The organism is Niabella drilacis (assembly GCF_900101395.1).
In the GTDB taxonomy this organism is placed as follows: Bacteria; Bacteroidota; Bacteroidia; order Chitinophagales; family Chitinophagaceae; genus Niabella; species Niabella drilacis.
The window spans coordinates 392,074-449,744 of the sequence record NZ_FMZO01000003.1 but is presented as its reverse complement, the minus strand read 5'-3'; the positions used below and the strand labels follow the sequence as shown (position 1 = coordinate 449,744).

At 45.6% G+C, this 57,671-nt stretch carries 52 protein-coding genes (1 of these 52 running past the window's edge); 17 read left to right on the top strand and 35 right to left on the bottom strand.

The window, feature by feature from the left end:
- Nucleotides 1-2,493, top strand: partial view of an alpha-L-rhamnosidase gene (locus BLS44_RS08185; protein WP_090389628.1) — the 3' portion only. 168 nt of this gene lie to the left of the window's left edge; the window shows 2,493 of its 2,661 coding nt (coding positions 169-2,661); its start codon lies beyond the left edge, outside the window; its stop codon occupies nucleotides 2,491-2,493.
- A gap of 141 nt (nucleotides 2,494-2,634) precedes the next feature.
- Here BLS44_RS08185 and BLS44_RS08180 read toward each other — a convergent pair whose 3' ends face one another.
- The 4 genes from BLS44_RS08180 to rpsD form a co-directional block, all read right to left on the bottom strand.
- Nucleotides 2,635-5,217, bottom strand: coding sequence for a phosphoenolpyruvate carboxylase (locus BLS44_RS08180; RefSeq protein ID WP_090389555.1), 2,583 nt, complete (start codon nucleotides 5,215-5,217; stop codon nucleotides 2,635-2,637).
- A gap of 291 nt (nucleotides 5,218-5,508) precedes the next feature.
- Nucleotides 5,509-6,078 (bottom strand): 50S ribosomal protein L17, encoded by a 570-nt coding sequence (gene rplQ / locus BLS44_RS27125; RefSeq protein ID WP_090389554.1) that lies wholly within the window; start codon nucleotides 6,076-6,078, stop codon nucleotides 5,509-5,511.
- Nucleotides 6,079-6,179: 101 nt separating this feature from the next.
- Complete coding sequence (locus BLS44_RS08170) at nucleotides 6,180-7,181, bottom strand: DNA-directed RNA polymerase subunit alpha (protein ID WP_090389553.1); 1,002 nt, start codon at nucleotides 7,179-7,181, stop codon at nucleotides 6,180-6,182.
- A 94-nt stretch (nucleotides 7,182-7,275) separates the two neighbouring features.
- Entirely contained in the window at nucleotides 7,276-7,881 is a 606-nt protein-coding gene (rpsD, locus tag BLS44_RS08165; protein ID WP_090389552.1) for a 30S ribosomal protein S4, read from the bottom strand.
- Nucleotides 7,882-7,970: 89 nt separating this feature from the next.
- On the opposite strand from rpsD, the gene BLS44_RS26480 reads away from it, so the two are divergent.
- A complete protein-coding gene (locus BLS44_RS26480; protein ID WP_176954353.1) occupies nucleotides 7,971-8,135 on the top strand; it encodes a hypothetical protein in 165 nt (54 codons plus the stop codon).
- A gap of 13 nt (nucleotides 8,136-8,148) precedes the next feature.
- On the opposite strand, the gene rpsK is transcribed toward BLS44_RS26480, so the two are convergent.
- From rpsK to BLS44_RS08140, 5 genes are all read right to left on the bottom strand, one after another.
- Nucleotides 8,149-8,550 (bottom strand): 30S ribosomal protein S11, encoded by a 402-nt coding sequence (gene rpsK, locus BLS44_RS08160; RefSeq protein WP_090389551.1) that lies wholly within the window; start codon nucleotides 8,548-8,550, stop codon nucleotides 8,149-8,151.
- Nucleotides 8,551-8,751: 201 nt separating this feature from the next.
- Nucleotides 8,752-9,132: a 30S ribosomal protein S13 gene (rpsM, locus tag BLS44_RS08155; RefSeq protein ID WP_090389550.1), complete on the bottom strand. Its 381-nt coding sequence runs from the start codon at nucleotides 9,130-9,132 to the stop codon at nucleotides 8,752-8,754.
- An 83-nt stretch (nucleotides 9,133-9,215) separates the two neighbouring features.
- Entirely contained in the window at nucleotides 9,216-9,332 is a 117-nt protein-coding gene (gene ykgO, locus BLS44_RS08150; RefSeq protein ID WP_071597075.1) for a type B 50S ribosomal protein L36, read from the bottom strand.
- 27 nt (nucleotides 9,333-9,359) lie between these two features.
- Nucleotides 9,360-9,581, bottom strand: coding sequence for a translation initiation factor IF-1 (gene infA, locus BLS44_RS08145; protein WP_018630797.1), 222 nt, complete (start codon nucleotides 9,579-9,581; stop codon nucleotides 9,360-9,362).
- A gap of 116 nt (nucleotides 9,582-9,697) precedes the next feature.
- Nucleotides 9,698-10,093: a hypothetical protein gene (locus BLS44_RS08140; protein WP_090389549.1), complete on the bottom strand. Its 396-nt coding sequence runs from the start codon at nucleotides 10,091-10,093 to the stop codon at nucleotides 9,698-9,700.
- A gap of 421 nt (nucleotides 10,094-10,514) precedes the next feature.
- Here BLS44_RS08140 and BLS44_RS08130 point away from each other — a divergent pair, with 421 nt between their 5' ends.
- Nucleotides 10,515-11,207, top strand: coding sequence for a hypothetical protein (locus BLS44_RS08130; RefSeq protein ID WP_090389627.1), 693 nt, complete (start codon nucleotides 10,515-10,517; stop codon nucleotides 11,205-11,207).
- 84 nt (nucleotides 11,208-11,291) lie between these two features.
- Nucleotides 11,292-11,786, top strand: coding sequence for a metallophosphoesterase family protein (locus tag BLS44_RS08125; protein ID WP_090389547.1), 495 nt, complete (start codon nucleotides 11,292-11,294; stop codon nucleotides 11,784-11,786).
- Between the two features lie 235 nt (nucleotides 11,787-12,021).
- Here BLS44_RS08125 and BLS44_RS08120 read toward each other — a convergent pair whose 3' ends face one another.
- Genes BLS44_RS08120 through BLS44_RS08105 form a run of 4 tightly spaced genes read right to left on the bottom strand, consistent with a single transcriptional unit; the run spans nucleotide 12,022 to nucleotide 17,110 of the window.
- The gene (locus tag BLS44_RS08120) at nucleotides 12,022-12,480 is read right to left on the bottom strand and encodes a hypothetical protein (RefSeq protein WP_090389546.1); all 459 of its coding nucleotides are present in this window, start codon (nucleotides 12,478-12,480) and stop codon (nucleotides 12,022-12,024) included.
- A 43-nt stretch (nucleotides 12,481-12,523) separates the two neighbouring features.
- The gene (locus BLS44_RS08115; protein WP_090389545.1) at nucleotides 12,524-14,497 is read right to left on the bottom strand and encodes a methylmalonyl-CoA mutase family protein; all 1,974 of its coding nucleotides are present in this window, start codon (nucleotides 14,495-14,497) and stop codon (nucleotides 12,524-12,526) included.
- A gap of 5 nt (nucleotides 14,498-14,502) precedes the next feature.
- Nucleotides 14,503-15,693: a PDDEXK nuclease domain-containing protein gene (locus tag BLS44_RS08110; protein ID WP_176954352.1), complete on the bottom strand. Its 1,191-nt coding sequence runs from the start codon at nucleotides 15,691-15,693 to the stop codon at nucleotides 14,503-14,505.
- Between the two features lie 16 nt (nucleotides 15,694-15,709).
- The gene (locus BLS44_RS08105) at nucleotides 15,710-17,110 is read right to left on the bottom strand and encodes a cobalamin-dependent protein (RefSeq protein ID WP_090389543.1); all 1,401 of its coding nucleotides are present in this window, start codon (nucleotides 17,108-17,110) and stop codon (nucleotides 15,710-15,712) included.
- 237 nt (nucleotides 17,111-17,347) lie between these two features.
- On the opposite strand from BLS44_RS08105, the gene BLS44_RS08100 reads away from it, so the two are divergent.
- Nucleotides 17,348-18,529, top strand: a complete 1,182-nt coding sequence (locus BLS44_RS08100) for an aspartate aminotransferase family protein (RefSeq protein WP_090389542.1) — start codon at nucleotides 17,348-17,350, stop codon at nucleotides 18,527-18,529.
- Between the two features lie 33 nt (nucleotides 18,530-18,562).
- Nucleotides 18,563-19,255 (top strand): ribose-5-phosphate isomerase RpiA, encoded by a 693-nt coding sequence (rpiA, locus tag BLS44_RS08095; RefSeq protein ID WP_090389541.1) that lies wholly within the window; start codon nucleotides 18,563-18,565, stop codon nucleotides 19,253-19,255.
- Nucleotides 19,256-19,475: 220 nt separating this feature from the next.
- On the opposite strand, the gene BLS44_RS08090 is transcribed toward rpiA, so the two are convergent.
- Nucleotides 19,476-21,935, bottom strand: coding sequence for a DUF5686 family protein (locus BLS44_RS08090; protein WP_090389540.1), 2,460 nt, complete (start codon nucleotides 21,933-21,935; stop codon nucleotides 19,476-19,478).
- 69 nt (nucleotides 21,936-22,004) lie between these two features.
- Between BLS44_RS08090 and BLS44_RS08085 the strand changes: the two genes are divergently transcribed.
- A complete protein-coding gene (locus tag BLS44_RS08085) occupies nucleotides 22,005-22,649 on the top strand; it encodes an MBL fold metallo-hydrolase (protein ID WP_090389539.1) in 645 nt (214 codons plus the stop codon).
- 43 nt (nucleotides 22,650-22,692) lie between these two features.
- Here BLS44_RS08085 and BLS44_RS08080 read toward each other — a convergent pair whose 3' ends face one another.
- From BLS44_RS08080 to BLS44_RS08060, 4 genes are all read right to left on the bottom strand, one after another.
- A complete protein-coding gene (locus tag BLS44_RS08080) occupies nucleotides 22,693-23,193 on the bottom strand; it encodes an RNA polymerase sigma factor (protein WP_090389538.1) in 501 nt (166 codons plus the stop codon).
- 235 nt (nucleotides 23,194-23,428) lie between these two features.
- Nucleotides 23,429-24,130 carry a tyrosine-protein phosphatase gene (locus BLS44_RS08075; protein ID WP_090389537.1) on the bottom strand — a complete coding sequence of 234 codons (702 nt, stop codon included), beginning with the start codon at nucleotides 24,128-24,130 and terminating at the stop codon, nucleotides 23,429-23,431.
- 161 nt (nucleotides 24,131-24,291) lie between these two features.
- Complete coding sequence (locus tag BLS44_RS08070; protein WP_090389536.1) at nucleotides 24,292-25,554, bottom strand: glycosyltransferase; 1,263 nt, start codon at nucleotides 25,552-25,554, stop codon at nucleotides 24,292-24,294.
- A gap of 728 nt (nucleotides 25,555-26,282) precedes the next feature.
- The gene (locus BLS44_RS08060) at nucleotides 26,283-27,263 is read right to left on the bottom strand and encodes a UDP-glucuronic acid decarboxylase family protein (RefSeq protein WP_090389534.1); all 981 of its coding nucleotides are present in this window, start codon (nucleotides 27,261-27,263) and stop codon (nucleotides 26,283-26,285) included.
- A 91-nt stretch (nucleotides 27,264-27,354) separates the two neighbouring features.
- On the opposite strand from BLS44_RS08060, the gene BLS44_RS08055 reads away from it, so the two are divergent.
- The 6 genes from BLS44_RS08055 to BLS44_RS08025 all read left to right on the top strand — a co-directional run bounded on the left by BLS44_RS08055 (nucleotide 27,355) and on the right by BLS44_RS08025 (nucleotide 33,414).
- Nucleotides 27,355-28,707, top strand: a complete 1,353-nt coding sequence (locus BLS44_RS08055) for a hypothetical protein (RefSeq protein ID WP_090389533.1) — start codon at nucleotides 27,355-27,357, stop codon at nucleotides 28,705-28,707.
- Nucleotides 28,708-28,711: 4 nt separating this feature from the next.
- Entirely contained in the window at nucleotides 28,712-29,701 is a 990-nt protein-coding gene (locus tag BLS44_RS08050; RefSeq protein ID WP_090389532.1) for a polysaccharide deacetylase family protein, read from the top strand.
- Nucleotides 29,691-30,461, top strand: coding sequence for a formyl transferase (locus BLS44_RS08045; RefSeq protein WP_090389531.1), 771 nt, complete (start codon nucleotides 29,691-29,693; stop codon nucleotides 30,459-30,461). Before BLS44_RS08050 ends, BLS44_RS08045 begins: the two co-directional genes overlap by 11 nt.
- 273 nt (nucleotides 30,462-30,734) lie before the next feature.
- Nucleotides 30,735-31,418 (top strand): HAD family hydrolase, encoded by a 684-nt coding sequence (locus tag BLS44_RS08035; protein ID WP_176954351.1) that lies wholly within the window; start codon nucleotides 30,735-30,737, stop codon nucleotides 31,416-31,418.
- The gene (locus BLS44_RS08030; protein WP_090389528.1) at nucleotides 31,418-32,179 is read left to right on the top strand and encodes a hypothetical protein; all 762 of its coding nucleotides are present in this window, start codon (nucleotides 31,418-31,420) and stop codon (nucleotides 32,177-32,179) included. Before BLS44_RS08035 ends, BLS44_RS08030 begins: the two co-directional genes overlap by 1 nt.
- Before the next feature lie 14 nt (nucleotides 32,180-32,193).
- Nucleotides 32,194-33,414, top strand: a complete 1,221-nt coding sequence (locus tag BLS44_RS08025; RefSeq protein WP_090389527.1) for a glycosyltransferase — start codon at nucleotides 32,194-32,196, stop codon at nucleotides 33,412-33,414.
- A 182-nt stretch (nucleotides 33,415-33,596) separates the two neighbouring features.
- On the opposite strand, the gene BLS44_RS08020 is transcribed toward BLS44_RS08025, so the two are convergent.
- From BLS44_RS08020 to BLS44_RS07945, 16 genes are all read right to left on the bottom strand, one after another.
- Complete coding sequence (locus BLS44_RS08020; protein ID WP_090389526.1) at nucleotides 33,597-36,005, bottom strand: DUF4838 domain-containing protein; 2,409 nt, start codon at nucleotides 36,003-36,005, stop codon at nucleotides 33,597-33,599.
- Complete coding sequence (asnB, locus tag BLS44_RS08015) at nucleotides 35,996-37,912, bottom strand: asparagine synthase (glutamine-hydrolyzing) (protein WP_090389525.1); 1,917 nt, start codon at nucleotides 37,910-37,912, stop codon at nucleotides 35,996-35,998. The genes BLS44_RS08020 and asnB overlap by 10 nt, the downstream gene beginning before the upstream one ends.
- A gap of 6 nt (nucleotides 37,913-37,918) precedes the next feature.
- Entirely contained in the window at nucleotides 37,919-38,932 is a 1,014-nt protein-coding gene (locus BLS44_RS08010) for a glycosyltransferase family 2 protein (RefSeq protein ID WP_176954350.1), read from the bottom strand.
- A gap of 8 nt (nucleotides 38,933-38,940) precedes the next feature.
- Nucleotides 38,941-39,720 (bottom strand): FkbM family methyltransferase, encoded by a 780-nt coding sequence (locus tag BLS44_RS08005; RefSeq protein ID WP_090389523.1) that lies wholly within the window; start codon nucleotides 39,718-39,720, stop codon nucleotides 38,941-38,943.
- Between the two features lie 67 nt (nucleotides 39,721-39,787).
- On the bottom strand, nucleotides 39,788-40,843 hold the full coding sequence (locus BLS44_RS08000) for a glycosyltransferase (RefSeq protein WP_090389522.1): 1,056 nt from the start codon (nucleotides 40,841-40,843) through the stop codon (nucleotides 39,788-39,790).
- A 47-nt stretch (nucleotides 40,844-40,890) separates the two neighbouring features.
- Complete coding sequence (locus BLS44_RS07995) at nucleotides 40,891-41,589, bottom strand: DUF1919 domain-containing protein (RefSeq protein WP_090389521.1); 699 nt, start codon at nucleotides 41,587-41,589, stop codon at nucleotides 40,891-40,893.
- Nucleotides 41,561-43,066, bottom strand: coding sequence for a lipid II flippase MurJ (locus BLS44_RS07990; protein WP_176954349.1), 1,506 nt, complete (start codon nucleotides 43,064-43,066; stop codon nucleotides 41,561-41,563). Before BLS44_RS07990 ends, BLS44_RS07995 begins: the two co-directional genes overlap by 29 nt.
- A 146-nt stretch (nucleotides 43,067-43,212) precedes the next feature.
- Nucleotides 43,213-44,217: a Gfo/Idh/MocA family protein gene (locus tag BLS44_RS07985; RefSeq protein ID WP_090389519.1), complete on the bottom strand. Its 1,005-nt coding sequence runs from the start codon at nucleotides 44,215-44,217 to the stop codon at nucleotides 43,213-43,215.
- Nucleotides 44,218-44,221: 4 nt separating this feature from the next.
- Nucleotides 44,222-44,800 (bottom strand): acyltransferase, encoded by a 579-nt coding sequence (locus BLS44_RS07980; RefSeq protein ID WP_090389518.1) that lies wholly within the window; start codon nucleotides 44,798-44,800, stop codon nucleotides 44,222-44,224.
- 136 nt (nucleotides 44,801-44,936) lie between these two features.
- Nucleotides 44,937-45,794, bottom strand: coding sequence for a glucose-1-phosphate thymidylyltransferase RfbA (rfbA, locus tag BLS44_RS07975; RefSeq protein ID WP_090389517.1), 858 nt, complete (start codon nucleotides 45,792-45,794; stop codon nucleotides 44,937-44,939).
- Nucleotides 45,795-45,824: 30 nt separating this feature from the next.
- Complete coding sequence (locus tag BLS44_RS07970) at nucleotides 45,825-46,214, bottom strand: GxxExxY protein (RefSeq protein ID WP_090389516.1); 390 nt, start codon at nucleotides 46,212-46,214, stop codon at nucleotides 45,825-45,827.
- A 26-nt stretch (nucleotides 46,215-46,240) separates the two neighbouring features.
- The gene (gene rfbB / locus BLS44_RS07965) at nucleotides 46,241-47,317 is read right to left on the bottom strand and encodes a dTDP-glucose 4,6-dehydratase (protein ID WP_090389515.1); all 1,077 of its coding nucleotides are present in this window, start codon (nucleotides 47,315-47,317) and stop codon (nucleotides 46,241-46,243) included.
- A gap of 91 nt (nucleotides 47,318-47,408) precedes the next feature.
- On the bottom strand, nucleotides 47,409-48,374 hold the full coding sequence (locus BLS44_RS07960; RefSeq protein ID WP_245729142.1) for an SDR family oxidoreductase: 966 nt from the start codon (nucleotides 48,372-48,374) through the stop codon (nucleotides 47,409-47,411).
- 3 nt (nucleotides 48,375-48,377) lie between these two features.
- Complete coding sequence (locus tag BLS44_RS07955; RefSeq protein WP_090389513.1) at nucleotides 48,378-50,732, bottom strand: GumC family protein; 2,355 nt, start codon at nucleotides 50,730-50,732, stop codon at nucleotides 48,378-48,380.
- A gap of 52 nt (nucleotides 50,733-50,784) precedes the next feature.
- Entirely contained in the window at nucleotides 50,785-51,624 is an 840-nt protein-coding gene (locus tag BLS44_RS07950) for a polysaccharide biosynthesis/export family protein (RefSeq protein WP_090389512.1), read from the bottom strand.
- A gap of 9 nt (nucleotides 51,625-51,633) precedes the next feature.
- Entirely contained in the window at nucleotides 51,634-52,128 is a 495-nt protein-coding gene (locus BLS44_RS07945) for a UpxY family transcription antiterminator (protein WP_090389626.1), read from the bottom strand.
- 150 nt (nucleotides 52,129-52,278) lie between these two features.
- On the opposite strand from BLS44_RS07945, the gene BLS44_RS07940 reads away from it, so the two are divergent.
- On the top strand, nucleotides 52,279-53,460 hold the full coding sequence (locus BLS44_RS07940) for an acyltransferase family protein (RefSeq protein WP_090389511.1): 1,182 nt from the start codon (nucleotides 52,279-52,281) through the stop codon (nucleotides 53,458-53,460).
- Between the two features lie 95 nt (nucleotides 53,461-53,555).
- On the opposite strand, the gene BLS44_RS07935 is transcribed toward BLS44_RS07940, so the two are convergent.
- Nucleotides 53,556-54,128: a 2'-5' RNA ligase family protein gene (locus BLS44_RS07935; protein WP_090389510.1), complete on the bottom strand. Its 573-nt coding sequence runs from the start codon at nucleotides 54,126-54,128 to the stop codon at nucleotides 53,556-53,558.
- 220 nt (nucleotides 54,129-54,348) lie between these two features.
- Between BLS44_RS07935 and BLS44_RS07930 the strand changes: the two genes are divergently transcribed.
- The 3 genes from BLS44_RS07930 to BLS44_RS07920 all read left to right on the top strand — a co-directional run bounded on the left by BLS44_RS07930 (nucleotide 54,349) and on the right by BLS44_RS07920 (nucleotide 57,367).
- Entirely contained in the window at nucleotides 54,349-55,236 is an 888-nt protein-coding gene (locus BLS44_RS07930; RefSeq protein ID WP_090389509.1) for a penicillin-binding transpeptidase domain-containing protein, read from the top strand.
- A gap of 521 nt (nucleotides 55,237-55,757) precedes the next feature.
- On the top strand, nucleotides 55,758-56,762 hold the full coding sequence (locus tag BLS44_RS07925) for a VWA domain-containing protein (protein WP_090389508.1): 1,005 nt from the start codon (nucleotides 55,758-55,760) through the stop codon (nucleotides 56,760-56,762).
- Complete coding sequence (locus BLS44_RS07920) at nucleotides 56,759-57,367, top strand: tetratricopeptide repeat protein (RefSeq protein ID WP_090389507.1); 609 nt, start codon at nucleotides 56,759-56,761, stop codon at nucleotides 57,365-57,367. The genes BLS44_RS07925 and BLS44_RS07920 overlap by 4 nt, the downstream gene beginning before the upstream one ends.
- Nucleotides 57,368-57,671 lie beyond the last annotated feature (304 nt).

Here is a 57,671-nt window from a genome sequence, read left to right as displayed (position 1 = left end):
GCCGCACAAACCAGTTACCGGATCGTTGTTTCCCGGGATGCAGGCGGAGAGGTATGGAACTCGGGCATCATTACATCCGCGGATAACCTGGTCACGTATAAAGGCAGCCCCCTGCAGCCCTTTACAAGATACACGTGGAAAGTGCTCCTTACCGGTAAAAATAACCGCCCTTATGACCTGTCGCCTACCGCTTTTTTTGAAACCGGCATGATGCAGCAAACCAACTGGCAGGGAGGGTGGATCAGCGACGGCAGCGATATTCAGCGGAAGCCCGCCCCCTATTTCCGGAAGGCATTCCAGTTGAAGAAGCCGGTCAAAACCGCAAGGGTTTATATAGCTGCAGCGGGCCTCTACGAGCTCTCGCTGAATGCTGCAAAAGTCGGCAACCACCGGCTGGACCCCATGTACACCCGCTTCGACCGCAGGAACCTGTATACCACTTACGATGTCAGCAAACAACTGCAGCAGGGGCAAAATGTGATCGGTGTACTGCTCGGCAACGGCTGGTACAATCACCAGTCTACAGCTGTATGGTATTTCGACAAAGCACCCTGGCGCAACCGTCCGGCCTTTTGCCTCGACCTCCGGGTCACTTATACAGATGGCTCTGAAGAAACCATATACACCGACAGGAGCTGGAGAACAGCCCTGAGCCCGGTCATCTTTAACAGCATTTACACCGGAGAGCACTATGATGCGCAGCTGGAAATACCCGGCTGGGATCTGCCAGGTTTTGATGATTCCAAGTGGGCCACAGCTACCGACCGCGCAGCACCATCACAACTGATCGCTGCGCAGGCACTGTACCCGATACGGGATGTTGAAACGATAATCCCGGTGGATCTGAAAAAATTCAATGACACCAACTATGTCTTCAACCTGGGCAGGAATATCTCCGGTGTCAGCGAGATCCGGGTTTCCGGAACCGCCGGAACTGTTATCCGGCTGATCCACTCCGAGCGCGTTCATACCTCGGGCCATACAGACCTTTCCAATATCAACGTGCACTACCGGCCTACGGATGACAGCGATCCCTTTCAGACCGATATTTTTATCCTGAAGGGGAAAGGAACGGAGACCTTTAAACCCCGGTTCAACTATAAGGGATTCCAGTACGTGGAGGTCATCAGCAGCAAACCGGTAACGCTTAGTAAATCCAGCCTCCAGGCCTGGTTCATGCACAGTGATGTGCCGCAGGCCGGCACTATCGAAACCGGATCGCCCCTTATCAACAAGATCTGGCAGGCTACAAACAACGCCTACCTTTCGAACCTTTTTGGTTACCCGACCGATTGCCCGCAGCGGGAAAAGAACGGCTGGACGGGGGATGCTGTCATTGCACTGGAAACAGGGCTTTATAATTTTGATGGCATTACCGTATATGAAAAATGGCTGGCCGACCACCGCGATGAACAGCAACCCAACGGGGTATTGCCTGCCATCATCCCTACCAGCGGCTGGGGCTATCAGTGGGCCAACGGGCCCGACTGGACGAGTACTATTGCCATTATTCCCTGGACACTGTACCAGTTTTATGGCGATAGCAAACCTCTGGCAGATAATTATGAAAACATAAAAAGCTATGTAAACCATATTGCCGCGCTGTACCCCGGTGGACTTACCACCTGGGGGTTGGGCGACTGGGTACCGGTAAAATCCCAATCCCCCGTTGAGCTCACATCCTCTCTTTACTATTATAAAGATGTAACGATACTGGCAAAAACGGCAGCGCTTTTTAACAGGAAAGAAGATGCCGCCCGCTACCAGGCGCTGGCAGAAAAAATAAAAAATGCCATTAATGGTAAATACCTCAACTCTGCAACCGGCATCTACGGAAGCGGTTTACAAACAGAGCAAAGTACGCCGGTTTACTGGGGGGTGGTTCCCGAGGCTGTGAAAGCCCGGGTAGTAGCCAACCTGGCAAAAAAAGTACAGGAAGACGGTGTTCAGCTCGATGTGGGTATCCTGGGCGCCAAAGCCGTGCTGAATGTGCTTAGTGAGAACGGTTATGCCGACCTGGCTTACCAGCTGGCGGCCCGCAACACTTACCCCTCCTGGGGCTGGTGGATCGAAAACGGAGCCACAACACTTTATGAGAACTGGAAAGTGGATGCAAAGAATGATGCTTCGCTCAACCACATTATGTTTGGAGATATCGGCGCCTGGTTCTATAAGGCCCTGGGCGGCATCTTCCCGGATCCAAAGCAGCCGGGCTTCAGCAACATTCTTCTCAAGCCCAATTTTGTAACCGGGCTTAATGCATTTAAGGCCACTTACAACAGCGCAAGAGGCCCCATTCTTTCATCATGGGAAAAGCAGGGAGATCAGCTCCGTTATACCTGCCGGATCCCGGCAAACAGTACCGCAACTTTTTTCACACCCGCACCCTGGCAACCCCGTAAAGGCTACCGGATGCCCGGCACTCCAAATAAAGACGGCAGCTATACATTGCCCTCAGGTACCTATACGATCTTGCTGAATAAGAAATATTGAATATGGAACGATACCTGTAAAGAGAAACCGGATCATTTTTTATGATCATGGTTCCCGGAGCACCATAGCAGCTCCTTCTCTTTTACATTTACTATTTCGCCTTGGAGCTTTTGGGGAATATTTTACATTCCCCAAAGGGTATTAAGCAGAATTCCGCCCGGCATTAATGATTCCGAAAGAGCAGCGCATTACCAGTTTTCCCAATACCTCCTGCAGGGAATCTTCTTTATCATCATTGCCCTCACGCAACTGAACCAAGGCATACTGCTGAATCGTTACCAGCGGCATAACGATCCGTTCCCGCATGCGAATCGACAATTTATCTACCGGGTAGGAACCCATTAATGTATCGTGCCCCGTTAATTTATAAATATACTGTTTGGTTAAAACAAACTCATCATAGATCATTTGCCAGATGGCACCGAATTGCTCATCTTTTGCGATGTAAGCCGTTATCGGGAAATAGGATTTGCTCATCGCCATTTCGCAGTTATCCAGCAGGGTTTTAAAGTACAGCGATTCATTGTATAATTGCTTCAGTTCTTCAAAACGCCCGATATACTCCATCTGCTTTAACGCAGTGCCCACGCCAAAAAAGCCCGGTACATTTTGCTTCAGCTGGCTCCAGGCGCCGGAGAACGGGATCGCCCGGAGATCGCCCAGTGAAATAGAAGCCTGTTGCTGCCCTCTTTTGGCCGGCCTGCTGCCGATATTGGTTTCACTGTAAAAACGCAGCGGGCTCATTTCATAAAGATAATTGGCCAGCTGCGGATGATTCTTCAGCTTTATATAGGCATCAAAACCATAAGAAGAAAGTTCCTGCAGCAGCTGCTCCTGCTTGCCGTTTAACGGTGGATAACGATCCGCAAAAAGCGAACTCGACACACCCGCATTAATTAACTGTTCGATGTTGAACTGCGCAGAGTCAATAATACCAAAATTGGCGCTGACCGTTTGGCCCTGTATGGTCAGCTGGATTTCCCGGTTGGAGATATTGCGTCCCATAGATGCATAGAACTTATGTGTTTTTCCGCCACCACGGGAAGGAGGGCCTCCCCTTCCGTCAAAGAAGATCACATCAAAGCCATATTGCCTTGTGATCCGCGTCAGCTCTTCCTTGGCACGGTAGATGCTCCAGTTGGCCATCAGGTAACCGCCATCCTTGGTTCCATCCGAGAAGCCCAGCATAATGGTTTGTGTTCTGCCGCGGCGATCCAGGTAGGCCTTATATTCCGGAAGGGAGTAGAGCGTTTTCATTACATCTCCTGCATTTTGCAGATCCTCGATCGTTTCAAAAAGCGGAACAATATCCACGTTCATCTCCTCGCAACCGATACCGTTTAGTTTAAACAGGCCAATGACCTCAATAATGCTCAGCACGCTGGTGGCATGGCTGATAATATACCGGTTGCAACCCAGTTCCCCGTTCGATTCCTGTATAGAACGAATAGCATTCACTACTTCAACCGTATCCTTTACCACTGTATCTTCAAATAGGGATGCATCGTTCAGTGGTTTAAGATTCAGCAGCAGTTTCACCTTCTCTTTTTCCTCCAGGGTATCATAGTCTGCCGGTAATATGCCTGCCTGCGAAGCGGCAACCCGTGAAAATACTTTTTCGTGCACGGAGCTGTCCTGCCGGATATCCAGTGACGCAAAGTGTAACCCGAAGATCTCGATCTTGCTGATCAGGTCCTGTATCCGGGATACAAATAAGCCATTGGCCTTTTCGTTCACAATCTGCTTTACACCTTCCAGTATGGATATAATTTCCTTGTCGGTAATTTGGCTTCCCTTTCCCGGGATAAAGACCTCTTCATATAAGCGGCGCTCCAGGTCGCTCATGATCTCCTCCACATCATGAAAAGTTAACCGGCGCTTCAACCGGCGCACATCAAAATAATAACATTTTAAAATAGCGCCGCGCAGCGCTGCGGCTACCTGCAGCGTGGTATCCTTGGTTACAAAGGGGTTACCATCCCGGTCACCGCCCGGCCAGAAGCCCATCTTAATCACCGAATGTTTATTGGTGGCAATCCCCGGGAACTGGTTCTTCAGCTCGCTAAGGATACGGCCCGCCGCAGGGTAAAAAACATTTTCGAGATACCAGATAAGACTAACGGCCTCATCGAAAGGGGTCGGCTTGTTCTTCTTAAAAAAGGGCGTTTTTCCCAGCTGCTGCAGCAGGACGTTGATTTCGCTGGCATCATTCTTCAGCAATGCGTTGCTCAGGTCCCGGATGATTCCCAGCACAGAGCCGGGGTAAAATTGGGTAGGATGCGCTGTTAGCACCAGCCGTACACAAAAATCTTCCAGCACTTTATCAAACTGCGCTTCCTTATTATTCTGGGCCACTGCAGACATCAGCTGCTTCAATGTGCCCGGACCACTAAAGTCATTGATCTTTTTATAGGAGGCATCTTCCAGCGCGTCAAACAATACTACCTGGCGCTCTACATACTGCACCAGGCGGAACATAAGATCCAGCCGTTCTTTGCGCGTGGTAAAGGAAGTATGCCGGCTAAAAAAATCTTCGATGATCTCCACAGGACTCGAACCTTTTTCATACCCTTCTTCGCACATGCTGGACAACAGTGATAATAAGATCCCCGTCTTCTCAATTTTATGAAAGGGCAAAGAAGTAAATAAACTGTTATACAATTGAAATCTTATCCCTACATCATTTTTGAAGTGCTGAACCGATTGGTTGCTTACCACATCCATATATTTCCTGTTTGACTTTTAGAATTACACCGGGCCTTTATTTGCATTCAAGGCATGAAAGCCAGCACCCGGCACCCATTAAACAGCGTTGAAGATACTATTTTTCCGCTATACCATTTGCAAAGTTTAAGCATTTAATCATTTCTTTATATATCATCTAACAACAAATAAAGTTCATTGCATTTTATCAAACACCCATTCCGGTCGGGGATCAAATCTCAAATTACCATCCATAAAAATGCCCCGCCCGGGTTATACCGGAGCGGGGCATTTTATACGTTCAAAAAAGAATTAAGCTCCTTTGTTTTCTTCTTTCGCTTCAGTTTCAGAAGTTGCTTCTGCAACGGGTGCAGCAGCTTCTTTTACTTCTTCAACCGGTGCTGTTGCTTCAACAGCAACTTCTGCAGCAGGAGCAGCTTCATCCGTTTTCTTCTTTCCGCTTCCTCCGCGACGGCGGGTACGTTTACCGGCAGCTTTTTCGTCGGAGCCCTTACCGTAGATCTCATTAAAGTCTACCAGTTCGATCATCGCTTTTTCAGCAGCATCACCGGGACGGATCCCTAATTTAATGATACGGGTATAACCACCGGGACGACCACCAACTTTTGCAGCAACAGCGCCAAATAATTCCTTAATGGCTTCTTTGTCCTGTAAATGACTGAATACGATACGACGCTGATGCGTGGTATTTTCCTTGCTTTTTGTGATCAGGGGCTCTACGTATACCCGTAACGCTTTTGCTTTTGCAAGAGTTGTTACAATACGCTTATGCTCTATCAGCTGGCAGGAAAGATTACGTAACAGCGCATCTCTGTGCGCTTTGGTACGGCTTAAATTTTTGATTTTGTCTCCGTGACGCATGACATTTAGATTTTATTCAGCTGCACCGTGTCAGGAATTGCAGCCTACATGAAATAATAAAAAATAAAAGGGCGGGTAAAACTACCCGTCCCCTAAAAAAATTAATAATCGTCTTTGTCGATTCCCAGCTTCTGAAGATCCATGCCAAAGCCCAGACCTCTTTCGATCAGCACCTGCTCAATTTCAGACAGGGATTTCTGACCAAAGTTCCGGAACTTCATCAGGTCTTCCTGCTCGTACTGAACCAGCTCACTCAGGGAGTTGATCTTGGCAGCTTTCAGGCAGTTGAACGCGCGTACAGAAAGATCCAGGTCTTCCAACGGGGTCTTCAGTACCTTGCGCAGTTGCAATGTCTGCTCATCTACCATATCTTCCTTCTTCTCTTCCTTATTATCAAACGTGATGTTTTCATCTGTGATGATCATCAGGTGCTGGATCAGGATACGGCTGGCTTGTTTTACGGCCTCTTCCGGGTGGATGGTACCATCTGTATTTACCTCCATCAGCAGCTTTTCATAGTCCGTACGTTGTTCCACACGGGTATTTTCGATGCTGTACTTTACGTTCTTGATAGGCGTAAAGATCGAATCGATGGCGATATAACCAACAGGGGCATCTTTTACCTTGTTGTCTTCAGCAGGCACATAACCACGGCCCTTGCCGATGGTCAGTTCAATATCCAGCTTTGAAGAAGAATCCATGGTGCAGATCAGCAGTTCCGGGTTCATGATCTGGAAGGACTGTGTTCCTTCGGCAATCATACCTGCGGTGAATTCTGTCTGATTTTTTACTGAAATGGAAATTTTTTCATTGGCCACTTCATGATCCACGATCCTTTTGAAGCGTACCTGTTTTAAGTTCAGGATGATCTCAACCACATCTTCACTAACCCCTTTCATGGTAGCAAATTCATGATCTACTCCTTCTATCTTAATGCCTACAATAGCATATCCCTCAAGAGAGTTCAATAAAACACGGCGCAGTGCGTTACCAATGGTAACACCATACCCCGGCTCTAATGGACGAAATTCAAATTGAGCTTCAAAATCCGAAGCTTTCTGCAAAATGATTTTGTCCGGTTGGTGGAAATTTAAAATTGCCATTTTTGCCTTTATTAAGTGAATGGTGAATAAATGAATGGTGAATAGTAAATGGTGAATTGACGGTTCACTATCCGCTATTGACTATTCACTAAAATTACTTACTGTACAATTCAACAATCAGTTGCTCCTTAATGTTCTCAGGAACACTTTCCCTTTCGGGATAGGTTATGAAAGTACCTTTGATTTCAGTTTCATTGAAATCGATCCAGCCAAATTTTGGATTTTTAGGACGGATCACGCTCGTAATAGAAGAACGGTTCTTGCTGCTTTCTTTCAGGGTGATGATATCACCTGCTTTCAACTGGTAAGAAGGAATATTTACCACTTCGCCATTTACTTCAATGTGCTTGTGGCTCACCAGCTGGCGTGCAGCAGGACGGCTGGGTGCAATACCCATACGGAATACCGTGTTGTCTAAACGGGCTTCAAGTAATTTAATAAGGTTTTCACCGGTAATACCTTTACGACGGTTGGCTTCTTCAAACGTTTTGCGGAATTGTTTTTCCAGCACACCGTAAGTGTATTTTGCTTTTTGCTTTTCGCGCAGCTGCAATGCATATTCCCCTAAGGTTTTACGCTTGCGTTTTTCGCCATGCATACCGGGAGGGTTACTGTTTTTACCCAACCATTTACCATTACCTAAAATAGGCTCCCCGAAAATACGGGAGATCTTGGTCTTTGGACCATTGTAACGTGCCATAATTATACTTTCATTTAAGCTTTTTTAGAAACCGGTACAGCAATCAGTAAAAAGCTTTGGAAAAAATTAATTGCGTACCCTTTTTAAAAATGAAAAGCCAATTGGCTATCAATCATGCTTCAGCTTTCAGCATTAAGCCTTTAGCTTTCAGCAAAAATTTTAAAGAACTTATTATTTTGTTACCAGCTTTTGTACTACTGGCAGCGCTCTTGCGTCGCACACTTCATCGCCTGGTAACACTACTCCACACCTAATGGCCATGAACAATTATACTCTTCTCTTTTTGGGAGGACGGCATCCGTTGTGCGGTAAAGGCGTTACGTCTTTGATCATTACGATCTCAATACCAGACTGGGAAAGTGAGCGGATCGCTCCTTCACGACCGGCTCCGGGGCCTTTTACATATACATCCACTCTTTTTAAACCAGCATCCAGTGCTACTTTAGCAGCATCTGCGGAAGCCATTTGAGCGGCATAAGGGGTGTTCTTTTTAGAACCGCGGAAGCCCATTTTACCAGCACTGCTCCAGGAAATAACCTGCCCGGTCTTGTTGGTTAAACTGATGATGATGTTGTTAAACGTTGCAGAAATGTGCGCATCTCCGTACGCATCCACTTTTACAATCCTTTTTTTTGCAGCGGCTTTTCCGCTGTTCTGTGATTTTGCCATTGTACTTAAAGGTGATCTTTAAAAATAAAAACGCTCTGTAGAACAAAACGCCCAGTCAACCCTATTCCTGCACCGGGTGTCCGGAATTGATCTGGTAGTAACAGGTGCATATGATAAAGTTGACAAATTGATAAGTTAAGAGGTTAACAAGGATGAATAACACCTGTCAACTTATTAACTTATCAACCTGTCAACTAAATACTATTTCTTAGCGGCTTTTTTCTTACCGGCAACCGTCTTACGTTTTCCTTTACGGGTACGGCTGTTGGTTTTTGTACGCTGACCACGTACAGGAAGTCCTTTCCTGTGACGAAGGCCGCGGTAGCAGGCGATATCCAGCAGGCGCTTAATATTCATTTGCACCTCGCTTCTCAGCTGACCTTCTACCTTTAATTCTTCGGTGATCGTAGAACGGATCGCATTCAGATCCTCATCATTCCACTCGTTTACTTTTTTGCTGCGATCAATGCTATTCTTATCCAGAATATATTTTGCTGTAGAAGGACCGATCCCATAAATATAGGTCAGGCCAATTTCGCCCCTTTTGTTCTTTGGTAAGTCTACACCGGCAATACGTGCCATATCTTAAATTTATTGTTTTTAGTTTTTAGTTCCTGGTTAACGGCCTCAACTATAAACCATAAACCATAAACTATAAATATGAATTATCCTTGTCTTTGTTTAAAACGGGGATTCTTTTTGTTAATAACATAAAGCTTCCCTTTGCGACGTACAATCTTACAGTCGGCGCTGCGTTTCTTAATGGATGCTCTTACTCTCATCTTTTTTTTTAATTTAAGGTTTTCAGCTTAATTTTTATAGCGGAAATTTATCCTGCCCCTGGTCAAATCATAAGGAGACATTTCCAACCCCACTTTATCTCCGGGCAAAATACGAATGTAGTGCATACGCATCTTTCCGGAAATTGTTGCCAAAACCTCATGGCCGTTTTCCAGCTTTACCCTGAACATCGCATTAGACAAGGCTTCCAGGATGACTCCGTCTTGTTTTATTAAAGGTTGTTTTGACATACAAATTTTAGGGCTGCAAAGATAGGTAATATTTTATAATAAAAAAAGCCTTATCCTGCCTAAATTTCAGAATAAAGCTGTATTGTTTGGCCCCGGGGCCACAAAAATAACAGGAATTAGTGGAGCAACGGAACTTTAGTCATTTGTAAATGAATATTTTGCAGCTCGCTTACTGTGATCGGGCGGTCAAAAAGACGCCGGTCCTCGCGGTACCAGACCTCGCTGCTTGAAAAATTATCCGCCGCCGGCACCAGTACGCGGAAAGGTCCCTTGCCGTATTTGACCCCGTTTTCGGCGCCATGGTCCATTTTTTCAAATCCAAGACGCATCAGCTGGGCCTCATCTACAGGAATACCCTGCACCTGGTCCAGCGGATACCAGAATTCCTGGATACCATTATCCACGCAAACCTCCCGTTCTTCATTGCTGACCCTTACAACAGCTCCTTCGCGGGAAACCCCATTATCTGTTACAACAACCCAGTCGCCTGGTTTTAGTTCGTTTAATTTCATATGAATTTGGATTTATGCAAACAAGGAACTTTTACTTTTCTAAGATAGACAAAATAATTGCAAATGCCATGGCCCTCCAATATTTTTATTAGTCCGGAGAGCAGGGTTGCTACCCGCTCCCGCCAGTATCCCGGAAACCTGTCAAACGGGCGGTATGCCAGTTTTTCCCCCGGAGCCGGCATACCTGTCAGTGTCCCGGGAATACGGTGCTCCTGCAACCCCTTCCGGGAATGTAACCGCGCTTTTGCCGGGGCCCTGTCGCTGTATGCCTCTTCCCGCCTGGGTTTGCGGCCATAAAACACACGTTTGTTATAAATAATATTCCTTTTTAATGTTAATAAATCACCAAGGATTTCTTAATTTTTTGTTATCATCTGGCATGTTTCTTGCGCAAGGGGCGGCAAATGTAAATTTCGATCAAATGAAAAAAATCCTATTGAGTATCTTCTCCCTGGCCCTCGTGGCAGGAGCAAACGCGCAAAGCGAAATCAAACCCAATCAAGGTGATGTAACCACTGAGTTCGGACTGTCTGGTGGTGTATTAAACTCCAACTTTGAGTTAAACGAGCAAGGGAACCTGTTGCGTTTCCGCTATTTTGCCAAAGAAACGCTGGCTTTCCGGCTGGGTTTTGGTCTCAGCAGTTACAAGAACACCAAGAACCTTTATGACATTGATGATGATTCGCATAAAGGGACCTACAAAACGAGCGAAACAGACTTTTTGCTAAACCTGGGTGTGGAAAAGCACTTTACAGGAACCGAGCGCCTGTCTCCCTATGTTGGCGGTGATCTTTTACTGAGCGTGGCCAACGAGAAAAAAGAATTCAGCGATGCTACCATGGGCGGAACTGCTTACCAGGAAAACAATTCCGGCAGTGTTAAAGGCCCCGGAAGCCTTGGATTTGGCGTAAGGGCTGTAGTGGGTGCAGATTACTACATTGCAAAACGTGTTTTCCTCGGCGCTGAAGCCGGCTTTGGTTTCCTGAACACTAAAAAGGGTAAAACTACTATCAAAGTAAATGACGAACCTACCGTTACTCAAAAATCGGCAGGCAGTGGCTTTGAATTAGCCCCCAATGTAATTACAGGTGTCCGCATCGGTTTTGTATTCTAAAAACGGAACGGATTCAATCCTTAAGAAAGGAGTCCCGTCTTTTTAGCGGGACTCTTTTTTATTCCTACTTTTATCAAAAAGACAGTGCAGCGGATCGGTTTACTATCAGATACCCATGGCTATTTAGACGATGCCATATTCGGCTACTTCAAAGAGTGTGATGAACTATGGCACGCCGGCGACTTTGGTAATGCCGGGCTGGCGGATCAACTTAAAAGCTTTAAACCGCTTCGCGGTGTTTATGGCAATATTGATGGACAGGAGATCCGCGGAGCATTCCCGGAAACACTGGTATTTTCCTGCGAAGATGTAAAGGTAATGATCCGTCATATTGGCGGCTATCCTCCCAAATATAATAAAGAAACAAAAGCACTGCTCCTGCAGGAGCGTCCGCAGCTTTTTATCAGCGGCCACTCCCATATTCTCAAGATTATGTACGATGATCAGCTGCAATGCCTGCATATGAATCCCGGGGCTGCAGGAAAACAGGGATGGCACCAGGTGCGCACACTGATCCGGTTTGTGATCGATGGCAAAAACATCCGCAACTGCGAGGTCATTGAACTGGGAGCAACCTGAAAATATAAAACTGCGGAAATGTGAGCATTTGGAACAGCTAATTGGTCAATAGGTCTTTGAGTACAGGGCGGATCTAACGTTAAGCTTGGAACAGTAATGAGCCGTCAACACTCAGCCATTCAACCACCTTCAGTCATATTAAACCAATCGAAACATATTAAGGACATCCGTTTAAAAGCGGCTCTCGCTTCAACCGTGAAACCCGAGAAAAGCGGGGGGATAAGACAACTCCTGCCTAAAACCAGCCTCTTCCCAATCCTACTTCACGGAAAGGCCAGGGAATGGCAGCCAGGATAATGATCAGGGCCAGTATATAAAATAACGCGGTTTTACGATGCTTCTTGCGGTCGGAGATGTTTTTCTTTGCAACTGATTTGCCCACATGAACCAGTACAACGGCGATCAGCATCATTGTAATATGTTCTACTGCAAAAAAGCGCAGGGTAGCATTCTGCATTACTGCCGACATCCCCTGGTCCTGTATCACTTTCAACCCGTGCGCCCCTGTTATCCATTGAATGACCCCGATCAGGAATTCAATATCCACTGCGATCATCAGGAACAGACCGGCTTTGCGGTGGCCATTGGTAAACGGCCTGCTGCCCACACCAATACTTTTAAAAATAGCCACCAGCAATAATAATAAAATAACCCAACGTAAGAAACTGTGAAGATGCAGCAAACCCGTTTCCATATTTAATTTTTTAGATAGTGAATCCAGCGAAATTAAGAAAATATTACATACTGCGCCTGTATTGCCCCCCCACTTCATATAAAGCATGGGTTATCTGCCCCAGCGAGCAGGTCTCCACACAGTCCATCAGCACTTCAAAAAGATTATCCCCCGCAACCGCAGCGTCCTTCAGTTTCAACAATGCCCGGGTGCTCTGAGCTTCATTACGTTTTTGAAAGTCGTTTAAATTTGCGATTTGCTGTTCTTTTTCCGGCTCCGTACTCCGGATCACTTCACCCGGAAGAAGCGTTGGACTCCCCTGCTTATTTAAAAAGGTATTCACTCCAATAAGCGGCAGACTGCCGTCGTTCTTCTTCATTTCATAGTACAGGCTTTCCTCCTGTATCTTGTTACGCTGGTACATGCGTTCCATAGCGCCCAGTACACCACCCCGTTCGTTGATCCGGTCAAACTCCGCCAGTACAGCTTCTTCAACAAGATCCGTCAGCTCCTCAATCACAAAGCTGCCCTGTATAAAGTTTTCCGAGCGGGCGGTTCCCAGCTCGCGGTTAATGATCAGCTGGATGGCCATGGCCCGCCGTACACTCTCTTCCGTAGGTGTGGTGATGGCCTCATCATAGGCATTGGTATGAAGGGAGTTGCAATTATCATAAATAGCATACAGAGCCTGTAAAGTAGTGCGGATATCATTAAAATCGATCTCCTGTGCATGCAGGCTGCGCCCCGATGTTTGTATATGGTATTTCAGCTTCTGCGAGCGTTCATTCCCTTTGTAGATATTTTTGATCGCCTTAGCCCAGATGCGGCGCGCTACCCGGCCAATTACACTATACTCGGGGTCCATCCCGTTGCTGAAGAAGAAAGACAAACTGGGGGCAAAATCGTCAATATGCATTCCCCTGCTCAGGTAATATTCCACATAGGTAAACCCGTTGGCCAGTGTGAACGCCAACTGTGTTACCGGGTTGGCGCCTGCTTCTGCAATATGATACCCGCTGATGCTGACACTGTAAAAATTTCTAACTTTATTCTGAATAAAATACTCCTGTACATCTCCCATCAGTTTTAATGCAAACTCTGTAGAAAAAATACAGGTATTCTGCGCCTGATCTTCCTTTAGTATATCTGCCTGTACAGTACCTCTTACCTTCATTAAGGCATCGGCCCTGATGGCGGTATATACTTCGGTGTCCAGCACCTTCCTTCCACTGAGCCCCAGCAACCGGAGTCCCAGGCCGTTATGGCCTTCCGGCAGCCCCTGCGGGGCCAGCGGGTTACGATATTGCGGAGGCCGACCGTTCTCAAATTTTTCCCTGCGTACAGCGTCTGCCTTATCCCACAGCTGGTGCGCTGTAATATATTTTTCACATTGCTGGTCTATCGCTGCATTCAGGAAAAAAGCCAGCAGGACCGGCGCCGGACCGTTAATGGTCATCGAAACCGAAGTAGCAGGATCACAGAGATCAAAACCACTGTACAATTTTTTTGCATCATCCACCGTTGCAATGCTCACCCCACTGTTACCGATCTTTCCATAGATATCCGGCCGGTGCCCCGGGTCTTCACCATAAAGCGTTACACTGTCAAACGCGGTGCTGAGCCGCTTGGCCGGGGCATCGGCGCTTACATAGTGGAACCGTTTATTGGTCCGCTCCGGGCAGCCTTCCCCTGCAAACATCCGGGTGGGGTCCTCCCCTTCCCGCTTCAGATCAAATACACCGGCTGTAAAAGGAAACTTACCGGGCACATTCTCCTGCAACTGCCACTTCAGCAAATCCCCCCAATCCTTGTATTGAGGTAATGCGATCTTCCGGATGCCTGTTCCGCTCAATGAGGTCACCGTAAGCGGCAGGCGGATCGTACGGTCACGGACCGTAAATTCAAAAAGATCTTTTTCATATTTCTTTTTCAGTTCCGGCCATTCATCCACCAGTTCCCTGCAACGGGGATCCTGCTGTTTTTGCAGCAGCTGATATGTTGCTTCCAGTGTTTCTTTAACAGATAATTTTTGTGCCATCCGATTTATTTTCCGGTATTTAATTTTTTATAAAATACTTTTACCTCATCCTGTAACTGTTTAGCCGTCGGCAACCTGTTCTTTAACGTCCTGGGTAATGCCTTGCTGAATGTATATTCACATACCCCGATCGGCTGATTGATCCCTGCCAATGCAAAATCAACTTCCATATTGTCTTTAGACCCGCAAAGTATAATTCCTATTGAAGGCCGATCCGACTCCTGTTTAAATTGCTTATTTACGATATTCAGATAGCCGTTCATTTTTCCGGTGTGTTCCAGTTCAAAGGACTCCATCTTCAGATCGATCACCACAAAACAACGCAGGAGCAAGTGATAAAAGAGCAGGTCTGCAAAATAATCTTTTTTCGTCCCCTTTAAAATCACCTGTCTGCCCACAAATGCAAACCCTGCCCCCAGTTCCAGGAGAAAATCCCGGATATGCAGCAGCAGGTGCTCTTCCAATTGTCGTTCAGTAGCAAATTCACTTATTTGAGGGAACCGGAAAATGTAAGGATCTTTAAGGATCTGGTTGGCCAGGTCTGCCTGGGGCTTGGGCAGCGTTAAATGAAAGTTGGAGGTCTTTTTTCTCTTATGCTGTCTTAAATACAGATCGGTGCTCAATTGGTATTGCAGCAAGGCCCTGCTCCAGTTGTGTGCCACTGTTTTTTGAATGTACCATAAACGTTCCTGCTCATTACTGATCTTATCGATCAAATAGGTATGATGCCCCCAGGGAATACCGATCAGCAAAGGGTTTGAGAGGAAATAACTTACACCATCAAATTGCGCAACAGGCTGTTGCGTAAATTCAGGAATCAAAGACTTTTTCTCTTTTTTTACCGTCTTTTTGGCTGCGGCTCTGCCAGAACTACGAGAGGTTCGTAATTGCGCAACAGGCTGTTGCGTAATTAACAGATCGGGGTATACTGCAGCAAACTGTTTCATATAAAGCAGGTTCCTTACAGAAAAACCCCGCATATCGGGGAACCCCGACTGAAGATCGACCGACAATTGATCGATCACTTTTGCCCCCCAATCCTCTCCGTCAATTTTTTCAATGATCTGGCGTCCAAGAAACCAGTATAGTAACAACATGTTCTTGTTTACTGTAAGCGCAGTTTGCAACCGGCTTTGCGCTATCTCTTCTTTTAAAGTGCCCAGCCATTTTTTGTAGGGTCTCGTAATTGCTTTCATAGATTCTATTTTTAGGTTATTCATACATTTTAATTACACCATTTAACTGGTATAACTTCGTGGCGATGTCTGCCTGCTCTTTTACATAGCGATTGTAGTTGCGGACCGATTCCGAAATATCAGACAGGTAACGAATCCTCTTCCCCGGGATGATCGATCGCTCCATGGGCGCCGTATCCCGGAAAGAAACTGTTTCATCAAACGCCGCCTTACATTTTTTGTTCAGCATCCGGATCATCTGTAAGAACAAGGTGTTCACCCCCGGGTCATTAAATTTGGCTGCGATGGTGCCGGTGACCGGCAGGTCTTCATCGTTCGCGGTCCACAACTGGTGGTTTCTTTTGTATTGTTTTCTTACCTCCATCAATGCATCTGCAGCACCGGCTTTATCAAACTTATTTATACAGACCAGATCCGCATAGTCCAGCATATTGATCTTTTCCAGCTGGGAGGCTGCCCCATACTCCGGTGTCATTACATACATACTCACATCTACATAATCAACAATGGAAGCATCACTTTGTCCAACGCCTGCACTTTCCAAAATGATCAGGTCAAAAGCAGCAGCCTTACAAACATCCAGCGCCTTCTGAATGGAGCGGCTTAATGCTACATGATCATCACGGGTAGCCATCGAACGCATATAGGCTCTTGGATGTGCAATAGCATTCATCCGGATCCGGTCGCCCAATAAGGCACCGCCGGTCTTTTTCCTGGAAGGATCAACCGAAATAACAGCGATCGTTTTTTCCGGATACCCGTTCAAAAAACGGCGGACCAGTTCATCCGTCACAGATGATTTTCCGGCGCCACCGGTACCGGTGATGCCTACTACCGGCACTTTAGCATCCGCATGCGAAACCGGAGCCTGTCTGTTTTCGCTGATTTCTGCCTCTGCAAGTGTAATGGTGCGGGCTATTGACCGGATCTCTTTCTTTTCACCCAGGGGTGGAGCCCCCTTCCAGTTCTCCGGTGCATTGTTAAAGGCCGCAACTGAAACTTCCGAACAGGCGATGCGGACCAGGTCCTCGATCATTCCCTCCAGTCCCAGTTTCCGGCCATCATCCGGGCTGTAGATCTTTGCGATACCATAGGCATGCAACGCTTCGATCTCCTGTGGCAGGATCGTGCCGCCGCCACCGCCAAAGATCTTTATATGACCACATCCCGCTTCGTCCAGCAGGTCCTTCATATACCGGAAAAACTCCATATGACCGCCCTGGTAGCTGGTAATGGCAATGGCATGTGCATCTTCTTCAATAGCGCATTCTACGATCTCCTGTACCCCACGGTTATGTCCCAGGTGGATGATCTCCACGCCCTTCGACTGTAAGATCCGCCGCATAATATTGATCGCGGCATCATGCCCGTCGAACAACGAAGCAGCCGTTACCATACGTAGTGTGTTCTTTTCCATTTTTCACCAAACAATTGTTAGCAAAAGTACGGTTTCGGGGGCATGTTTAACGCCGGTTCCGGTTTTCAGTCCGATGCCCGGCCCTATGAATGCGTTTCAATTAGCTGAATAGGAAAGGAACTCGTTTAAGGGTTGATGTTTTCCCCTGAAGCTGCCAAGCAGTCCTTACATTCCCAAAGAGCCCTCCATTTCCATATTCCCAGATTTTCAAATCAGAATCCCTGTAATTTTGCCCCAATGAATCAGCGGGAACTTTTTCTACGGCATGTGGCGCAAACCTCCGCCGCTCCGCTGGCACTTGAGATTTCCAGGGCCAGGGGCTGCAGTATTTTTGATGTAAACGGTAAAGAATATATCGACCTCATAGGCGGCATCAGCGTTGCCAATACCGGCCACGGGCATCCGGCGGTGATCGATGCTATTAAAAAACAACTGGACGATTATCTCCATGTAATGGTTTACGGAGAGATAGTCCAAAGCCCGCAGGTCCGGTATGCCAGGCTCCTTGCTGATCATCTGCCTGCAGGGCTCCATTCGGTCTATTTTACCAACTCGGGCGCAGAGGCGGTAGAGGGCGCTATGAAACTCGCCAAAAGGTATACCGGCCGTACCCGGATCATTGCCGCAAAAAATTCGTACCACGGCTCTACCCAGGGTGCACTGAGCATTTTAGGCGATGAATACTGGCGCAACGCGTTCAGGCCGCTGCTGCCCGGCATTGTCCATATTGATTACAACAAATACGACTGGCTGGATCAGATCGATACCACAACCGCCTGTGTACTTCTTGAGACCGTACAGGCAGAAGGCGGCATTCTTGCCCCCGACAAAGCCTGGCTGCAGGCTGTACGGCAACGCTGTACAGAAACCGGCGCCCTGCTGATCCTTGATGAAATACAGGCGGGTTTTGGACGAACCGGCAAGCTGTGGGGTTTTGAACATTTTGATGTGGTGCCCGACGTCCTGCTGCTGGGGAAAGCACTGGGAGGCGGTATGCCGCTGGGTGCTTTTATCAGCAACCGGAAGATCATGATGACCCTGACGGAAAACCCGGTACTGGGACATATCACCACGTTTGGCGGACACCCGGTTTCCTGCGCAGCCGGGCATGCCGCGCTGAAAGTATTGCTGGATGAAGACCTGACACAGCAGGTTGCTCAAAAAGAACAACTTTTCCGCTCCCTGCTCCATCACCCCAAAATAAAAGAGATCCGTTCCTTTGGGCTATGGATGGCAGTAGCGTTCGATTCTTTTGAGACCAATAAAAAGATCATCGACCGCTTGCTGGAAGCCGGGGTGTTTACCGATTGGTTCCTGTTTGCATCCACCTGTTTCCGGATCTGTCCGCCCCTGACGATATCAGAAAAAGAAATAGAAACAGCCTGCAGCCAGATCAGTAAGGTTTTGGAGACCTGTTAGGTTCCCGGGCCTCTTAAAAAAAATCAACTATTTATGAATGAACAGGAAAAAATAAACGCGGCTTTAAAGGCAGTATCCTTTATCAGCAGCGGGCAAACTATCGGACTGGGAACCGGGTCCACAGCTTACTTTGCCATAAAGGAGATTGGCAGGATGGTTCGCGAAGGACTGCAGATCAGGGCCATTCCTACTTCTGAGGCCACCCGGCAGCTGGCAGAAGAATGGAAGATTCCTCTTGCCAACATCAACGACATCGAGACCATCGATATCACGATCGACGGGGCCGACGAGTTCAATAAAAAGCTCCAGCTGATCAAGGGCGGCGGCGGCGCGCTGCTGCGTGAAAAGATCGTAGCATCCATTACCAGAAAACAGGTCATCATTGCAGATGCATCCAAGCAGGTAGAAAAGCTGGGCGCCTTTAAAGTGCCGGTTGAAGTGGTTCCTTTTGCGGCCCATGCCGTTGCCCGAAAGTTAAACATCCTGAACGGCGTGGCCACACTCCGGGTTAAGAACGGAAGCACTTATAGAACCGACCAGGGTAACTATATCCTGGATGTAAGCTTCGGACTGATTGACGACCCTGCATCCCTGGCAAAAGAACTGGATCATATCACCGGTGTTGTAGAGCACGGATTGTTTATCGACCTGGCAGATTATATTATCGTTGGAAGAGGGGACCAGGTTGAAGTCATTACGACAGGGGATGTAACATTTAAAGCTTAAGGTCTTATGTTTCGTTGCCCGATAATTAAAGGTCAACGAGCAAGATTCAATGGCCGATTGTTCCAAGCAGCAACTGGTGACCCCGGGGCCGGTTTACTGTTTGTTATCCAAGATCTGACGTCTGCCATATTTTAAAATGCCCACCGGACCCGGTTTTATATTTAACGTCCGGTCTTCACTTTCCACATTTTCCGTTATGTTCTCATTTTCCTGTTCCGCTTTACAGGTTTAACCGGATGCTTCCGAAAACGCCGAACTTCTCTGTTGAGCTGCGGAGCGCATCCTTCGGCAACAGCCTCCAGATAAAATCCACCCGGAGAAAATGAAGGATATTATCAATGCCTGTTCCTACCTCAAGATAGGTTTTACCATCCAGCGATTGAAAGTTATGCCCTTCTTTAAAATTCAGTACTTTGTTGGCTTCTGACAGGGAGCCCCAAAGGGCTTTGACCGTATAAAACTGCCGGAACTTCAGCGCCGGTATGGCTTTAAAAATACCGTTGCCGATATTATGCTCGAAGTTGATCCCCAGGAACTGGTCATGAATGAATTCATACCGGTTCATCATGTTGAAGGCATACTTATTATAATAATACAATTCATTGCCCGGCGCCACATTCAGAAACGTATATGGTAACACGCCAAATGTTTTACCACCATAAGCCTGGTAGGAGATGATCCCGAACGGCGGTGTCTTGATGTTATCGGATACGCTTCCCTGGATCTTTGTGTAATTGTACCGTCCCCCGAACAGCCCCGCCACGCCTTTGGAAACCGTGGCTTCCACGATGGGATAGGGACTGCCCAGGCTGGTCCTGTAAAAATGCGATTCGATAAACTTTTCCTGGAAAGCATACCGGAGACGCAGTGAAACTTCCACAGCCTTCAACGCATGGCTGCCGGTACCAAAAGAATCTGCCGGCACCAGGTTCTTTAAAGGAGTATAAGTTCGTGAGTTCAGCCCCAGCAGGGTCGAAAAACCTCCGCGGGTTTCATTAAAAAATTCAAATTGCCATTTTTCCAGGCCGATAAATTTCAGCGGGATATTGGGCTTCCTGATGGCAAACGCAAAAATATTATCGGAGGTTATTTCTCCGAAGTATACCTGTCCGAAATCAAGATCCTTTTTGTACTCAAGGTACCAGTACTGCCTCGGGTCCTTTTTAGGGAGATAAAACAGCTCTCCTTCTCCCTTAAGCTTTTTATCACCAAAGCCATAAGCAAGATAGGTATGCCAGCGGAATTTTTTATTAAAATGCTTATTGCTGGCAATATCAAAACGCGTGCGGAATCCTTCCCAGGCGTTGCCTGTAAACCAGTTATAGGCGGAGCCCAGTTCGACATTGCCGATATTGATATAACCCGTAGCCAGGAAACCCACCTGCCGGGTTATTTTTTGAAATGGCGCCGCATTTACAATCGTGTCCATCATCCGGATGATCCCCATTTCGGTAGCAGAAAGCCCTTCATGCCGGGCACTGTCCCAGTACATCCGGTCTTTTTGCCCGGAGCCTGCCTTCACCAGGATCTCCTCCTGTATCTTATTTTGCAGTAACCGGTTGCTGACTGCAGAATCGTTTACCAGCACATGCTGGTAAGTGCTGGTTTTACGGCCAATGATCCCCGGTACCCGGTTGTTAAACGGGGAAAAATCAACTACCAGTTTGTCTTTGGCAATAAACCAGGTACTGTCGTTGATCTTCTTATATTCCTGTATCAGGCTAAGGCGCTCCAGGAAATTGATATCCGCTTTTTTGTCCAGTCTAAGGTTCATTTTCTGAACGGCAAAACTGCCGCCCTCTACCCAGCAATCTCCCTCAAAGGTATTCATCCCCTGACGCCTCGGTATAAATACCAGGTGATAATATTTTATTCCGCCGATGCGCTGGGTATCGCTCAGGCTGTACTTATAATAAAAATCACCATTGCTGCTTATGGGGCTGATAAACTCCTTATTGAATACATTGATGAAATCATTATAGACATTAATAACCTGGTCCATACCTCCCAAAAATTTCACCATGCTTTCATTCCTGATGCCATTGGTATTCACCCCCTTTATTTCTTCCCGCCTGCGCAGGGGCTTTTTCTGAAAGTAATAGTCCGATATAGACTCGGTAAGATAAGTGGGTAACACCTTCACCCCTTCAGAGCTGTCCAGGTTCTTGCTGATCAGCTCATTCATGGGCCTGAAGGGTTTGATGCCGGCAATTTTCTGGATACTTTTGATATTCTTCAGATCCATTTCCAGCTTATTATATAGTTCGTAATAGAAATTATCAAACCGCCGGAAACGGTCATTCTCCGGTTTATGCTTTACGATATTTTTCCAGAGCCAAAGCCCCATGTCGACCTTTGCCCGTACTACCACCCCGTTATCATAGGTCTTTGGCTCCAGGTAAATAACCGCCATCTTTTTTAATATGCTGACCGGAAATATCTTTGTTTCATACCCCACATTAGATATTTCCACCGTGTCCGAAGGCCACTGATCTCCCGAAAAATGAAAATTGCCCGCCGAATCGGCAATGAAACCCGAGCCGGTGTTTTTAAACTGAAAAGACACAAAAGGAATCAGCTCTTCACTATGTTGATCCCTTACAACACCGGAAAGACCGCTCTGAGCCCATAAGGGCCCCTGCAGTAACACAATCCAGCACATTAAAACCCATCTCATCATACCCCAAAAACTTTCATCCGTATATTTGCTCGTTTATTTCAGGACCTAAAAGTAAACTAAAGATTTGTTATGTTACAAATTCACCGTTTTGTCTTCAATCCCTTCCAGGAGAACACCTATATTCTTTACAATGAAACCGGGAAATGCCTGATCATTGACCCGGGATTTTCCGACGAAACGGAGCGGGATACCTTCACCCGGTTTATTGACGAAAAAAAACTGGAACCGGTTTACTTACTGAACACGCATTGCCATATTGACCATATCCTGGGCAACCAGTTCGTGTACGATACCTGGAAGCTACCCTTGCATATTCACCAGGGTGAGCAGGCCGTGTTACAATCCGGGCCCAGGGTGGCCGAAATGTATGGTTTTCCCCTGGAAGTGTATACCGGCCCGCTGGTTTTTCTGGATGTAACGGATACCATTTTGCTGGGCAGTGATGTTATTACTCTTCTTTTTACACCGGGGCATTCACCGGCCAGCCTGTCGTTTTACCATAAAGAAAGCGGGATCCTGATCAGCGGGGATACGCTCTTCAGCGGAAGCATCGGCCGCACCGATCTGCCGGGAGGCGACTTTACGACACTGGAGCGTTCTATCCGGACCCAATTATATTCCCTTCCGGACGCTACCAAAGTCTATTCCGGCCATGGCCCCGGAACCAGCATCGGGCACGAACGACAATACAATCCGTTTGTAAAGGAGGATTAAACTTAGGGCTGAAAGTAACAACTGAAGACTGACCGCTAACGGCTCAATACCTCCGGATCTGCTCCTTCAATAATTTACGGGCAAAGTGGATCCTGCTTTTGATGGTACCCAGGGGCTCCTGCAGGTATTCGGCGATCTCCTGGTATTTATATCCTTCAAAATAAAGACGGAAGGGAATTTTGAATGTTTCCGGAAGCCCCTCAATGGCTGCATTGATCTCTTTCTCTCTCAGGGAGCTTTCTGCCGTATTGACAACAGAAACCTGGCTCATATTGATCAGGTAGTCTTCCGGGGTACTGTCCAGGATCGTCTTGCGTTTTACATTTCTGCGGTAGTCATTAATAAAGATATTCCGCATAATGGTGAACAGCCATGCTTTGATATTGGTACCGGAATTATATTTTTCCGAATTCGCCAGTGCCTTGTACAAGGTTTCCTGGTAAAGATCATTGGCTGATTCTGAGTTCTTTGTAAGATTAACAGCAAAGGGTTTCAGGAAATCAGCATTGCCCACCAACAGTTCATTAAATTCTTTATTTGCCATAACCCGCCTTTTTTGAAATTTGTCTAAATTACAGCTTTACCTGGTAAACGCAAAGCCATTCGTCCAATTATAACAAAAAGTTTACCGTTTGAAAATGCCTGACATTTTGCCCGCCGCTGCGAAGTTTAAGTCAGATCGCCGTTTCATTTCTCACAGCATCAACGGCCGGTTCCCGGTTTGATATCGTTGAAGATTGTTGCAGGATGTCTGGTAGCGGACAGCAAACCGCCAGGAACTACAGACTCCGGTTTAAAAGCGCTCCGCTGGTAAGCAGTTCCTGGAGCTTTTCCGGGATCTCCAGTGTTTGTAACCGGGCCATATGTCCCTCATGATGCAGGTCTGTTCCTGCAAAGGAATAAAAATCGTGCTCCAGCAGGTATTGGGCAATCTCTTCCACGCGGGAGCCGTAGCCCCCTGTTACCGAAAGCAGGTTCAGCTGGAACAATACGCCGTTTTCTTTTATCTCATGAAAAAGATCCCATTTTTTATGCCAGTATACATAGCGTTCCGGGTGAGCCAGCACGGGCCGGTATCCCGCCATTTGCATCTCAAACAGGATGTTTTTCATAGACATGGACTGATACATGGTGGAGAACTCCGTTAAAACAAGATCATCTTTAAGCGTTAGCAGACGTTCCTTTTTCCGCAGCAGGTCCAGCACATGGTCGTCCAGGAAATACTCAGCTGCCGCCTCCATCTCTATATCAACCTGGTTGGCGGTCAGCGCCTCCCGGAGCTCATCCAGGCGGTACCGGATCGTATCCGGTGTATTTTTGTACAGGTCCCAGAGTACATGCGGGGTTGTGATCAGCCTGGTATAGCCCAGCTCTTTAAACTGCCGGACCAGTGCAATGGAAGTTTCCAGGTCGGGGGAGCCGTCATCGATCCCCGGTAGCAGGTGGGAATGCATATCCGCCCCTATCAAGGTGTAATCCATTTTTAGCTTCCTGTTTTTCCTGGAGAAAAGACCGAACATATAATTTTTACGAAAATTGCAGACAAAGATAAATTTTAACCCCGAATCAGCCTCCCTTCAACAGAAAAAGCCTGATCCCGGGCTGTGCCGGCAGCTTCCGGCGCTTTTGAACTCCGCGGGCTTTATACACTGTTATGATGCATGGGAACCTCCCGGAGTGGCTCCGGAAAGGCCGGGTAAGTCCTTTGCAGCTGTGTTTTACCACTCAGCAGGGAGTAATACAGGTCCCTGAAATCGGAAGCCAGTCTCTTTACACCAAAGCGAGCGGTAATAAAACCGGTACTGCTGTTTCCCATAGCGGCTCGCCATTCGTCATCATTTACCAGGGTCAGCAGGTGATCAAAAAAGGTTTGCTTATCCTGGATGCCGGCCAATAGTGCGGTAGTTCCTTCCTTTACCACATCCTTTACGCCTCCTACATTGGTGGACACGATCGGTTTGTTGGCAGCCTGGGCTTCGATCAGGCTTACGGGAGTACCCTCATTAAACGAGGTCAGGCACACAATATCGAGTCCGGCATTAACCACATCCATATCCGATCTCCAGGAAGTGAAGATCAGCGACCGATCGCCGCAGGCTTCCCCGCTCCTGCCAAAAGGAATATGAAGAGCGGCGGCTTTTTCCTGGATATGCGGGCAGGATGTTCCATCGCCTATAATGAATGCTTTTACTTTTTTGGCAGTGTGTTTCAGCACAAAAGCCAGTGCTTCCAGGAACAGGTCATGGTTTTTTACCGGAACCAGCCGCCCGGTAATGCCGATGGCAATCTCATCATCTGCCAAACCAAACTCAGTGCGGAAAGCTTTTCTTTTTTCCTCCTGATTCTCCATAAACCGCTCCAGTTCAAACCCCAGGGGAACTATGCGAAACTTGTTTTCCTTTGCCACGCGGTACTGATGGCTCAGCTCCGTTTTCTGTTCGGGGCTGATAGCGATCAATGCGGTGCTCTTCTTTGCCAGGTAGCGTTCAATATTCAAAAAGACCTGTGTTTTCGCCTTATTAAAATAGGAATGGAAGACATGCCCGTGATAGGTATGTACCACTACAGGCACCTTCATATGATAGGCGGCCAGCCGGCCTACAGCACCCGGCTTTGCAGCGTGCGTGTGCACAATATCCGGCTTGAACCATTTAATGATCTCAGTAATCTTGTGATAGGCTTTATAATCCTTTAGCGGATGAACCGCACGTCCCATTTCCGGGACCAGGAGTGGCCGGATGCCCATTCTTTCTGCAATAAAGCCGGCATCCTGCTCATGATGTTCCTTTTCCCCCACCACCAGCAGTGTTTCAAAGTCAGGTTCCAGGAATTTGGTAAGATTCAATACATTATAAACCGGCCCTCCCGTGATCAGCCGGTTGTGAATACGCAGTATTTTGGGCATTTTTAAAAAAATTTACGCCGGTACGGAATAAAATATCAGGTTTCATTAAATAAAAATAGCCCTGTTCTTCTCAGAACTGACAGGGCCTGATGCACAAGGTAAGAAAGTTTTATGAAAAGATGATGAAAAATTACATAGCGCCCCCGGCAAACGCATCTGATTTCAACACTGATCAGCTCCTGAGGAGTGTTGTGTTTATGGCAAATGGGGGCGTTTTGATCAACCAGGCTTCAATGGAGCCGCGCGTTTGCCAGGTCCTGACAATTTCACGGAGGTTCAAAAGTCTTTATTTTGCCCTGCCATCCCGATAGCGATCGCATGTGCGTCAAGATCAAAAGCAGGTCTATTGCCATAAAATGTAGTATGAATAAGCCTTTGGAGGCCGAAAAGGACCTGATCTTTTGATAGCAGGCGCAGTGCGCCGCAAATAATGGCAACAAGAACACCCAGGGACTTACCCGTAGCCGCAGCGCGGCGGGAATCTTTTCGGGGGAGGCTTATAGTACCGGTGCGCTGCACCGCTGTTCCATCGCCTGTTCGTTGCTAATAAAAGCGATGCTGCGCTGCAGCTTTGGCCTTTAACCACTATAAAGACTTTTCACAAGCAGGCGGCCCGTTTGCGGAGGCATTACTGTTTTTCTTCCACAGTGTTACGCTCCCAGCGTTGCGAACGTTCAGGGAAAGGAGTCGTAGCCAGGTTTACCCGGGGCGGACAAGACCGGGAATATCTATTTACTGCTTAAAAACTCTTTGGGTTGCCGGTGCCATTCCGCTTCCGGAAGGCTCCTGAAATAATTATAGGTTTTCTCCAGCCCTTCCTTTCTTGAAACAACGGGGGCCCAGTCCAGCAATTTTTTTGCCAGGGTAATATCGGGCTGCCGCTGTTTGGGGTCATCCACGGGCAGGGGCCTGTTAACGATCTTTACTTTATTGCCGGTCAGCGCCAGCACTTCTTCTGCAAAGCTCCTCAGCGAAACTTCGTTGGGGTTCCCGATATTCACCGGCCCTGTATAATCGCTCAGCAATAACCGGTAAATACCTTCCACCAGGTCCGATACGTAGCAAAAGCTGCGTGTTTGCGTGCCCTCACCAAATACGGTAATATCCTCCCCTCTTAAAGCCTGCCCTATAAAAGCCGGCAGGGCCCGGCCATCATTGAGGCGCATCCGAGGGCCATAGGTATTAAAGATGCGGACGATCCGCGTATCTACCTTATGGAAGGTATGATAGGCCATGGTAATAGACTCCATATAGCGTTTGGCCTCATCATAAACTCCGCGGGGCCCGATAGGGTTCACATTGCCCCAATAGGTTTCCGGCTGCGGGTGCACCAGCGGGTCTCCATATACTTCACTGGTAGAGGCTACCAGGATCCGCGCTTTTTTATCCTTTGCCAGTCCCAGGCAGTTATGGGTGCCCATGGCGCCCACTTTCAGCGTCTGTATCGGGATCTTCAGATAATCGATCGGGCTGGCCGGGGAGGCAAAGTGCAGGATATAATCCAGTGTTCCCGGAACGTGGATGTATTTGGTAATATCGTGATGATAAAATTCAAAATCCGGGTTGGGGAATAAATGTTCCAGGTTCTTCAGATCCCCGGTGATCAGGTTATCCATAGCTACCACCCGGTATCCTTTTGTAATAAACTGATCACAGAGATGCGAGCCCAGGAAACCGGCCGCCCCGGTAATTAAAACGCTTTTTTTCATATTTAAAATCCTAAGAGCCACAAAACTAAATCATTGGATGGACTTTTGAGAGAATGCTTTATTTTTATCCCCTATTTAATACCCGCTGCAGATGGCTCCCAATATAACGATCCTGGATTATGCGATCCTTCCCTTTGTGTTAGCCGCCATTTATGGCATCGCTTTCCGGTACCGCAACCGGCATTACCCCTCAGGCCATCCTTACCGGCCTTATTTTATTACCGGGCTAACACTAAAGATCGCAGGCGCTGTGTTTATCGGAATGGTGTATGAATACTATTATAAGGGAGGCGATACGATGAACTTTTTTCACGATGCCCGGATCATTAACAGCGCCTTTGAGGATTCTCCGTTGAAATGGTTCAGCCTTTTACTTCATATTCCGAATGAAAGCACCCTTGGCTACTACGACTATATCAATGGAATGTACTGGTACCAGGACCCTTCCAGCTATAGTGTTGCCGCACTGGCTGCCTTTTTAGGCCTTCCACTCGGCACCACTTACCTGCCCATTGCAGCAATCTTTGCGGCCCTTTCCTTCACCGGCATGTGGGCGCTGTTCCGCACGTTTGCGCGGATCTATCCGGACCTGGTAAGGCCGGTAGCCGTTGCCGTTCTTTTTATTCCCAGCGTGGTGGTATGGGGATCGGGGGTCTTTAAGGACACCATCTGTCTTTTTGGCCTGGGCTGGCTTACCTATGGCATATTCCAGATGCTGATCCAAAAGAATTTTAAAACAGGCAATATTCTGTTGACCATTCTTAGTTTCCTAATGGTAGCCCGGGTAAAGCTCTATATATTGGTTGCTTTTGTACCTGCCCTGATAATCTGGGTGCTTTCCGTTTATACCAGCAGGATAGGGAATACAGCCAGTAGGTTCCTTGTAAAACTTATTGCTCTATCGATGGCTGTTGCCGGTTCTCTCTTTATAATGACCTCGTTAGGGAAGAATTCTCTGGGAGGGTACTCTCTTGAGAATATTGAACAGACTGCCCAAACAACCCGCGATTGGATCCAGTATTCGTCCGGGGAGGAAGGCTCTGCTTATGATTTAGGAAAAATAAATGGCCTTGAAGATATGTTATTGAAATTCCCGATGGCTGTAAATGTTACGTTGTTCAGACCTTATTTATGGGAGTCCAAAAAGCTGATTATCCTCGCTTCGGCGCTGGAGGCTTTTTTATTCCTTATTTTAACTATCAGGGCTCTGGTCACAGTAGGAGTTAAACGATGCTGGCACACTATTTCAACCGACCCCACCATCCAGTTCTGCCTGATCTTTGCCATCGTTTTTGCGTTTGCAGTGGGCATCAGTACCGGCAATTTTGGAACCCTTTCACGATATAAGATCCCCTGCCTGCCTTTTTATGCGATGAGTATTTTACTGATCTATTATAAAAACAGGCCACTGAATAAACCGCTCCTGAAATTTTTTAATATTTAATGGTATGACAGCGCAACGGGGATCTTTTATTATTTCACTGGACTTTGAATTATGGTGGGGCGTTCGTGATTCAAAAACACAGGATACCTATGGGACCAATGTAAAGAATGTAAAAAACGTTATCCCTGCATTATTGAACCTGTTTAAAAAGTATAATATCCGGGCCACTTTTGCAACCGTTGGTTTTCTTTTTCTCCGGGAAAAAGAGGATTTCCTCCGCATGCTTCCGGCGAAAGTTCCAAACTATACCAATAGCAGGCTTTCCCCTTATCATGATCACTTTACCTTTTTAGCAGAGCCCTTTGACACCGACGAATACTATTATGGCGCCAGTCTCCTTGACACTATCAGGCGTCATCCTGAACAAGAGATAGCCTCACATACTTTTTCACACTATTATTGTCTCGAAGACGGACAAACCCTTGAAGACTTTCAGGAAGATCTGCAAATGGCACAATCGGTGGCACAATCGGATGGTTTAATCCTGACATCCCTGGTATTTCCTCGTAACCAGTTTAATGATGCCTATTTGTCTGTATGTACAGCATTAGGCTTTACTTGTGTCCGTGGCAATGAAAAAAGCTGGATCTACCAGGTTAAAAATAGCGATCACACCAATTATCCCCGTAAAATACTGAAATTACTGGATTCCTATGTCAACCTTTCCGGGCATAATTGTTACAGCATCAGCGACGTCACCCGGGCAGTGCCTGTAAACCTTCCCGCCAGTCGCTTCTTAAGACCTTACTCAAAAAAACTGCGCTTTTTAGAGCCGCTAAAAATTACCCGGATAAAAAACAGTATGACGCATGCCGCAAAAAATAACCTTGTTTTTCATCTCTGGTGGCACCCGCATAATTTTGGAACAAACCTGAAAAACAATATGGCCTCCCTAGAGCAATTGCTGCAACACTACGCTTTTTTAAAAGAAAAATATCACTTCTGCAGCGAAACCATGTCACATATAACATCTCGCATCTTAAATGAAAACTAAAAAAATCATTTTACTGGCTACTGCCTGCGACTCCACCACCATCATCTTTAACCATCTTAAAGATGACTATTGTATTGAAAAGGTTATTATTGAACAAAAAGAGGGGATAAGACTTTTTCTAAAAAGAAGGGTAAAGAAACTGGGGGTTTTAAAGGTAGCCGGACAACTCGGGTTTATGATTTTACTGGCAAAACCCATTGCCTTTTTATCAAAAAAGCGGATCAGGAACATTATTGATGATAACGGGCTCAGCACGCAGGCAATTCCCGAAGAACGGATCAAACAGGTTATCTCTGTAAATAGTAATGAGGTTATTGCATATTTGAAAGCAGCAGCACCTGACCTGGTCCTGTTGAGCGGTACCCGTATTGTTTCAAAAAAAGTGCTCACTGCCGTTGGCTGCAGGTTTATTAATATCCATGCCGGTATCACCCCAAAATACCGGGGCGTGCACGGCGCTTATTGGGCTCTGGCCAACCAGGACCCAATGCACTGTGGAGTAACGGTACACTTTGTTGACCCCGGAATTGATACAGGAGATGTCCTCTACCAGGAGCAGATCACCCCTGAGAAAAAAGATAATTTTGCCACCTATCCTTACTTGCAATTAGTAAAAGGAGTCGGCGGATTAAAACGCTGTATAACCGCATATTTTGAGGGAACTTTAATGTCTCAAAGAACAACTGGCCCAAGTTATCTTTGGTATCATCCCTCCTTTTTTCAGTATCTTTATAGTTATTTTTTAAAAAGAATAAAATAACCCAGTGAATATAGAAAACCACCAATGGGATATTTTCCATTATAAGTATGCCCCCCCGATATCTGAAAAATCTGTCGTCAGCAGATCATCTCCCCGGAACAGAAAGGTCACCGTTTTTTTCAAATCAAACAGTTGTGTTATTTTTGAGCATAATTCATTTATTCATCAGCAAACCAGAGGCATGAACCTTTATATATACAAAAATATCCAGCTGCAGTATAAAAGCCAGCTCCCTGTCACAAAACTTATGAGTTCATGATTTCTTTAGCAATTATGTCTCCAGCATACACTGGTTATATTGTAAGTGATATCTGCGATACGCTTTTCTATGCCAATACCACCTTTGATTTTATCAGATTTTGCATACGTAAACAGAAGATCCCCGCAAAAACAATAAGGATATACCAGTTATTCCAGTCAAGAAAAAGCCCCTTTTTTTATGCGTTGGCGCTTTTGCAAAAGATCAGTGGAAAAGACCACCTCAAAGCCAGAGCGCTGAAACTATTCAAAGGAGTTTCTACAAAAGAGATGGAACAGTGGGCCGAGGAGTTTTATGCAGAGGACCTCAGTAATTTAAAAATAAGACAAACGCACGAACTATTAAGCCGGTTTGATAATGAAAAAATCATTCTGGCTTCATCCACTATTGAACCGGTAGCCTTAATCATTTCGAAAAAGCTTAGTGCCAATCACTATGTAGCTACCAGTCTTGAAATAAAAGACAATGTATACACAGGCAGGATTCAGTGCGATCTTACCGGGGAAAAAACAAAAGCTGTAGAAGCAATAATTCCTCATTCAGAAATAATCAGTGTGGCAATGAGCGATAACCACACGGACAGGTTGTTACTGGAAAAAGCAATACAAAAGATTGCCATTTGCTACAAGAAAAGCGATGTACAATTCTGGAAAAAAATGCCAGGCGTCACCATTTTAATGGTTTCAAAAAAACATTAATGCAAAAAATACTATTGGCCCTCCCCATGGGGTATTTTTTTAAAACCCGTTTAAACACAAAGGCTGCGTTTATCTTTCATACCTACTACGAGTTTCTGTTGGGAATATTGCTTCTTGTCTTTTTTCAAACACCCCTGAAAACGGCCCTAATACATTTCGCGTTAGGACATATTGCCTTTATTTCCCTATACGAAATCGGGTATATCTATAATGACTATATAGCCGTCCGTTTTGAGGCCAATCCCCGGAAACGGCTTGAACAGTGGCAGATAAAGGACCGAGACGTATTATTGTTTATATTATTGCGACTTGCTATTTTTACAGGCGTGTCTTTTCTCATAAAAGCATGGATAAGCCCTGCCTGGTGGATCTTCTACACCGTTCTCATTATCACTTATGCGCTGCACAACCTGATGCAACAAAAGGCATTTAAAGTTTTTACATTTGTGAATCTTGCAGTAATACGGTTCTATGCTCCGGTCTTTTTCTTTTTAACAAGAGAGCAGATTGGCCTAACACTCCCGGGGATACTGATCTTTTATGTTTTTTTTCGTACACTCACCTATATGGACAGCAAAGGGCTGCTCCAATTAAAAAACAGAGACACCGCTCCTTTTAAAATCAATTTTTATCTGATCTTTCTTCCGTATTCGAGCGTTATTTACCTGTTTACCAACAGCTTGCTATCCCTGTATCTGGATATATATTTCCTGGTATTCTGGTTACTTGTCAAGCTATTATTACAATCAAAAAACAAATAATATAGTTCCAAGGAATGGCAAAATCTCTATTTATTACGTATGATGGTCTTACTGACCCCCTGGGCCAATCACAAATATTGCCCTACCTTACAGGCCTGGCGCAAAGTGGCCACTCCATCACCATACTGAGCTGCGAGAAAAAGGAGCGATTCCTTTTGCGGAAAAGCACCATTGAGCAAATTTGCAAAGCGGCCAATATTAAATGGCACTACCTTATCTTTCATACTTCTCCGCCAATTCTTGCCAAATACTATGATCTTTACCAGCTCACACGCTACGCCATAAAGCTACACAAATCCGCCCCATTTGACATCATCCATTGCCGCAGTTATCTGGCTGCCGGAATCGGGGTACTATTAAAGAAAAGATTTGGAGTTCCGTTTCTCTTCGATATGCGGGGCTTCTGGGTAGATGAACGGATAGACGGAGCTATCTGGGATCATGATAAATGGATCTATAAGATCGCCTACCGGAACTGGAAAAAGAAAGAAGCTCAGTTCATTCGCCAATCGGATCACATTGTAAGTCTTACGGAGGCTGCAAAGCAGGAGATCGAAACATGGACTGCCTATAATAAAAGCACCCCCATCACAGTGATCCCCTGCTCTGCAGACATGCAGCTTTTTACATTAAAAACAAATGAAGAAAACAGGATTGCCCGGCAACTGTTAAATATCCCGGACCAGGCCTTTGTAGTTAGTTACCTGGGATCGCTGGGAACCTGGTATATGCTGGATGAAATGCTTTTGTTTTACAAAATCCTGCTTGAAAAAAAGAATGAAGTTTTCTTACTGGTACTTACTCCTGACGATCGGGAAATAGTATACCAAGCCGCGTCCAGATTAGGGCTGGATGAGGCAAAGATTCTCGTACAGTTCGCCAACCGGGAAGACGTTCCTAAATTAATAAAGGCCAGCGACATCAGCCTCAGTTTTATTAAGCCCGCCTATTCCAAAATTGCCAGTTCACCCACCAAACTGGGCGAACTGCTTGCCATGGGAATTTCGGTAATCTGTAATAAAATAGGCGACGTCGAAAAGATAGTATCAGAAAGCAATGGAGGGTTTATCTTAAATAATCTTGATGTTTCAACGATAAAGGAAATCGTAGCGAAATTGGAAATATCTGATATCGAACCGATAAACAGGGATTTCATAATTGCTTACTACAGTCTGGAGCACGCACTTGACCAATACAGGAATATTTATCAAGAAATAAGATCATTATCCGGATGAGCAAATGCTGCTATTAAGCTGAATGCACCTATAATAAATTATTAGAATTCTTTCATTGGCATTTCTACAAGAAATCCAAAATTCCATAACAAAAAACAGCCATCAAAAAATCCCTCATCAAATCAGAAGTATCATTTCATCTCGGCTGAAAAATAAACTCGGGAACATTTATTGAAAACGCTTTATTCTCTATATTCAAATCGCTGAAGGCTGGATATATTGGGAATATTCTTTAGTCCCCATGCAGCATGGCCAAAGTCTGCAGTCCAAACTTTGCCATCATTGCCAGAAAGCACGGGCACCCTATAAATATTTTTTATGCCCAAATATTCCCTTTTTAAGCGATGCCCCGACGCGTCAATCAAATATCCTCTTCCATTTGTTCCTTCCGGATATGCATCAAAAAACACTATCTCTCTGGTATTCTTGGGTACATAAAAGTACTGTACCGGGTACTGATAATTGTCGAAATCTGCTATACCTGGATTTTTGAATAACACAATCCCTGATGTTTTTATTTTCACCCTGCTACTACCGCCATTGATCTGCAAGTGATAAACTTTATCTTTCATTATACTTACCTTATAGGTTTTCATCCACCACTTTCGACCACCCAAATCATCTATATATGCGGAATTAAGCTTTGTTACAGAATCGTATAATAAGATTTCATCCTCTGTATAGAACCGAAATGAAGGTTTCTCCTCACCTCCTAAATCGAATATAAAACTGCCTGAGAAAGGAGCAGTGAAGTATGTGTTGCATTGATATGCGCCAAATCGCCAGGAAATAGCAGGTATCGGTTCAGTATACTTTACTTTGTTATAATCGAACTTAAAAGCGGCTATAGAATAGCGTATGGGGCTTTTATATAAATCTTGTCTAAACTGCATTTCAATGTCTTTATAAGATAAAGGACTTATATCCTTTCCCTCTGGTGCTACACCTCCCGGAGCAATATAGCCCTGACCTTGAAAAGCAACAGTTTGTACCAGCATTAAATGATGAATGCTATATAAATAGTAAAAAATCCTATCGCGACTTTGCTGCGAGCCATCATGTTCATAATACATTTTCATAAAATGTACATATGCTTTCAAATCGGCAATACGCTTCCACTCATCGCTATTGACAGCAACCACATCTGAAGCCATTTTAAGATCATTAAGACTCAATCCTACTTCCCCCGCATCCTGGTAATTCTTACTCCAGCGGTCGTACATTCTCCGCATCGCCGGAGCCGCCGTTCCAAAACAATCATTGAGGTATTGCTGGTACAGCTTTTCAAAATCATTGCCTACATCCCACTGCAGTTGTCCGGCAAGCCACAAAGCATGCCCCATAGGACCAGCTGCATCTGTTGTTTCCAGATAAACACCATCGACCTTATTTTTTTTCCAGAAACCTAATTTTTCCGGAATGCTATAAATATCCAATTGCGGCACCCCCTGGCTCCATTGGGTTATATTCCAATAATCATAGATACCCATACGTCCATTGATTCTTGAGGACCACTTTTTTATCATTTCTCTGGGTAAGTAGGCTGTTTGAAAGGAGTAGGGAATAATAATAGGATAAACATTCTTTCTCAAAGGGAAGGACGGAATTAATGCGTTATAGGGTCCATTTCCATACGCATACATTGCAACAACAATGTTTTTATCTTCTTCAGGATAATCTTTTGCCACTTCATTTGCCAGCCACCACCATTTGTCGGAACTGTTCCACTTGGCCATTCCATTAAAACCATTAGGAGGTAAGGGATCATCTATACCTCCTCTGCCATCTTCCGGCTCAACACCCAATGCAATGAAATCAGAAGCGTTATTGTTATATCTTTTCTTAACCCATTTTTTAAAGGCGCTCACAGCGGCCGGCTTTTCAATTTTCAGCCGACCCGCCCTTTTTCCGCTTTCGCTATTAAACCAATCCGGATTCTCTTCAATCAAATGCTGGTTATCCATATAAAATCCAGAACCAGCATGCCCGTTATCAATAAAGTCGACATTAAAGCGATTTCTCCGTTTCCAATCGTACCACTTTTTTTTATATATATTTTGCGGATCATATGGCTGCATTTTTGCAAAATCCAGGCCACCGGTTCCAAAAAAAGAGCGATTCCGAAAAGAGGGTTTTATCCAGTCACCGGCAAGGGACAGACTTCTCAGCACCTTTGGTGCTATAAACCAGTTATCACCCGGTCCATACCAATGAAAACCCAGCAGGTCCAGGTAGGTATAAGCCGCATTTTCCAGGCTACTCCGGGTGGTATATCTGATAGTAGTGCTGCCCTTATTAGCTGCAAGATAAAATTCCTGCCCCGTCCTGTTCTCTAAAGGAACTTTTGTTATGTTAATGATACCCGCATCATAGGGCGTCAATACATCAACTAAGTCTTTGACTGCTTCACAGGCCTCGCCAGTATACCGGATAATGGTTTTGCCCGCCCCTCCCTGCGCACTGCCTCTTTCCGGCTGTAAAAGGCCAAGACAAAGCAACAGCAAAACTACGCAGCGGCTACTCCGCTCACAAGGCATTTTTACCTTGATCTGCAACCTATTCACAGCCCTCCTCTGAAAATTTACATCCATTTTTCATGCCATAACTGGAACATTAATAGATGCCATATCTTAAGGTGTTTCTCCTTTCTTCCGGCAAGGAAATCACTCTTTAAACGCTGTACTTCCGCTCGCTGAAACAGGCCATGACGGGCCAGGGCTGCATCACCCAGGTATTCTTCCACCAGGGGCTTTAACGGACCCGCCAGCCAATCGGCCACCGGGATGCCAAAGCCCATCTTGGGGCGGTCCATTAGTTCCTTGGGTACATAGGGGTACACGATCTCCCGCAGGATATACTTTTTAATACCCTTGTGATACTTATAATCTGTAGGCAACTGCGCCGCCCATTCAATAATATCCTGATCCAAAAAAGGCTCTCTTCCCTCCAGGCTGATACTCATGGTAGCCCGGTCTACCTTTTGCAAGATATCATCCGCGAGGTAGGTTTGGTAGTCCACCGCCATCATAAAGGAAAGGGCATCATAATACTCGGGCTTCAACTCCCGGCTATAATACAGGGCAGAAAGGCTCTCCGACCCTTCCCCCCCTGGTACCGGAGCAAACAATCTTCCTATTTCCCTATCCGGAAAAACGATGCTGAGGTTTTTCAGCAGTTCTGCAGGAGAGGGATCATTTAGCAGATTTTTTAGCTTGTCGTAACGGCTATGGAAGTTTGCTTTATTCTTCAAAATGGGGATTGATTCAGAAGAAATCATACTCATCAGACCAGCTGCCAGTTTTCTGGCTGGTGCAGGTATTTTTTGCAACCTGTTTCCATAGCGGCTGATATAGTCATACCGGTTATATCCGGCAAAGATCTCATCACCTGCATCTGCAGAAAGCGCCACGGTCACTTTTTGCCGGGCCAGCTGGCTTACCAGGATGGTCGGAATGGCACTGCTGTCCGCAAAGGGCTCGTCGTAATAAAACGGTAGCTCCGGGATGATATCCATAGCCTCCTTTGCCGTACAATAATATTCGGTATGATCAGTACCCAGGTGCGCAGCGATCTGTTTAGCAAAAGGGGCTTCATCCAATTTGTTATCAGTAGTACCAATCGTAAAAGTCCTGATCTTCTCTGTACTGTTTTTTTGAAGTAGTGCCGTTACACAGGTACTGTCAAACCCACCACTCAGGAACACCCCAACCGGTACATCTGCTACCATACGGTACTGGAAGGCTTTTTCAAGGATTCGCTCCGTTTCCCTGATAGCATCCGGCAAGCTGATTCTGAGTTTGGGCTTATTGTAATAGTCGTATACATTCCAATACTGCTCTGTTACCAGCTCCCTTTTGAGAAGGTTGATATGTAGCAGGTGTCCAGCCTGAAGTTTGAAAGTGCTTTTAAAAATGGAATAGGGTGCAGGAACTGCACCATACTGCAGGAAGGAAGCTGCCGCATCCGGACTGATCTCTTTCCGGTAAGCCGGGTGGGCCATTAACGTCTTTAATTCCGAGCCAAAAAGAAACAGGCCATCCCTGAACGAATAGTAAAAGGGCTTTACTCCAGCCCGGTCCCGGATAGCTATAAGCTCCTGCCGGCCCCGGTCGTAGATCACCAGCGCAAACATCCCATGCCATTTATGAATAGCCGCCTTTCCCCATTCCTTCCAGCTGTGCAGGATCACCTCGGTATCCGATAAGGTTCGGAACCGGTGCCCTTTCTCTTCCAGCTCATCTTTTATTTCCCGGTAATTGTAAATCTCCCCATTGAACACAACCACCAGATCTTCATAGGACATGGGCTGATCTGCCGCATGACTGAGATCTATAATAGAAAGACGTCGATGGCCCAGGCCGATTTGAAAAACCTCCTGTTGCTCAAAAAACTCTGACTGTCCATCCGGCCCTCGGTGGGGCATGGAGGCCACCATCTGGCAGACAACTTCCCTGGAACTTTTCTGATTAAAATCTGCGAAACCGGTGATACCACACATAATCCATTATTTGCTTTTTAACGCAAGAAATTTTGAAGGGCCCAGCAAAAGTACGGCCGAAAGACGTTTTATCTCTTTCCCCTTCTGATCTTTAGTCCACGTACTTCTCATCAATTTCCTAAACAGTTTTATTGCCACTAAATATTTTTTAGAATACAACGCCTTCAGATATTCATATTCCAATTGCATATAGCGCTGACGCCTTTTTATGTCATCGGAGACATCAAATCGACTGACCAACGTACTTGTTGCCAAGACATTTGCGCTCCCTCTTTTTATAGTACTTAAGGCGCTCTCAACTGTATTTGAAACACCACTGCTATTGGCTCCGTACAAGCGATACTTAAACAGCCGCTTATCAATTAAGAATACCTGTGCTTGTGAATGATTTGTCAAGATCGTATACTGAGCAATCAAATGATCCTGATAGCACATCCGTCTAAAATTAGGTATATCAAAGGAGTCCATAAATACATCAAATTCAATTTGATTAAATGCCGTCCGTCTAATACAGTAGGCGCTTCCTAACCACATACCTCTATAACCCAAAATTGAATTTTTCACACGTGCAGAAAGCAATTCAATGTCTGGCTGATCCTTTGTAATCAACGCTATGTTCTTTTTAGTAAGATCACTCTTTTCTATAAGGTATCCTTCTCCATCTATTATATCATAGTTATGTGTCACCAATATAACCTTTTCATTCTCCTGAAATACCCTTACAGTCTCCTCCAATTTGGTAGGCATCCATATATCATCTCCATCAAGAAATGCGACAATATCTCCGGTACTTCTCTTTATCCCCTCCAGAGTTGCCATAAGCACTCCCGAATTTTCAGCCATCTTTATATAAGTAATAACATCTTTAAATTTATTTATGCAAAAAGCTGAGTTGTCCGTACTGCAATCATCTACGATGATAACCTCATATGCAGGATACGTTTGACATAAAGCAGAGCGGATGGCCTCTTCTATATACTTTTCTAAATTATAAACCGTAATAACAACAGATACTTTCACAGCATTTCTCATTTCAGAACCGCAAGATAATTGGCAGTATTAAAAATTTCAAGATCGGCAGAATATGCAGGTATTCGGACTAAGCCGTCCGGCAATATCCTAAAAAACTCATAACACTTCAGCAACGTCCAGAAGTCCTTAAAAAAAGTACGGGCTTCTATATGACTTTCTCCAAATTCAAATTGAATGCATCTTATTTTCCCATTTTGTATCAATTCACCTGCACCCAGTAAAGCCTTATATTCATGCCCCTCAACATCAATTTTTAAAAAAGCAATTTCTTCTACATTATTATTTTGACAAAAATTCTCGACTGTAGAGATGTTAATGGTTTGCGTATATTTCTCCGAATATTCTTCAACAGGATTATCAATCTTATATAGCGAGGCAATTGGAGACTCCTGCCTGGATGAATAAAGCGTATATTGACCGATTTTGTCCCCTAAGCCCAAATTAACGCATTTGATATTGGGGTATGCCCTCGTATTCTGGACCAGTGTATCATAGGTAGCTTTAGACGGCTCAAAAGCATATATACTTGCGCTATACCCCATTTTGGCAGCATACAATGACCACTCACCAATATTAGCACCCACATCAAAAATGACAACTTCTGACTGTTGACTTAACCGTGGCAAAAACCTATCAATCACAAGCATTTCTCCACTATGTACAAAACTTGCCCCGCCCCAATAGTTCATTCCAATTTTGGAAACATGCATAAGCTTTGCCCAAATTTTATAATACTTCTTCTTCCGCAGTATCTTAATTATTTTGTCTTTCATCATGAATTTTTACATACTTAAATGTTACAAATTAAAACATCTATCAGCAAATTCTTCTGATATGGTCACCCTATCCAAAATATAGTTTTCTTATTTTTGCCCCATATTCAAGCCTTGAAAAAAGCTCCGCTCTATCAAACATATCATTGCCATTCTCTGAAACAATCTCAGGGAATCGCACCAGTTTATGTATTAGCTGAACTAAGTCTTCTTCATTATCGCTCTTGAACAACAGTTTTGAGTCGCTTCCCACTGCTTCTACAAACTGAGGGATATCACTACAAATAATGCCCATCCCAACAGCCATTGCTTCGAGAACAGCTAAAGAAAATCCCTCTCCTCCATTAGATACAGTAATAAAGGCGTCATATTTTATCAAATCCTGCAACACTTTGCTACTAATACCCATAAACGAAACAATACCGTCAATCTTATTATCATTAACAAATGTTTTAAGCGGCTCCATTAAATCACCATATATGTATATATGAACTGGCAATTCTCTTATACGTTTTGCCACATTCAGAAGAAGCTTGTAATTTTTATACGGTTGATTATTACTTGTCGCTACTAATCTAAGAATGGGTCGATATCCTGAATAAATTTTCCGGAATCCCGGTTTGACTACATAGTTGTGTATAACAACTCCCTGCACTTTTCTACCAATTTTCTTATGAACATAATATCTAACGTGTTCAGAGACAAAAACATTTCCCGTACTTTTATTAAATAATAACCTCTCCAAAAATAAAGCCGCAACCCTTTTTGCTCCTCTGTATGGGAACACTTCCCCATGATAAGTGCAAAATACCTTTATTGCCTTACCAGCAGCCAATCTTGAAGCAACATTAAAAGCAAACATATGAGAATGGACGATGTCTATATTCTCGTCTTTAATCAACCTCGCCACCGCTCGGTACAACTTGTATATAGCGAAAAAATTCCTAAATGAAAAATCGACAATCCTCACATTTTCCATTGTAGATAATTCCCCCGAAAAGCTATTACTACAAGGAGCCCATATACCAATAATATGATGATGATCCGGCAAGAGCCGAATAGTATCCACTACCACTCTTTGAATTCCCCCTCTATATAGAGAATCGACCAAATGCAGAATTTTCATAACAAAAGCAACAATTTCTTTATCGAATATTCAAATATTTTACAAAATCAAACAGACGTATATTCAATAGCTCTTTTATCCTTGCCGGATATCCACTGTTGCAGATCGATTTTTTGAGCAATGAGATATTTTGCCTTATCTGCAGGCAATATCGTAGGTCGGTGCTCCCATTCTTCAAAAAAAAGAACCGATTTCAAATGAGGGTAGGGCTTTGAAGAAAAGAAAATCTTTTTCTCAAAATGGAGCTCATCAAATTCCTCAATCTCTTTTGATGTGCAATTATCTGTATCAGACATCGCAATTAGCAGATTATCAAAATTCACCCGATCAGAACGTCTCTTCCACTTTTCCACCGCCTCCTCCATTGTCCTATAATGCAGAAAGTCTATTTCAATATCATTATTTATTAAACCGATCGGGAAATAATTTTTCGTTTCCTCCCGCATTTTATTAACATTATCATACCGGGAATATTTAACCTCAACAATTTCAGCATTCAAATTCTCTTTTAAGTTTTTTAAAAACTTCACAAAGCATGGGGCATTAAAAAACAATCCGGCCGTCGGTGTTTTATATTCAATACCCAGATCTCCATAAATATTTCCTCCCCAACAGTTATTACTTATTATTGAAAAATCTTCATTTCTGATATTATTCTTCAGGCGTTCCCGATATTTTTTTTCAATTCGCCGTCCTCTTAACTCCCAAACTATTTTGTTATAAACTCTTTCTAAAAGCGGATACATGTTTTTTAAGATTTAAAAAACTAAAAATAAAAACAACTACCAGAACAAAAAAGACGTATGCAAAGGTGTTTCTTGAAGACATATGTAATACACTATCAATATATCGTACTATCATAACAAGCACGACCAATGAAAAAAGCACATAAAAAAAGCTTAAGGCAGTTCTTTTTACAATTGCAAAATTGAAGTATTGTCCCATTAATAGAAAGTTAAGCAGCGCAATTATGCTAAAACCCAAAACCGTGGCCATAATATATCCAAGATATCCGTTTGTCCCCACCAATAAAACAATAAGAGCAAGCAAAGCAACCTGTCCAATAAAGGAATAAACCACAAACCTAAAGCTAATCTTTTGTGTTGCAGCCAGTAATTTACTTACAAGGAATGTTATTATATTTATGAAGGGAATCAAGGAGAGGTATTTTATACTTCTCACTAAAATATCCATCGTCTCGCCAGAAACCTTGTTCCTAAAATTCAACAGGCTTGCAATTTGAGTAGAACACAAAAAGAGAAATGTAATACAAGCTCCAGTAACAATCAAAAGAATAAAAAAAACCCTCCGAAAAAGATCTATTGACTTATTTACTTCATTCCTTGCAAAATCTTCGGAGAATTTAACTCCCATAACATTATACACCTGAGAATTAATAAATGTTTCCGGTATCGAGCTAATTTGTCCCCCCCAGTTTATTGCCGTCAATGTTCCACCCGATAATCCGCTAAGCAAAAATTGTGTCAAATAGGTTCTCCCTGACACAATTAAAGCGACTATTTGACTATTGGAAATAAATCTAAATATCCTCTTTTCAAATTTCCAATCAACAACCCCAAACCTCCACTTCAATTTAACTTTCAGTATATAGCAAAGAATTAAAAGATTAATAAAATATCCCAACAACATCCCTACTAATATGCTTACCAGTTTTAATTGCCTAAAGAATAAAAAGAGAAAAAAGAGAGAAAAAAAATTATTTATCAGATTTACTATACTGGGGAGCGTAAAATACCTGTGTGACATTAATACATTGGATAGCAAATTTGTAGTCAGCATTAATCCTAACAAAGGGAGACATAAAATCAAAATGACCTTATTCCCTGTAAGGGTGTCTACATCAAATTTCGAAAATGTGCTATATATTTTTAGAGGTTCTATGCTTCCGAGACAACAAAATAAAACTCCAATTATCAAATAGATAAAGACATATTTATTTATAAACCCCATCGCTTTTTTAAGATCTACGTTCTCCCGTCGCCTCATAAATTCCGGAATAATTACAGTAGCATCCATTCCACTAATAAATCCCGCTATAGTTATCGTAATAAGATTCAATAGAAAATAAAACAGATCTGTATTATTATTTGCTCCAAAAAATATTGAAACAGAAAATATATTTACAACTTGCAACAACTTAGCAATTGCATTAAATACAACAGAGAGCGCGCTTCCCCTTATTAAGGATTCTTTCTTAAACAACTTCAATTTAATTTATACAACGCGTTGTAATCATATAGTCACCCAGCAATAGAGGAACATTCACAAAATTCATTTTCACTACTTAAATTCCAAAGTCGATTATAAGAAAGCGGAGTTCCAAAACCTCTTAGCCAGGCAGCGCAACATTAATTATTGTAAATCCGTTCAATCATCCCCACTACTTTTTCCCCCTCATTTGCAAGCGTCATCTCAGGGCTTTCACCTCTCAGACTACATAACATCTGGTGTATAAAATTCTGATGATTGATTTCGGCTTCTGTAAATTCTGTACCATTCCCGCCTTTTAAATTCGATGTATTTATATCGGGTTTTTGATAATTATCTACATGACAATATTCCACTTTATCCATATACTGTCCACTTACCTTTACAGATCCTTTTTCTGCGATCACCGTAATACTGCTCTCCAGGTTTTGATCCCAGACCGCAGTTGTGTAACTCAAAGATCCCACACCTCCTTTTATTAAATCAAAATGCACGAGGCCCGTATCTTCAAAATCAATGATCCCTTCATGATTAAAATTCCGGAAGTTTGACCGAATATTGGTGATATCACCAAAGCACCAATATATCAGGTCTATAAAATGACTGAACTGGGTAAATAACGTACCCCCATCCAAATCACTTGTTCCATGCCAGTTTCCCTTTTTATAATACCGCCCATCCCGGTTCCAGAAACAGTTTACCTGTATCAGATAGATATTCCCCAGCACACCGCTATCCGTTAATTCCTTTAACCAAACACTTACCGGACTGAACCGGTTCTGCATCATCACAAATACCTGTTTCTGTACCTCGGCGGCCCTGGTAACTATAGCTTCCGCATCGGTTTTATTTAGCGCCATCGGTTTTTCGATCAATACATGCTTCTTCGCTGCAAGGCATCGCAACGCGTGTTGCGCATGTAATCCATTGGGAGAAGCGATGATCATCACGTCGGTACCCATAGCAATCGCCGATTCTAAAAAACAATCCAAGCTATTATAAAATGGCTCTATATGATCTCCCGATAGATCCTGTATGTCAACAATCGCCATCAATTCACAATCCGGATGTTCACGGATCACTTTCGCATGCCGTTTTCCCATATGCCCATATCCCACAACTGCAAATCTTACCTTTTCGCCCATTTGATTACCCTACTTTAGTCACTTGCTTTCCTTCCTGCTCATATACCGCACCACTCTCCGGGCAAACCGCCCTTCCCGCTTCATCAAACTTCAGTTTGTGCCCGTACTCGCTCATCCAGCCGGTTTGCCGGGCCGGATTGCCTATCAGTAATGCGTAGGCCGGTACACTTTTGGTAACTACTGCGCCGGCACCGATAAATGCATATTTGCCGATCGTATTTCCGCACACGATGGTGGCATTGGCGCCGATGGTAGCGCCCTGCTTTACAAAAGTTGCTTTGTATTCATTTTTGCGGCTTACGGCACTGCGCGGGTTGATGACGTTGGTAAATACCATGCTGGGACCAAGAAATACATCGTCCTCGCAGATCACCCCTTCATATATAGACACATTGTTTTGCACCCGCACATTATTGCCCAGGATCACTTTGGGTGATACCACCACATTTTGCCCCAGGTTACAGTTGGCTCCAATAGTACAGCCCGCCATGATATGGGAAAAGTGCCAGATCTTTGTACCGGCACCAATCATACAACCTTCATCAATGATGGCGGTAGGATGTGCGAAAAAATTTGCAGACATTATTTTCAGATGTTAGATGTTAGATGTTAGATGTTAGACAATATCCGCTTTAGATTTCAGGCTTAATGTGACAGAAGGTGGTTGAAAACCGCACCTACTTAAATCCATCATTAAACCACCATTCAACGATTTTCAACTACTTTATCTTCTTCAAATATTCGCCATAGCCGCTCTTTGCCAGTTCTTCCGCCAGCAGGAGCAGCTGTGCTTTATCAATAAAACCGCTCCGGTAGGCGATCTCTTCAATACAACCGATCTTCAATCCCTGCCGTTTTTCGATCACCCGCACAAATTCCGAAGCATCCGTCAACGAATCAAAGGTGCCGGTATCGAGCCAGGCCGTTCCCCGGTCTAGCACGGCCACCTGCAGCAGGCCTCTTTTTAAATACTCCTTATTTACATCCGTGATCTCGTACTCTCCACGGGGAGAAGGCTTCAGCTTCTTTGCGATCTCCACCACACTGTTATCATAAAAATAAAGTCCGGGTACCGCGTAATTGGACTTGGGTTCCGCCGGCTTTTCTTCAATTGACCGGGCTACCCGGTTTTCATCAAATTCCACCACCCCATACCGCTCCGGATCCGATACCTGGTAGGCAAATACATAGCCGCCCTCCACACCGGTAAGTTTCCTGAGCTGCGAGCCCAGGCCCACTCCATGAAAAATATTATCGCCCAATACCAGTGCTACTTTATCGGCCCCGATAAAATCTGCCCCGATCACAAAGGCCTGTGCCAGCCCGTTGGGCACTTCCTGCACGGCAAACTCAAACCGGCAGCCGATCCGCTGTCCATCTCCCAACAGGCGTTTGAAACCGGCCTGGTCTTCGGGCGTGGTGATGATCAGGATCTCCCGGATGCCGGCCATCATCAGCACTGAAAGCGGGTAATAGATCATGGGCTTATCATATATCGGCATCAGCTGCTTGCTGATCGCTTTTGTAATGGGGTATAAACGGGTGCCGGAGCCGCCGGCGAGTATGATTCCTTTCATAGATGCGAATTTTACGAATGCTGACGAATTTTACGAATGCATTGAATTAAGTACCCGTCTGTATCTGAGGGAAGCCTCTCCAAAGTTTACTAAAATTCCCAGTTTTTTATTGGCTGCTTTTATATAGTTAAGTATTTGAAGCTCTGTTATCGGTAGCAAAAAACCGACCGCCTTTATTTCAACCATTATTTCATTATAACAAAAAAAGTCTACCCTGAATGTTTTATCCAGTAATATGCCTTCATACAATACGTTCAGCTTCTTTTCTTTTTCAAATGGTATGTGCTGCCGTTCAAACTCTTTCGTCAAGGCTTCACAATATACCGATTCTAAAAATCCCGGCCCCAGAACGGAATGAACTTTCATACAGGCGCCAACAATTTTATAACTTTCTTCTTTAAAAAAAATCTCTGTTGACATAAATTCGCTCAATTCGTTTCCTTCGTTCAATTCGTATACTGCTGCTCATAGTACTGCTGATAATCCCCGCTGGTAACATGCTCCAGCCATTCCTGGTTTTCTAAATACCAATCGATAGTTTTGGAAAGTCCTTCTTCAAAAGTAACCGAAGGGGCCCAGCCCAGTTCCTTATTGATCTTTGTGGCATCAATGGCGTAGCGGAGGTCATGCCCCGGCCGGTCCTTTACATAGGTGATGAGCTGTTCACTGGTACCCGCCGGGCGCGCCAGTTTTTCATCCATCTGTTTACATAGCAGTTTTACCAGGTCGATATTCTTCCACTCATTAAAGCCCCCCACATTGTATTTTTCGCCGGCAGCGCCCTCGTGAAATACCAGGTCAATGGCCCGGGCATGATCAATCACATAAAGCCAGTCGCGGGTGTATTTTCCATCACCGTATACCGGCAGCGGCTTTTTATTGATGATATTATGGATCATGAGCGGGATCAGTTTCTCCGGAAAATGATTGGGCCCGTAGTTGTTGGAGCAGTTGGTTAAGACCACCGGTAACCCGTAGGTATCTGCATAGGCATATACAAAATGGTCCGACGATGCTTTGGAGGCCGAATACGGAGAATGCGGATCATACCGGGTCTCCTCGGTAAAGAAACCCGTTTCTCCCAGCGCACCATACACTTCATCCGTTGAAACATGGTGAAAACGTGGTAAGGGATCTCCTTCTTCCCCGGAAGAGGCCAGGAGAGGGCTCCACAAATCCTTAGCGGCATTTAACAGGTTTACGGTACCTACCACATTCGTATATACAAAATCCAGCGGTGAGGTAATGGACCGGTCTACATGGCTTTCTGCTGCCAGGTGGATCACTCCATCCGGCCGGTATTTTTGAAACAGGGCCTGCACGGCAGCCGCATCCACAATATTGGCTTTTTCAAAAATATAGTTGGAACGGCCTTCGATATCCTTAAGATTTTCCAGGTTACCGGCATAGGTCAGCGCATCCAGGTTTACGATCGTATACCCGGGATATTTATTTACAAAGAGGCGTACCACATGCGATCCTATAAAACCCGCGCCACCGGTGATGAGTATTGTTTTAGACATGAGATGTTAGATGTTAGATACCAGATGTCAGATATCAGACGACAGAAGCCCGCGATCAGACATCGGATACTTAATTAGATTTTCTCCGCTCCTATCCCAGGAACCCCGAGTTGGACCGATACCAGTCAAATGTTTGTCGCAATCCTTCTTTTACGGAAACCCCTGGCTGATACCCCAGCAATGCCTTTGCTTTTGAAATATCTGCCAGGCTGTGCTGAACATCTCCTACCCTGGCCGGACCAAAATCCGGAACCAACATTGTGCCGGCTTCTGCTTTAAGAAGGTTAAATAATTCCAGGAGGCTGGTTTGTGTACCACAGGCTATATTATATACCTGGTTCACGGCCTCTTTATTATCCGTAAACAATGCCTGTATATTAGCAGCAACGGCATTGTCCACAAATGTAAAGTCCCGGCTATGTTGCCCGTCACCATTGATCACCGGGGCTTCATTATTGAGCAGGGCCTTCACAAACAGGGGGATCACTGCGGCATAGGGGCCCTTCGGGTTTTGCCGGGGGCCAAAAATATTAAAATATCGCAGCCCGATCGGCTCCAGCCCATACAGCGTGGCGTAAACCCCGGCGTACAGCTCGTTTACATATTTTGTTACCGCGTAAGGCGACAGCGGCTTCCCGATATTCTCCTCTTTCTTAGGCAGCACCGGGTGATCCCCATAGGTTGAGGAACTGGCGGCGTATACCATCCTTTTAATACCCGTCTCTTTAGCCGCTGTAAACACATTTAATGTACCTGTAATATTGACGGCATTGGTGGTAAGCGGGTCTGCAACAGAGCGAGGCACCGAACCCAGCGCCGCCTGGTGTGAAACGGCCCGTACGCCTTCGCAGGCCCTGAGGCAGGTTTCATAGTCCCTTATATCCCCCTCCACCCATTCGAACCGTTCGTCCGGAAAAAAATCAGCCAGGTTGTCCTTTGTCCCCGTGGAAAGGTTATCCAGTACCCGGACCCTGTCTACCCTGCTGTCCTTCAATAAGGCTGCCACCAGGTTTGATCCTATAAACCCGGCTCCGCCTGTAACCAGTATCCTCATCATAAACTAACGTTTTTTAAACCAATGCAAAAATCCCCTTTTCCGGTCACCCGCCGCAATTGCATCGTCCTGGTAATAATCTGACCCATGTTTTTCTCCGTACCCGTAACCATAGTTACCATAATACCCGCCACCCGTTGGCATTTTGGTATCATTCAGCACTATTGAAAGATTGGGCATTTTCTTATTCTCATACATGTCATTGACCAGGTTCAGCTGTTTTTTGAAAGTGTGTGCCTGGCGGGTAACATATATAGTACAATCGGCGTATTTAGCCAGGGTAAGCGCATCACTTACCATACCGATGGGCGCCGTATCGATAATAACGTAATCAAATTTATTTCTCAGCTGTGTAAACAACTGCTCGGTCTTCCTGCTCAGCAGCAATTCTGCAGGATTGGGAGGTATGGGCCCACAGGGTAATACATACATATTTTCTTCACCCGCAACCGGGATAATCAGGCTGTCTAAATCCACATCACCGATCATATAATTACTGATCCCCTGCCTTCTCTGCATGTCCAGGCCACTTAGCACCTTCGGTTTTCTCAGGTCAAATTCCAGCACGATGGTTCTTTTATCGGTAAGCCCGTAAACCGCAGCCATATTGGTGCTGATAAAAGATTTTCCTTCCCCGCCAAAAGAGGAGGTCACCATGATCACCACTTTATCCTGCTTGCCCGTAATGTATTGCAGGTTGGAGCGCAGCAGGCGGAACTGTTCGGCAATAAGGGTGCGCTGGGTTTTGCTTACCACCAGGGTATGATCCGATTTGGAATGCCCTATTTCCCCCAGTATCGGTGCGGCAGTGGCCCGCTCAATATCTGCACGGGTGTTCACCCGGTCATTGAACGCTTCTTTCAATACCAGGAACAACCCCGGGATGGCCAGGCCAAAAAGCAATGCAACCAGCTTTACGGTGCCGGGGCTGGGTTTTACAGGCGTAATATTGGGTTCGGCCTTTTCGATGATCTTTGTATTGGAAATGGTGCTGGCCCGTTTGATGGCGGCCTCCTCCCGTTTTTCTCCCAGCACTTTTGCCAGGGCCAGTTTGGATGCCAGGTCCCGTTCAATTTCTGCCTGTTCCGTGATCTTTGCCGGCATCTGCAACGCCCCGCCGGTGCTTTTTGACTTCTCCGCTGAAACAAGTCCCAGGTTCTTTTTATAACTGTTTTTAAGTGTTGCTACATTTTCCAGTGCCCCTTTTTTGAGCAGTTCGATGCTCTGATCCAGTTGTTTTACCAGTGGGTTATTTACCGGTACATTCCCGTCTACCAGTGACTTCCGCTGCAATTGAGCCTCATTCAGTTTTGTGAGCACCTCGCTTAGGCCCGGGTCTTTGATCCCCGCAACCGAAGGGGTAAGGGAGCCGGCTTCGCTGCCGGCGATGCTGTGCTCCAGCACCTCCAGGGTCCCCAGGGCCATCCGCTGCTCCTGGCCGGCCACATCCTGTGCCTGTGCCCGCTCCAACAACGCGGTGATCTGCAGTGAAGCGTCTACCAGGTTATTATTTTTCTGATAGGCCACCAGTTTACGCTGCAGGCTGTCGATATCATGCTGCACGATCCCCAGCCGGTTATTGATAAAATCGATGGTAAGATCCATGGATGTGTTGCCCTGCTCTACCTTCCAGATCGTATATTCCTGCATCAGGGTGTTTACCACATCCGACGAAAGGTAGGGGTTGGAGGAATGGTACTCCACCAGCAGGATGCCGGTATTAGCCTGTTTGGGCTGCACATTCAGCTCCCTGATCATACCTGCCGCCACTGCGTCTTCGTGATGATAAGTGACCGTGAATTCGGCTCCCGGTTCCGGCTGCCCGCCATCCTTTACCAGTTTGAATACGCCATTACCCGTTTGGAACAGCTGGTCCAAACTGTAAAGGGTACTTTTTTTATTAACCCGGAACTGGTTGCTGTTTACAAACTCGATGTCTACCGAAAAAGACAGGGCAGAGTCCACCAGCTGTACCGGAACAAAGGCAAACGAAGCCCGTTTATAGGCATTCATGTTCTTCACCTTCCCCTTTTTGATGTACCCGATCTGCAATTCCAGTTTCTGCACCACCCGCGTCATCAGCGGGCGCGACTTCAGCACCTCAATCTCATTGAGCAGGTTGGTCGTTTTGCTTTTGCCGGCAATCAGGTCTTCCACTTTATCCCCTTTGGATTCCTCCGTGGTGATGAGCATATTTCCGATAGAGCTGTACTGCTCCTGTGTATAGCGCAGATACAGCCAGGCCAGGAACAACGCCAGGGCCACACAAAAAATAACGAGGGGAAGAAAGCGGATGTATTTAAAAAGCAGTTCTCTTGCACTAAGGTTGCCCGAAGTTTCTCTTTTCTCGATGGATTGCATAAATGAGATTACGGTATTTTATGATACAGGATCACAGCCGGACCCTGCTGCATTATTTCCTGGTAATTGAAATGATGATGGATGCTATTACAGCTGCCGTAGAGGCAATGGAGGTGGCAAAGGAAATGCGGCTCAAACGTCGCGTTTCATCTTTTACCTGCTGCTTATCATTTACCGGGTCAATCAGCAGGATATCATTCTGCCGCAGGTAATAATAAGGTGAAGTAAATACACTGGCTGATGAGAGGTCCACCACTCCCATTTCGCGTTTGCCATCCTGCTCCCGGATCACTTTTACGGCATCCTTCCGGCCCCATTCGGTAATGCCCCCTGCCATGGAAATAGCTTCAAAAATATTCACTTTCTCGGTAGGAATGTTCAATACCTGCGGGGCATTGAACTCCCCAAGGGTGATGATCTTATAGGTTTGAAAACGGATCAGCACCGTGGGATTATGCAAGAGTTCCACGGGTGTTGTCAGCCGTTTTTTGATCTCGGCTTCCAACTGCTTCTTGCTAAGCCCTTCTGCATGGATCTTTCCCAAACGGGGAAAATCAATATTCCCCTCCCCATCCACAAGGTAACCACTGGTACTCGTGTTATTGGCACTGGTACTGGCGCTAACTGCCCCACCTCCGCGCGGTATGGGTTGATTGTATAACAGGTCCGGGTTGGATTCTGTTTTCTCGCTCTTTGGATCCGGTAAATAATCACTGTACACCTGTATGGCCAGCTGGTCGTTTTTCTGGATGATCAGCTCCGGAAAACTGGTCTGCTTATCAATGGCCTCATTGGCGGCACCTTCCAGGTATTTCGGCATTTTTTGCTGGGTAACACAGGATACCATTAACACCACCGCCATAAGCGCCGATGTATAATTAAAAAGTTTCATAAAGTTGATTTAGTTGTTGATCAGTTTCGATTTATCAAATAAGGCTACCAGGTGATAATTAAGGCTTTCGATCGCCACCGCTACCTTATTATTTTTTAAATCGATCACCCGGCCCTCCTCTTCCACCAATACCCCCTGGTTGATCATTACCCGCTGATTCTTCCGCAGGCTAAAGGGTACCAGCTCCACATTTTCGAACTCACTTAAAAATTTCCGGATCCGGACCACCTCGTACTCTTTTACAATGGCCGGTTTTCCTTCTATATACACAAAATTAATGACGCCCGGAGTTTCTCTTACTTTTTGCAGCTCCGTTGTGTCAATATGAACAAATAAATACGACGGCAGCAGGGGAACCTGTACAATTTTAATACGATCGCTCCATCTGCGTCTTACCTGGTTCAGGGGGCAATAGGTGACAATATCCCTGTCTGTAAGTAGTTTTGATACTTTTTTCTCCCAGCGGGGCTTAGTATAGATTGCATACCAGTTTTTCTCTTTCATTGCTTTGCATGGCTTCGCCACCTCAGTCCCATCCGGATAAAACGGGACCTTCACAAATGCGACAGGAACATCCCTGCAAATATAACAGTAACAGCGTTCATAGAGAAAATTCGGGTTAAATTCGTACTTTAACATCTTATTCCTCAAAAAATGAAGATTCGATACCGATCGCTTGACGTTTTCCGGGGCGCCACTGTTTGCCTGATGATCCTGGTAAACAACCCGGGCAGCTGGGCCCATATTTACGGCCCTCTGGAACATGCTCCCTGGCATGGACTTACTCCTACCGACCTGGTCTTCCCCTTCTTTTTGTTTGCCGTAGGCAACGCCATGTCCTTTGTGATTCCCCGCCTACAGGAAGCAGGGCCCGGTGTATTCTGGAAAAAGGTGATCAAAAGAACCCTGATGATCTTCGGCATCGGTCTTTTCCTGAACTGGTATCCCTTTTTACGCTGGAATGCAGGAACACTGGAAGGGATCCCCTGGACCTCCGGACCGGAAAAAGGGGTCCGGATCTTTGGTGTATTGCAGCGCATTGCTGTCTGCTACTTTTTTGCCTCTATTATCGCCTATTACCTGAAGCCCCGGGCAGCCGGACTGCTTTCCGTAATATTACTGCTCCTTTACTGGGCCCTTTGTATCATTGGTAATCCGGCCGACCCCTACAGCCTTGCCGGCTGGTTTGGAACGGAACAGGTCGATAAGATCCTCCTGCATACTGCCCATATGTATAAAGGAGAAGGAGTGCCTTTTGACCCGGAAGGCATCGCCAGTACCTTGCCGGCGATCGTACAGGTAGTACTGGGCTATTTTGTGGGCATGTATATCCGGAACAGCAGTGCCGGGATTCCAGCCGGTATGGACCGGAAGGCCCCCTCCAATCCTATGTTTAAAATGCTGACAGGTCTCTTTGTTGCGGGTATGGCATTGCTTCTTACCGGTTTTTGCTGGGACCTGGTGTTTCCCATTAATAAGAAAATATGGACCAGTTCCTATACGGTGTATACCACCGGACTTGCAACCGTTACAATTGCTACCATGATCTATTTCATCGAAATAAAAGGGAAGACCGGCTTCCTGGGTCGTTTTTTTGAGGTTTTTGGTAAAAACCCCCTGTTTATTTTTGCACTGAGTGCATTTTTGCCCAAAACGGCAGCCCTGTTTAAAACTACAGACGGGGTCACTCCCTGGAACTGGCTCTATACCAGGGTACTCATCCATACACCGGGTGCCAAAGAGAACGGGTCACTTTTATACGCAATCTGTGTTATTATTTTTATGTGGGCTATCTGCTACTGGCTTGATAAGAAGAAGATCTACATCAAAGTTTGACATTTTGCCTTGATGCCTGCGAACTTCCCGGGCTCTCAGGCTTAAAATTGCTGATATCCGACATCTGATGTCTGATATCTGGTGTGTGAACGCTGTTAATCCGCTATCAGCTGGTTCTCAAATAAAAAACGCCGAACGATCTGCCAGGAGCGGTACCCCGGCGACTGTTTTAATAAGAGCATTCCATTGAGGATAAACCGGCTTTGAAATGGTTCGTGCCCATACAGGGCCCACCCCTGCTCAAACTGCCAGGGCTGCAGGTTCCGGGCCAGCGAGATGCGGGGCAACGGGTTGAACCGCTCGTCGCTCCAGGGCACTTTTGCCCCGGCGATCCGGCTGATCAGCGCAGTGATCCACCCGGTTTCGGCGATGCGTATATAGATCTCTGCCCGGTTCAGCTGCCCATAGCCCTTTAAATGGATCTTAAACGGCATTGCACCCAACGCGATCCGGCTCAGCGGCTCAATGACAGCCTGTTCCTCTGTTTCAAAGGCGGAAAATTCCGCCAGGTAAATAAAGGGCCTGCCGCCCGGCACCGGTGTTCCCCGGAAAAAAGCGTCCAATCCCGTCCGGGCGTCAATTACCTTACGTCTGGCAGCATCGGGAATATCCAGGATCAGCTGATACCGGTTCCGGACATCCCTTGTATAAGTTATAATATCCTGCATAATAGGGCATTATACATAACCGTCGCAATTCGGGTGCCAGAAATTATCAAAGCAGCCCTATCACTGTAATAACCCGTTCATTGGCATCCGGCAGTGTTATGCCGGCATTGGCCCCGGGGTTCCTCCCCCTGTTTTTAAAATACCTTTTACATTAAACCCGGACCATAGGCAAACACATTGTATTTTTGCGGCGAATTCAATCTTCTGTTCAATATTTATTATGATTTTTACTAAAGTACTGAAAATAAGCAGGAAGCCTCTATCGCACAGCACCGGGAATGGACTATCCGGATTTTTAGGATGTTTAGCGCTCTTATTGACCGTTTCCTGTACACAAAACAATGTAAAACAGGACAACTCGCTAAAGAAGTATTTTGAGGAGCACCAGCTTACCGGCACATTTGCCCTGCTCAATAACGGCACCGGCGACTTTACTGTTTATAATCTTGCGCGGTACCGGGATAGCGCTTACCTGCCTGCCAGCACTTTTAAAATTGTGAACTCCCTTATCGGGCTGCAGACGGGGATCATTTCCAGCGACAGCATGATCATTCCCTGGGATGGGATTCAGCGTTCCATCCCCGAATGGAACAGGGACCTGAATATGTACCAGGCCTTCCGTGTTTCAGCGGTTCCTTACTACCAGGAAGTAGCCCGGCGTATTGGCAGGGAAAAAATGCAGTTCTGGCTGGATTCCCTCCACTATGGTTCCGGGAAAAAAGATACCCTTTTTAAGATCCGGTCTGCAATTGATACGTTCTGGCTGGATAACACCCTGAAACTTACTCCCGATGAAAACCTGGGGCTGGTAAAGAAACTGTATTTTAACGAATTGCCGTTTTTTAAGCTCTACCAGGAAAAAGTAAAACATGCCATGCTGTTTGAGGATAATTCCAATTACAAACTGGCTTATAAAACCGGCTGGGGTGCTACCGAAAAGGGGCATGCCCTGGGCTGGATCGTTGGCTGGATCGAAGAGAACCGGCACCCCTATTTCTTTGTGCTGAACGTTGAATCCGCGGATCCCCGCTACGATATGACTACCGTAAGACTGAAAATGCTAAAGGATATTTTAAAACAACTGGGCTTTTTTGAAGGAAAAATGTAGGCATTGGAGAGCTGTCAGCCTCCGAAACTTCGCATGCGCGTCAAGTTAAGGAACATAATCTTAAAGATCAATACTGTTAGATGAAGAACGGCTGCAGAAATTTCTACCGTCAACGGGTGAATATCCTGGGATTGGTGCTCCGGATGGAGCAGCGTGTTTATAGCAATGTTTCTTTATTCGGATCGGGCTCCATAGGACGCCCCGTGTTACGCGGCATCCTACGGAGCCGGTTGCTCTATGGTCACTGTTCTATAAACACGCGGTGCCCATGGCACCCAGATGCCTATATACCCCTTTTATCCCTTTAATCTTAAACCGGTTTTATGAATCCTGTTAAAGTTAGCTTGACGCGCATACGAAACTTCGGGGCAGCCTTTAGTCGATTGCGCCCGTGATCGGAGATTTGACACATGGCATCGAGTGTAAAAAGGAATCTAACCTGAAACCTCCCTCCGGACCCGTAGTAACTTATCAACCTGTTAACGTTTAAAACCCTCGAACTTGTTAACTTTACGAAGTCAATGAATTTTGAGTTTCAATATATTTATTTTATCTGGCTGAGCGCGGGTGTGCTGCTGTTCCTGTTCCTGTTTTCCCTTGTAAAACGATGGAAAAAACGGACCATCCGCAAGATCGGTGAGCCCGCGCTTGTAAAATCGATGATCCGCGGCTACAGCCCATTCCGGTTCAACCTGAAGTTTTTTTTGTTATGCCTGGCCTTTTTAATGGGGGTACTTTGTACCATGAGCCTGCGCAAGCCCGGGGGAAACGATGGCATTCAACGGAAAGGTATCGATGTTGTTTTTGCCCTGGATCTCAGCAAAAGCATGCTGGCGCAGGATGTAAAGCCCAGCCGGCTGCTGTTTGCCAAACAGTTCATCAGCAAAATGATGGACGCGATGCCTAATAACCGGGTCGGATTGGTTTGGTTTGCCGGCAAAGCCTATATCCAGATGCCCATCAGTGCCGATCACAGCTCTGCACAAATGTATGTGAATGATGCCTCGCCCGACGTGGTTCCCGTAAAGGGTACAGTTATCGGCGATGCCCTGGAAGAGAGCCTCCGGTCTTTTGGAGAAAGAGAGGCAAAATATAAAGCAGTCATCCTGATCTCGGATGGCGAGGATCATGATGAAAAAGCATTGGAGCTTTCAAAAGATCTGCAAAAACGGGGCCTGATGGTGAACACTGTTGGCATTGGCTCTCCGGAGGGCACATTCATACCAGACGATTCCACCGGAGGCAATAAACTGGATCCGCAGACCGGCCGGCCCATTGTGTCGAAGCTCAACCAGAAGGAGCTGGAGCAGATCGCGGTCAACACCAATGGTGTTTATGTGCATTTAACGGATATTGACGCAGCCGTTAAGAAGATCACTCAACAGCTGGCGCAGATCGATAAAAAAGTAACCGGTGACACCAACCTGATGAGCTTCTCCTATTATTTCTGGATATTTGCCGCTGCAATGGTCTTACTCCTGGTCATTGAGCAACTCCTCCCTGAAGGTAAAAAAGCAAAAACATGAAACATCATTTCCTATTCCTGCTCAGCCTCATAACGCTTCCCCTCCTGGCCCAGAACGGAAGCGATCTTGTAAAGAAAGGGAACGACTATTACAGGGAGGGCAAAATGAATGATGCGGTAAAAGCCTACGACAAGGCAATACAAGGGCCGCACCAATATATAGCACTGCTGAATAAAGGCAACGCTTTGTACCGTTTAAAAAAATACGACGACGCGGTAAAAACCTATCAACAGGCGGCAGCATCCGCCAACACGGATACCGGGCTGCGCTCTGCTGCGTTTTATAATACCGGCGTGGTCTATTCCAGTCAGAACAAGCTGGAGGAAAGTATCGAAGCTTATAAAAATGCGCTGCGCCTGAACAGCAACGATGTTAAAGCACGCGAAAATCTTCAGAAGGCATTACTTGAAAAGAAAAAGCAAGGCGGCGGCGGTGGCGGCGGACAGAACAAGAAAGAAGAATCACCAAAACCTTCAAAATCCAGGCTCAATCAGAACCAGGCACAGAACCAGTTGGACAAACTGGAAAACAAAGAAAAGAACACCCAGCAGCGGATCTCCGAAGACAAATCCCAGTATGGAACCAGCAGGGAGAAAGACTGGTAACTACTTTGTTTAAGGTTCCGGGTTTAAAGTTCCGGGCCTGGCCGCAGTGGCGGGTTCGGGCGACGGGGAGACTGAGGGGCAGCTTTGTTTGAGCAGGATGATTTTTCCTGCCGGATAGTCCCATTGACAATGCCAGATCCGGTTTATGCCCGGTATCGGTTTTTCATTTTCACATTCCCACTCCCGAACCATCGCGTGCGCGTCAAGATAAAAACAGGTCTATGGCCATAAAATGTAGTATGAATAAGCCTTTGGAGGCCAAAAAAGACCTCATCTTTTGATAGCAGGCGCAGCGCGCCGCAAA

Bases quoted from the DNA above. Each gene is read 5' to 3' on its own strand.
- BLS44_RS08180 (WP_090389555.1), bottom strand. From the start codon at position 5,217: ATGGATGTGGTAAGCAACCAATCGGTTCAGCACTTCAAAAATGATGTA.
- rplQ (WP_090389554.1), bottom strand. From the start codon at position 6,078: ATGCGTCACGGAGACAAAATCAAAAATTTAAGCCGTACCAAAGCGCAC.
- BLS44_RS08170 (WP_090389553.1), bottom strand. From the start codon at position 7,181: ATGGCAATTTTAAATTTCCACCAACCGGACAAAATCATTTTGCAGAAA.
- rpsD (WP_090389552.1), bottom strand. From the start codon at position 7,881: ATGGCACGTTACAATGGTCCAAAGACCAAGATCTCCCGTATTTTCGGG.
- BLS44_RS26480 (WP_176954353.1), top strand. From the start codon at position 7,971: ATGAAAAGCCAATTGGCTATCAATCATGCTTCAGCTTTCAGCATTAAG.
- rpsK (WP_090389551.1), bottom strand. From the start codon at position 8,550: ATGGCAAAATCACAGAACAGCGGAAAAGCCGCTGCAAAAAAAAGGATT.
- rpsM (WP_090389550.1), bottom strand. From the start codon at position 9,132: ATGGCACGTATTGCCGGTGTAGACTTACCAAAGAACAAAAGGGGCGAA.
- ykgO (WP_071597075.1), bottom strand. From the start codon at position 9,332: ATGAGAGTAAGAGCATCCATTAAGAAACGCAGCGCCGACTGTAAGATT.
- infA (WP_018630797.1), bottom strand. From the start codon at position 9,581: ATGTCAAAACAACCTTTAATAAAACAAGACGGAGTCATCCTGGAAGCC.
- BLS44_RS08140 (WP_090389549.1), bottom strand. From the start codon at position 10,093: ATGAAATTAAACGAACTAAAACCAGGCGACTGGGTTGTTGTAACAGAT.
- BLS44_RS08130 (WP_090389627.1), top strand. From the start codon at position 10,515: ATGAAAAAAATCCTATTGAGTATCTTCTCCCTGGCCCTCGTGGCAGGA.
- BLS44_RS08120 (WP_090389546.1), bottom strand. From the start codon at position 12,480: ATGGAAACGGGTTTGCTGCATCTTCACAGTTTCTTACGTTGGGTTATT.
- BLS44_RS08115 (WP_090389545.1), bottom strand. From the start codon at position 14,497: ATGGCACAAAAATTATCTGTTAAAGAAACACTGGAAGCAACATATCAG.
- BLS44_RS08110 (WP_176954352.1), bottom strand. From the start codon at position 15,693: ATGAAAGCAATTACGAGACCCTACAAAAAATGGCTGGGCACTTTAAAA.
- BLS44_RS08105 (WP_090389543.1), bottom strand. From the start codon at position 17,110: ATGGAAAAGAACACACTACGTATGGTAACGGCTGCTTCGTTGTTCGAC.
- BLS44_RS08100 (WP_090389542.1), top strand. From the start codon at position 17,348: ATGAATCAGCGGGAACTTTTTCTACGGCATGTGGCGCAAACCTCCGCC.
- rpiA (WP_090389541.1), top strand. From the start codon at position 18,563: ATGAATGAACAGGAAAAAATAAACGCGGCTTTAAAGGCAGTATCCTTT.
- BLS44_RS08090 (WP_090389540.1), bottom strand. From the start codon at position 21,935: ATGATGAGATGGGTTTTAATGTGCTGGATTGTGTTACTGCAGGGGCCC.
- BLS44_RS08085 (WP_090389539.1), top strand. From the start codon at position 22,005: ATGTTACAAATTCACCGTTTTGTCTTCAATCCCTTCCAGGAGAACACC.
- BLS44_RS08080 (WP_090389538.1), bottom strand. From the start codon at position 23,193: ATGGCAAATAAAGAATTTAATGAACTGTTGGTGGGCAATGCTGATTTC.
- BLS44_RS08075 (WP_090389537.1), bottom strand. From the start codon at position 24,130: ATGGATTACACCTTGATAGGGGCGGATATGCATTCCCACCTGCTACCG.
- BLS44_RS08070 (WP_090389536.1), bottom strand. From the start codon at position 25,554: ATGCCCAAAATACTGCGTATTCACAACCGGCTGATCACGGGAGGGCCG.
- BLS44_RS08060 (WP_090389534.1), bottom strand. From the start codon at position 27,263: ATGAAAAAAAGCGTTTTAATTACCGGGGCGGCCGGTTTCCTGGGCTCG.
- BLS44_RS08055 (WP_090389533.1), top strand. From the start codon at position 27,355: ATGGCTCCCAATATAACGATCCTGGATTATGCGATCCTTCCCTTTGTG.
- BLS44_RS08050 (WP_090389532.1), top strand. From the start codon at position 28,712: ATGACAGCGCAACGGGGATCTTTTATTATTTCACTGGACTTTGAATTA.
- BLS44_RS08045 (WP_090389531.1), top strand. From the start codon at position 29,691: ATGAAAACTAAAAAAATCATTTTACTGGCTACTGCCTGCGACTCCACC.
- BLS44_RS08035 (WP_176954351.1), top strand. From the start codon at position 30,735: ATGTCTCCAGCATACACTGGTTATATTGTAAGTGATATCTGCGATACG.
- BLS44_RS08030 (WP_090389528.1), top strand. From the start codon at position 31,418: ATGCAAAAAATACTATTGGCCCTCCCCATGGGGTATTTTTTTAAAACC.
- BLS44_RS08025 (WP_090389527.1), top strand. From the start codon at position 32,194: ATGGCAAAATCTCTATTTATTACGTATGATGGTCTTACTGACCCCCTG.
- BLS44_RS08020 (WP_090389526.1), bottom strand. From the start codon at position 36,005: ATGGATGTAAATTTTCAGAGGAGGGCTGTGAATAGGTTGCAGATCAAG.
- asnB (WP_090389525.1), bottom strand. From the start codon at position 37,912: ATGTGTGGTATCACCGGTTTCGCAGATTTTAATCAGAAAAGTTCCAGG.
- BLS44_RS08005 (WP_090389523.1), bottom strand. From the start codon at position 39,720: ATGATGAAAGACAAAATAATTAAGATACTGCGGAAGAAGAAGTATTAT.
- BLS44_RS08000 (WP_090389522.1), bottom strand. From the start codon at position 40,843: ATGAAAATTCTGCATTTGGTCGATTCTCTATATAGAGGGGGAATTCAA.
- BLS44_RS07995 (WP_090389521.1), bottom strand. From the start codon at position 41,589: ATGTATCCGCTTTTAGAAAGAGTTTATAACAAAATAGTTTGGGAGTTA.
- BLS44_RS07985 (WP_090389519.1), bottom strand. From the start codon at position 44,217: ATGGGCGAAAAGGTAAGATTTGCAGTTGTGGGATATGGGCATATGGGA.
- BLS44_RS07980 (WP_090389518.1), bottom strand. From the start codon at position 44,800: ATGTCTGCAAATTTTTTCGCACATCCTACCGCCATCATTGATGAAGGT.
- rfbA (WP_090389517.1), bottom strand. From the start codon at position 45,794: ATGAAAGGAATCATACTCGCCGGCGGCTCCGGCACCCGTTTATACCCC.
- BLS44_RS07970 (WP_090389516.1), bottom strand. From the start codon at position 46,214: ATGTCAACAGAGATTTTTTTTAAAGAAGAAAGTTATAAAATTGTTGGC.
- rfbB (WP_090389515.1), bottom strand. From the start codon at position 47,317: ATGTCTAAAACAATACTCATCACCGGTGGCGCGGGTTTTATAGGATCG.
- BLS44_RS07960 (WP_245729142.1), bottom strand. From the start codon at position 48,374: ATGATGAGGATACTGGTTACAGGCGGAGCCGGGTTTATAGGATCAAAC.
- BLS44_RS07955 (WP_090389513.1), bottom strand. From the start codon at position 50,732: ATGCAATCCATCGAGAAAAGAGAAACTTCGGGCAACCTTAGTGCAAGA.
- BLS44_RS07950 (WP_090389512.1), bottom strand. From the start codon at position 51,624: ATGAAACTTTTTAATTATACATCGGCGCTTATGGCGGTGGTGTTAATG.
- BLS44_RS07945 (WP_090389626.1), bottom strand. From the start codon at position 52,128: ATGAAAGAGAAAAACTGGTATGCAATCTATACTAAGCCCCGCTGGGAG.
- BLS44_RS07940 (WP_090389511.1), top strand. From the start codon at position 52,279: ATGAAGATTCGATACCGATCGCTTGACGTTTTCCGGGGCGCCACTGTT.
- BLS44_RS07935 (WP_090389510.1), bottom strand. From the start codon at position 54,128: ATGCAGGATATTATAACTTATACAAGGGATGTCCGGAACCGGTATCAG.
- BLS44_RS07930 (WP_090389509.1), top strand. From the start codon at position 54,349: ATGATTTTTACTAAAGTACTGAAAATAAGCAGGAAGCCTCTATCGCAC.
- BLS44_RS07925 (WP_090389508.1), top strand. From the start codon at position 55,758: ATGAATTTTGAGTTTCAATATATTTATTTTATCTGGCTGAGCGCGGGT.
- BLS44_RS07920 (WP_090389507.1), top strand. From the start codon at position 56,759: ATGAAACATCATTTCCTATTCCTGCTCAGCCTCATAACGCTTCCCCTC.